56 protein-coding genes (1 of these 56 cut by a window edge) are annotated in these 57,671 nt (G+C 34.3%); 36 read left to right on the top strand and 20 right to left on the bottom strand.

What is annotated here, in order from left to right:
• The 4 genes in view from mutY to gldD are tightly spaced (at most 24 nt apart) and all read left to right on the top strand, a layout consistent with a single transcriptional unit that may run on beyond the window.
• On the top strand, positions 1–972 hold the 3' portion of the coding sequence (gene mutY / locus M666_RS03315) for an A/G-specific adenine glycosylase (protein WP_029445066.1). Its footprint begins 66 nt before the window's first position; the window shows 972 of its 1,038 coding nt (coding positions 67–1,038); its start codon lies beyond the left edge, outside the window; its stop codon occupies positions 970–972.
• Positions 973–996: 24 nt separating this feature from the next.
• Entirely contained in the window at positions 997–1,470 is a 474-nt protein-coding gene (locus M666_RS03310; RefSeq protein ID WP_024479166.1) for a single-stranded DNA-binding protein, read from the top strand.
• 22 nt (positions 1,471–1,492) lie between these two features.
• Positions 1,493–2,821: a gliding motility-associated protein GldE gene (gene gldE / locus M666_RS03305; RefSeq protein ID WP_024479165.1), complete on the top strand. Its 1,329-nt coding sequence runs from the start codon at positions 1,493–1,495 to the stop codon at positions 2,819–2,821.
• Positions 2,811–3,371, top strand: coding sequence for a gliding motility lipoprotein GldD (gldD, locus tag M666_RS03300; protein ID WP_024479164.1), 561 nt, complete (start codon positions 2,811–2,813; stop codon positions 3,369–3,371). The genes gldE and gldD overlap by 11 nt, the downstream gene beginning before the upstream one ends.
• A 12-nt stretch (positions 3,372–3,383) precedes the next feature.
• Here gldD and M666_RS03295 read toward each other — a convergent pair whose 3' ends face one another.
• From M666_RS03295 to M666_RS03285, 3 genes are all read right to left on the bottom strand, one after another.
• A complete protein-coding gene (locus tag M666_RS03295; RefSeq protein ID WP_029445065.1) occupies positions 3,384–3,800 on the bottom strand; it encodes a hypothetical protein in 417 nt (138 codons plus the stop codon).
• Positions 3,801–3,951: 151 nt separating this feature from the next.
• Positions 3,952–6,030, bottom strand: coding sequence for a M16 family metallopeptidase (locus M666_RS03290; RefSeq protein WP_029445064.1), 2,079 nt, complete (start codon positions 6,028–6,030; stop codon positions 3,952–3,954).
• A 28-nt stretch (positions 6,031–6,058) separates the two neighbouring features.
• Entirely contained in the window at positions 6,059–7,381 is a 1,323-nt protein-coding gene (locus tag M666_RS03285) for a M16 family metallopeptidase (protein ID WP_025613882.1), read from the bottom strand.
• A gap of 209 nt (positions 7,382–7,590) precedes the next feature.
• On the opposite strand from M666_RS03285, the gene M666_RS03280 reads away from it, so the two are divergent.
• The 6 genes from M666_RS03280 to M666_RS03255 all read left to right on the top strand — a co-directional run bounded on the left by M666_RS03280 (position 7,591) and on the right by M666_RS03255 (position 14,907).
• Positions 7,591–8,034 (top strand): DUF4199 family protein, encoded by a 444-nt coding sequence (locus M666_RS03280; RefSeq protein WP_029445063.1) that lies wholly within the window; start codon positions 7,591–7,593, stop codon positions 8,032–8,034.
• 111 nt (positions 8,035–8,145) lie between these two features.
• Positions 8,146–8,793 (top strand): 50S ribosomal protein L21, encoded by a 648-nt coding sequence (rplU, locus tag M666_RS03275; RefSeq protein WP_024479159.1) that lies wholly within the window; start codon positions 8,146–8,148, stop codon positions 8,791–8,793.
• A gap of 26 nt (positions 8,794–8,819) precedes the next feature.
• Positions 8,820–9,080, top strand: coding sequence for a 50S ribosomal protein L27 (gene rpmA, locus M666_RS03270; RefSeq protein WP_024479158.1), 261 nt, complete (start codon positions 8,820–8,822; stop codon positions 9,078–9,080).
• A gap of 155 nt (positions 9,081–9,235) precedes the next feature.
• On the top strand, positions 9,236–10,816 hold the full coding sequence (locus tag M666_RS03265) for a tetratricopeptide repeat protein (protein ID WP_029445062.1): 1,581 nt from the start codon (positions 9,236–9,238) through the stop codon (positions 10,814–10,816).
• 166 nt (positions 10,817–10,982) lie between these two features.
• Entirely contained in the window at positions 10,983–13,847 is a 2,865-nt protein-coding gene (locus tag M666_RS03260; protein ID WP_029445061.1) for a TonB-dependent receptor, read from the top strand.
• A gap of 34 nt (positions 13,848–13,881) precedes the next feature.
• Positions 13,882–14,907 carry a phytase gene (locus M666_RS03255; protein WP_029445060.1) on the top strand — a complete coding sequence of 342 codons (1,026 nt, stop codon included), beginning with the start codon at positions 13,882–13,884 and terminating at the stop codon, positions 14,905–14,907.
• A 54-nt stretch (positions 14,908–14,961) separates the two neighbouring features.
• On the opposite strand, the gene M666_RS03250 is transcribed toward M666_RS03255, so the two are convergent.
• Positions 14,962–16,068, bottom strand: a complete 1,107-nt coding sequence (locus tag M666_RS03250) for an SDR family oxidoreductase (protein ID WP_029445059.1) — start codon at positions 16,066–16,068, stop codon at positions 14,962–14,964.
• A gap of 82 nt (positions 16,069–16,150) precedes the next feature.
• Positions 16,151–17,467, bottom strand: a complete 1,317-nt coding sequence (gene ahcY / locus M666_RS03245) for an adenosylhomocysteinase (protein WP_024479153.1) — start codon at positions 17,465–17,467, stop codon at positions 16,151–16,153.
• A gap of 76 nt (positions 17,468–17,543) precedes the next feature.
• Between ahcY and M666_RS03240 the strand changes: the two genes are divergently transcribed.
• The 10 genes from M666_RS03240 to M666_RS03195 all read left to right on the top strand — a co-directional run bounded on the left by M666_RS03240 (position 17,544) and on the right by M666_RS03195 (position 25,008).
• Positions 17,544–18,176, top strand: a complete 633-nt coding sequence (locus M666_RS03240) for a 4'-phosphopantetheinyl transferase family protein (protein WP_029445058.1) — start codon at positions 17,544–17,546, stop codon at positions 18,174–18,176.
• 6 nt (positions 18,177–18,182) lie between these two features.
• Positions 18,183–18,443 carry a YkoF family thiamine-binding protein gene (locus tag M666_RS03235; RefSeq protein ID WP_029445057.1) on the top strand — a complete coding sequence of 87 codons (261 nt, stop codon included), beginning with the start codon at positions 18,183–18,185 and terminating at the stop codon, positions 18,441–18,443.
• Complete coding sequence (gene pnuC, locus M666_RS03230; protein ID WP_024479150.1) at positions 18,427–19,056, top strand: nicotinamide riboside transporter PnuC; 630 nt, start codon at positions 18,427–18,429, stop codon at positions 19,054–19,056. Before M666_RS03235 ends, pnuC begins: the two co-directional genes overlap by 17 nt.
• Positions 19,020–19,583 carry an ATP/GTP-binding protein gene (locus tag M666_RS03225; RefSeq protein WP_024479149.1) on the top strand — a complete coding sequence of 188 codons (564 nt, stop codon included), beginning with the start codon at positions 19,020–19,022 and terminating at the stop codon, positions 19,581–19,583. Before pnuC ends, M666_RS03225 begins: the two co-directional genes overlap by 37 nt.
• Complete coding sequence (locus M666_RS03220) at positions 19,580–21,124, top strand: DUF4301 family protein (protein WP_029445056.1); 1,545 nt, start codon at positions 19,580–19,582, stop codon at positions 21,122–21,124. The genes M666_RS03225 and M666_RS03220 overlap by 4 nt, the downstream gene beginning before the upstream one ends.
• A gap of 207 nt (positions 21,125–21,331) precedes the next feature.
• Positions 21,332–21,637: a hypothetical protein gene (locus tag M666_RS03215; protein WP_029445055.1), complete on the top strand. Its 306-nt coding sequence runs from the start codon at positions 21,332–21,334 to the stop codon at positions 21,635–21,637.
• 366 nt (positions 21,638–22,003) lie between these two features.
• Entirely contained in the window at positions 22,004–22,309 is a 306-nt protein-coding gene (locus M666_RS03210) for a PepSY-like domain-containing protein (RefSeq protein WP_024479146.1), read from the top strand.
• A 289-nt stretch (positions 22,310–22,598) separates the two neighbouring features.
• Positions 22,599–22,904, top strand: coding sequence for a hypothetical protein (locus M666_RS03205; RefSeq protein ID WP_029445054.1), 306 nt, complete (start codon positions 22,599–22,601; stop codon positions 22,902–22,904).
• A 292-nt stretch (positions 22,905–23,196) separates the two neighbouring features.
• Positions 23,197–23,502 carry a PepSY-like domain-containing protein gene (locus M666_RS03200; RefSeq protein ID WP_029445053.1) on the top strand — a complete coding sequence of 102 codons (306 nt, stop codon included), beginning with the start codon at positions 23,197–23,199 and terminating at the stop codon, positions 23,500–23,502.
• A 153-nt stretch (positions 23,503–23,655) separates the two neighbouring features.
• Complete coding sequence (locus M666_RS03195) at positions 23,656–25,008, top strand: sigma-54-dependent transcriptional regulator (protein ID WP_029445052.1); 1,353 nt, start codon at positions 23,656–23,658, stop codon at positions 25,006–25,008.
• Here M666_RS03195 and M666_RS03190 read toward each other — a convergent pair.
• The 3 genes from M666_RS03190 to M666_RS19890 form a co-directional block, all read right to left on the bottom strand.
• The gene (locus tag M666_RS03190) at positions 24,983–27,451 is read right to left on the bottom strand and encodes an ATP-binding response regulator (protein ID WP_029445051.1); all 2,469 of its coding nucleotides are present in this window, start codon (positions 27,449–27,451) and stop codon (positions 24,983–24,985) included. The two genes, M666_RS03195 and M666_RS03190, sit on opposite strands and share 26 nt — an antisense overlap.
• A gap of 115 nt (positions 27,452–27,566) precedes the next feature.
• Entirely contained in the window at positions 27,567–30,194 is a 2,628-nt protein-coding gene (locus M666_RS03185) for a hypothetical protein (protein WP_039325070.1), read from the bottom strand.
• 19 nt (positions 30,195–30,213) lie between these two features.
• A complete protein-coding gene (locus M666_RS19890) occupies positions 30,214–30,951 on the bottom strand; it encodes a GLPGLI family protein (RefSeq protein ID WP_029445048.1) in 738 nt (245 codons plus the stop codon).
• Positions 30,952–31,582: 631 nt separating this feature from the next.
• Between M666_RS19890 and M666_RS03175 the strand changes: the two genes are divergently transcribed.
• Together M666_RS03175 and M666_RS03170 are read left to right on the top strand one after the other, a co-directional pair.
• Complete coding sequence (locus tag M666_RS03175) at positions 31,583–33,799, top strand: TonB-dependent receptor (protein WP_029445047.1); 2,217 nt, start codon at positions 31,583–31,585, stop codon at positions 33,797–33,799.
• 89 nt (positions 33,800–33,888) lie between these two features.
• Entirely contained in the window at positions 33,889–34,863 is a 975-nt protein-coding gene (locus M666_RS03170; protein ID WP_029445046.1) for a Gfo/Idh/MocA family protein, read from the top strand.
• A 3-nt stretch (positions 34,864–34,866) separates the two neighbouring features.
• On the opposite strand, the gene M666_RS03165 is transcribed toward M666_RS03170, so the two are convergent.
• Complete coding sequence (locus M666_RS03165; protein ID WP_024479139.1) at positions 34,867–35,316, bottom strand: hypothetical protein; 450 nt, start codon at positions 35,314–35,316, stop codon at positions 34,867–34,869.
• A gap of 111 nt (positions 35,317–35,427) precedes the next feature.
• Here M666_RS03165 and greA point away from each other — a divergent pair, with 111 nt between their 5' ends.
• The 3 genes from greA (at position 35,428) to M666_RS03150 (ending at position 36,818) form a co-directional block, all read left to right on the top strand.
• Positions 35,428–35,904: a transcription elongation factor GreA gene (gene greA, locus M666_RS03160; protein WP_024479138.1), complete on the top strand. Its 477-nt coding sequence runs from the start codon at positions 35,428–35,430 to the stop codon at positions 35,902–35,904.
• 73 nt (positions 35,905–35,977) lie between these two features.
• Positions 35,978–36,412 (top strand): BLUF domain-containing protein, encoded by a 435-nt coding sequence (locus M666_RS19885; RefSeq protein ID WP_024479137.1) that lies wholly within the window; start codon positions 35,978–35,980, stop codon positions 36,410–36,412.
• Positions 36,413–36,425: 13 nt separating this feature from the next.
• Positions 36,426–36,818: an HIT family protein gene (locus M666_RS03150; RefSeq protein ID WP_024479136.1), complete on the top strand. Its 393-nt coding sequence runs from the start codon at positions 36,426–36,428 to the stop codon at positions 36,816–36,818.
• A 31-nt stretch (positions 36,819–36,849) separates the two neighbouring features.
• Here the strand turns inward: M666_RS03150 and M666_RS03145 are convergent, their stop codons facing one another.
• Together M666_RS03145 and M666_RS03140 are read right to left on the bottom strand one after the other, a co-directional pair.
• A complete protein-coding gene (locus M666_RS03145) occupies positions 36,850–37,206 on the bottom strand; it encodes a hypothetical protein (protein ID WP_024479135.1) in 357 nt (118 codons plus the stop codon).
• 3 nt (positions 37,207–37,209) lie between these two features.
• Positions 37,210–38,358 carry a sensor histidine kinase gene (locus M666_RS03140; protein WP_024479134.1) on the bottom strand — a complete coding sequence of 383 codons (1,149 nt, stop codon included), beginning with the start codon at positions 38,356–38,358 and terminating at the stop codon, positions 37,210–37,212.
• A 124-nt stretch (positions 38,359–38,482) separates the two neighbouring features.
• Between M666_RS03140 and M666_RS03135 the strand changes: the two genes are divergently transcribed.
• From M666_RS03135 to M666_RS03120, 4 genes are all read left to right on the top strand, one after another.
• A complete protein-coding gene (locus M666_RS03135; protein ID WP_029445045.1) occupies positions 38,483–39,355 on the top strand; it encodes a flavin reductase family protein in 873 nt (290 codons plus the stop codon).
• Between the two features lie 6 nt (positions 39,356–39,361).
• On the top strand, positions 39,362–39,745 hold the full coding sequence (locus tag M666_RS03130; protein WP_024479132.1) for a DUF3127 domain-containing protein: 384 nt from the start codon (positions 39,362–39,364) through the stop codon (positions 39,743–39,745).
• Positions 39,746–39,867: 122 nt separating this feature from the next.
• Positions 39,868–40,500, top strand: coding sequence for a leucyl/phenylalanyl-tRNA--protein transferase (gene aat, locus M666_RS03125; protein ID WP_025613864.1), 633 nt, complete (start codon positions 39,868–39,870; stop codon positions 40,498–40,500).
• A gap of 27 nt (positions 40,501–40,527) precedes the next feature.
• Positions 40,528–41,166, top strand: coding sequence for a hypothetical protein (locus tag M666_RS03120; protein ID WP_151198022.1), 639 nt, complete (start codon positions 40,528–40,530; stop codon positions 41,164–41,166).
• A gap of 16 nt (positions 41,167–41,182) precedes the next feature.
• Here M666_RS03120 and M666_RS03115 read toward each other — a convergent pair whose 3' ends face one another.
• The 4 genes from M666_RS03115 to M666_RS03100 form a co-directional block, all read right to left on the bottom strand.
• Positions 41,183–41,944: a DUF2490 domain-containing protein gene (locus M666_RS03115; protein ID WP_158400202.1), complete on the bottom strand. Its 762-nt coding sequence runs from the start codon at positions 41,942–41,944 to the stop codon at positions 41,183–41,185.
• Positions 41,853–42,428: a hypothetical protein gene (locus tag M666_RS03110; RefSeq protein ID WP_029445042.1), complete on the bottom strand. Its 576-nt coding sequence runs from the start codon at positions 42,426–42,428 to the stop codon at positions 41,853–41,855. Before M666_RS03110 ends, M666_RS03115 begins: the two co-directional genes overlap by 92 nt.
• Positions 42,418–42,981: a DNA-3-methyladenine glycosylase I gene (locus M666_RS03105; protein ID WP_029445041.1), complete on the bottom strand. Its 564-nt coding sequence runs from the start codon at positions 42,979–42,981 to the stop codon at positions 42,418–42,420. The genes M666_RS03110 and M666_RS03105 overlap by 11 nt, the downstream gene beginning before the upstream one ends.
• Positions 42,982–43,061: 80 nt before the next feature.
• Complete coding sequence (locus tag M666_RS03100; protein WP_151198021.1) at positions 43,062–43,424, bottom strand: hypothetical protein; 363 nt, start codon at positions 43,422–43,424, stop codon at positions 43,062–43,064.
• A 151-nt stretch (positions 43,425–43,575) separates the two neighbouring features.
• Between M666_RS03100 and M666_RS03095 the strand changes: the two genes are divergently transcribed.
• From M666_RS03095 to M666_RS03070, 6 genes are all read left to right on the top strand, one after another.
• Entirely contained in the window at positions 43,576–44,262 is a 687-nt protein-coding gene (locus M666_RS03095) for a TetR/AcrR family transcriptional regulator (RefSeq protein WP_024479125.1), read from the top strand.
• Positions 44,255–45,922, top strand: coding sequence for a peptidase domain-containing ABC transporter (locus M666_RS03090; protein ID WP_029445039.1), 1,668 nt, complete (start codon positions 44,255–44,257; stop codon positions 45,920–45,922). Before M666_RS03095 ends, M666_RS03090 begins: the two co-directional genes overlap by 8 nt.
• An 8-nt stretch (positions 45,923–45,930) precedes the next feature.
• Positions 45,931–47,280 (top strand): HlyD family secretion protein, encoded by a 1,350-nt coding sequence (locus M666_RS03085; protein WP_024479123.1) that lies wholly within the window; start codon positions 45,931–45,933, stop codon positions 47,278–47,280.
• Positions 47,280–48,680, top strand: coding sequence for a TolC family protein (locus M666_RS03080; protein ID WP_029445038.1), 1,401 nt, complete (start codon positions 47,280–47,282; stop codon positions 48,678–48,680). Before M666_RS03085 ends, M666_RS03080 begins: the two co-directional genes overlap by 1 nt.
• A gap of 9 nt (positions 48,681–48,689) precedes the next feature.
• On the top strand, positions 48,690–49,619 hold the full coding sequence (locus M666_RS03075; protein WP_029445037.1) for a YitT family protein: 930 nt from the start codon (positions 48,690–48,692) through the stop codon (positions 49,617–49,619).
• Positions 49,620–49,705: 86 nt separating this feature from the next.
• Positions 49,706–50,341, top strand: a complete 636-nt coding sequence (locus M666_RS03070; RefSeq protein ID WP_029445036.1) for a thioredoxin family protein — start codon at positions 49,706–49,708, stop codon at positions 50,339–50,341.
• Here M666_RS03070 and M666_RS03065 read toward each other — a convergent pair.
• From M666_RS03065 to M666_RS03045, 5 genes are all read right to left on the bottom strand, one after another.
• Positions 50,318–51,055 carry an energy transducer TonB family protein gene (locus tag M666_RS03065; RefSeq protein WP_029445035.1) on the bottom strand — a complete coding sequence of 246 codons (738 nt, stop codon included), beginning with the start codon at positions 51,053–51,055 and terminating at the stop codon, positions 50,318–50,320. The two genes, M666_RS03070 and M666_RS03065, sit on opposite strands and share 24 nt — an antisense overlap.
• 70 nt (positions 51,056–51,125) lie before the next feature.
• Complete coding sequence (gene truB, locus M666_RS03060) at positions 51,126–51,836, bottom strand: tRNA pseudouridine(55) synthase TruB (RefSeq protein ID WP_029445034.1); 711 nt, start codon at positions 51,834–51,836, stop codon at positions 51,126–51,128.
• 20 nt (positions 51,837–51,856) lie between these two features.
• Positions 51,857–52,651, bottom strand: a complete 795-nt coding sequence (locus M666_RS03055) for an undecaprenyl-diphosphate phosphatase (RefSeq protein ID WP_024479117.1) — start codon at positions 52,649–52,651, stop codon at positions 51,857–51,859.
• On the bottom strand, positions 52,652–52,915 hold the full coding sequence (locus M666_RS03050; RefSeq protein WP_025613853.1) for a DUF3098 domain-containing protein: 264 nt from the start codon (positions 52,913–52,915) through the stop codon (positions 52,652–52,654).
• A gap of 9 nt (positions 52,916–52,924) precedes the next feature.
• The gene (locus M666_RS03045; RefSeq protein ID WP_024479115.1) at positions 52,925–53,803 is read right to left on the bottom strand and encodes a cell division protein FtsX; all 879 of its coding nucleotides are present in this window, start codon (positions 53,801–53,803) and stop codon (positions 52,925–52,927) included.
• 339 nt (positions 53,804–54,142) lie between these two features.
• Here M666_RS03045 and leuS point away from each other — a divergent pair, with 339 nt between their 5' ends.
• Entirely contained in the window at positions 54,143–57,364 is a 3,222-nt protein-coding gene (gene leuS / locus M666_RS03040; RefSeq protein WP_029445033.1) for a leucine--tRNA ligase, read from the top strand.
• Positions 57,365–57,671 lie beyond the last annotated feature (307 nt).

The raw sequence follows: 57,671 nt of genomic DNA, 5'->3' as shown, positions 1-57,671 counted from the left end.
ACCGTCAACCCTTACAATATATGGCTTTCTGAAATTATGCTTCAGCAAACTCGTGTTGCTCAAGGTACACCTTATTATTTAAAGTTTGTTGAAAATTTTCCAACGGTAAAACATTTAGCAGCGGCTAGCGAAGAGGAAATTTTAAAACTTTGGCAAGGATTAGGCTATTATTCAAGAGCAAGGAACCTTCATGCCACCGCAAAAATCGTAGCAAATGAGTTTGATGGTCAATTTCCAGACACCTATAAAGAGCTATTGAAGCTTAAAGGTGTTGGAGATTATACTGCAAGTGCCATTGCTTCTATTAGTTTTAATCTTCCAGAACCCGTTGTAGATGGAAATGTCTATCGGGTTTTGTCGCGGTATTTTGGAGTTTCTTTACCTATTAATAGTACAGAAGGTATAAAGTACTTCAAGACCCTAGCTCGGGAAGTGATGAGTGTTAAGAATATTCGGGATTATAATCAGGGTATTATGGAGTTTGGGGCTATCCAGTGTGTGCCTAGTAGTCCTGATTGCGCTATTTGTCCTTTAAGTGCAAGTTGTGTTGCGCTTAAGGATGGTAAGGTAAAAGAATTACCGGTTAAAATAAAAAAGACAAAGGTCCGAGATAGGTTTTTTAATTATTTGGTTTTATTAGGAGATAATGATCACTCCTTATTAAAGCAGCGGACAGGAAAAGGTATTTGGCAAAATTTATACGAATTTCCTTTAATAGAATCTGAGGCAGCTATAACTAATGTTGATGTTCAAACCGAACTGGAGCAGTATGGTATTCTTGATCAGAAGTTTGAATTCTATAAGTTTAATGAGGAAGTGATTGTTCATAAATTATCCCATCAGCACTTAAAAACTCATTTTTGGATTGTTACCTTAGAGGGGGATGTTCCTAATGGGGTGTCCTTTCAAGAAATTGATAAATTTCCTGTACCTGTTTTGGTGGCAGATTTCATTAAAACGTTTAAATTTTAGTACTTTTGACCAAATATATTTGTTATGAGTGGTACATTAAATAAGGTAATGCTAATTGGGCATTTGGGTGATGAGGTAAAGATTCACTATTTTGAAGGAGGAAACTGTATTGCACGTTTTCCTTTGGCAACAAATGAATCCTATACTAATAGACAGACAGGAGAAAAAGTAACAAATACAGATTGGCATAATATTGTTATTCGTAATAAAGCTGCTGAAGTATGTGAAAAATATTTGAGCAAAGGAGATAAGATATATGTAGAAGGTAGATTAAAAAATAGGCAATGGCAAGGAGAAGATGGTCAGCCTAGATATACTACAGAAGTACATGTTCAAGACTTTACCTTTTTAACAACAAAAGCAAATTCTGGAGCGGTACAAAATAATCAACCTACTTCAAACGTTCAGAATACGGCGGCAAGTAAACCCGTAGATGCTCCATCGGCATCTAATCAGGTAACTAATGCACCAGAACAAGAAGATGATTTACCATTTTAAATTAAAACTTAATTTTTAAACTTTGGATCCAGACCCCTTTAGGCAGTTTTTAGCTTTTGTTGCTTTTGATAGCGCCTTGGCACTTAAATTAGTAGTGCTTTTTATATTATTATTGTGTTCTGCATTAATATCAGGGGCAGAAGTGGCATACTTTGGCTTGTCTGCATCAGAGATCAACGCCATTGATGAAGAAAAAACGGCAAAAGGAGGTGTTGTTGTAAAATTGTTAGAGAAGCCTAAAAAGCTTTTGGCTACAATTTTAATTGCAAATAATGCCATCAATATAGCTATTGTTTTACTGTTTAGTGCTATTGGAGATCTCATGTTTGAAGAGGTTACCTATAAGTTGTTTGGTTTTTTGTCCGTACGTTTTCTTTTAGAAGTGGTAGTGGTAACTTTTCTTATCTTGATGTTTGGTGAGATTTTGCCTAAAGTGTATGCTAATAGAAACCAGAAGAGTTTTGCATATACTATGTCTTACCCATTAAAAGTGCTTGATGTTATTTTTACACCATTGAGTGCGCCCATGAGATCTATAACTTTATTCTTGCATAAGAAATTAGGAAAACAGAAATCTAGTTTAAGTGTAGATCAACTGTCGCAAGCTTTAGAGCTTACTTCAGAAGGGGATACCACTAAAGAAGAACAGAAGATTTTAGAAGGGATAGTTTCTTTTGGGAATACGGATACCAAGCAGGTAATGCGGCCTCGTATAGATATTTTTGCATTGAATGTAGATATGAAATTTCTAGAGGTTATTGAGGAAATTAAGAAAAGAGGGTATTCCAGAGTTCCTGTATTTGCAGAGAATGTAGATAATGTAAAAGGGGTATTGTATGTAAAAGACTTGCTTCCTTATATAGATAGGAAAACTTTTAATTGGATGACCTTAGTGAGGGAGCCTTATTTTGTTCCTGAAAATAAAAAGTTAGATGATTTATTATTAGAGTTTCAGGAGAAGAAAAACCATTTAGCGGTCGTAGTAGATGAGTATGGTGGTACTTCGGGAATTGTAACCTTAGAAGATATTATAGAAGAAATAGTAGGAGATATTAGTGATGAATTTGATGACGAAGATCTTATTTTTTCAAAACTAGATGATAATAAGTATTTATTTGATGGTAAAACGGCCCTGAAAGATTTTTACCGAGTTATTAAGATTGATGACGAAACAAATTTTGAAGAACGTAAAGGTGAATCTGAAACTATAGCAGGTTTTATTCTTGAAATCGCAGGAAGCTTTCCTAAAAGAGGAGAGGTTGTTGAGTTTGATGGGTTTACTTTTGTTATAGAAAGTTTAGATAAGAAAAGACTAAAACAAATAAAAGTTATTTTGCCAAATGAAGAATAGGTTAGTTGTTTTTTTAGTTGTTACAATATTAGCTGTAGCAGGGTGTACGGAAGAAAGTGTCATGCCAAAACCAAAAGCTATGTTACGTTTAGATTATCCTATGGCGAATGAGGTGCTGTTAGAAACAGATCGTTTTTCATTTAATTATAATGATCGAGCTAAGCCTATAATCAAAAATCAAAATGCTATTGTTATAGATTATCCTTCTATGCGTGGTTCTATATTTGTGACGCATAAAAAAGTAGAGGATAATTTGAATAAGTTGATTGCGGATGCAGAAAAATTGTCTTTAGATCATATGAAAAAGGCAGATAATATTCAGCCTAGAACGTTTATTAATGAGGAGAATAAGGTATATGGCACTTATTTTCAAATCATAGGGGATGCCGCTTCGCAATCGCAGTTTTATTTAACAGACAGTGTTCAGCATTTTATAACAGGTTCTGTTTATTTCTATTCTAAGCCTAATTACGATTCTATTTTGCCTGCGGCTGATTATCTTCAGGAAGATATGCGTGCTATTATGGAAACTTTGCGTTGGAAAAACTAACGAAGAAACTCCTTATTTTAAAAGAGCTTCTGCGTTTTCAATACTTGTATTCATTTTATCTCTTAAAGCTTTTACTTTAACCTCTTCCTCGTCTAAAAAGCGTTGCTTTTCTTTGGTTAATTTTTTTCCTTTCATGATCTCATCAGATTCAAAGCGATCGCCAAAACCTTTCATCCACTCCATCATAGATTTATTAGCGTCTCTTAGGTCTGCTTGAGCGTTTAAGAGTGTTTCCGTAGAATCTGTTTCCTGAATTTTTTCATCTATTTTACTGATCAGTCTTCCAATGGTACTCATTTTAGGCATCACTTCATCGTGAACCGCCATGACTTGCTGCATTTGTGTAGGAGCTTCTTTTGTGTCAGAATCCTTACAGGAATAAGTTAATGATATTGCTATAACTGAGAGGATAAGGCCTAGTTTTTTCATAATCTATTATTGTACTACAAAGATACTATATCTTTCTTTTTTAAAGTTTGTAAAGCGTATTTAGAATGTCTTTTTGTTAAACTATTAAAAAAACCCTTCAAAACTAAATAATTAGCATTGAAGGGTTTTAGATGTTATTTTAAGGTTTTAATTACTCAAAATCGGCATCTGTGATTCCTTTATTAACGGTAGCGGAAATTAATTTGCTTTCCATTTTCTGCGGACCTAAAGAAGCAGATTTTGTACCAGGAAATTTGATACCTTCTATTTCTTGATAGTCAGATAATTCAGATTCTTGTGCTTGTGTCTGTCCATTCATGCTAGTGGTAGAAACTTCTTTCACCTTAAGGCCTGTTTCAACTGCGTAAAAATAAGAAGCAGAAACTACTTCTCCGGGAACATCAATTTTATACGCTTTTACACCATTAACGTCTTCAATACCTACTAGTTTTGCCTTACCGGTAGCCATAAATGTTTGTTCAGGAAAAATACCTAAAGCGTTTTTCATGTCGGCAACCATATTCTCTGGCAAAGGCATTTTGTTGCCACCTTGTTTCATGTATAATTCATCACCTTTGGCTATAACACCTTGCATAGGAGCGTCATTCATATACATCGTCATAGCGTATTTGTCTGCCGTTCTTTTTTCCTCTGTTTTTATCTTAGATCCCATTGCGGAGCCCTCGTAAACCAAGATTAAAGAAGTGATAGCGTTTACTTTATCTTTACCGCCAATAGCTTCAAAATAGTTATCAATTACGGTTTGTGCAGATACGCCTTCTGGTAGTGCAGCATTGTAATCGGGCTTTTCGGTAGAATTTATTTTTTTATCGTAATACTTTACAGGAATTGTTTTTCCGTTGAAAGTTACTTTTTCTAAATTCTCAAGAACTTCACTTCCTTTACCAGCAACGACTATTCTGGCGTTAGCAGTCGTGAAATACTTGTTGGCAGCTTTTTGTACATCGGCAACCGTTACAGCATTGATGCGTTCTAGATAGGTCTTATAGTAATCTTTAGGTAATCCTTCTGTCTCAATGTTTAAAGCATACCCAGCAATAGTTTCTGGGCGCTCTAATGCCATTATAAAACGACCGATATACTTAGCTTTTGTGTTTGCTAAATCTTTTTCAGTAACAGGCTGTGTTTTGATTTTATCTATTTCTTTTAAGATTTCAACAATAGAACTATCGGTTACAGCATTTCTAACTTGAGCAGTAGCTCTAAATCTTGCAGGTGCATATTTGTCATTACCTAGACTAGAGTAGGAGCCATAAGTATATCCTTTATCTTCTCTTAAATTTAAAAATAAGCGTCCTTCTCCTCCGCCACCAAGAATTTGGTTGGTAATTAAAGCTGGGAAATAATCGGGATCACTCATTTTTAAGTCTACTAAACTTTCTACGGCTATTTCAGATTGTACGGCATTAGGTACATCTACAAAGTTTATTTGTGTGTATTGAACGTCTGAAGGTTTAGAGAATTGAAATGATGGAGGTGTTGCTTTTGTCCAAGCGGTAAAATTCTTCTTAACTAATTTCTCTACCTCTTTTACGTTCACATCACCAATAATAATTAGATAAGCATTCGCAGGGACAAAATAGTTGGAATAAAACTTTTGAACATCAGTAAGATTAATGTTGTTAATGCTTTCTGCGGTACTGAACTCTCCATAAGGATGATTTTTTCCGTAAGCTAAAGCAGTTTGTGCTTTGTTGGCTATAGAGGCTACGTCATTCTCTTCCGATTTGATTCCGGTAAGGATTTTTTCCTTTTCCTTGTCAAATTCTTCCTGTGTGAAGTTAGGGTGTATGGCAGCATCAGCCATTAATTCAATAATTCTAGGGAAATATTTAGATAAGGAAGTGGCAAAAGCGCTTTGTGATCCAAAATTGATGCTAGCGCCTAGAAAATCTACCTCTTGGTTGAAATCATCTTTGGAGATCGATTTGGATCCATTTCCTAATAAGCTAGAAACAAATGTACTTACACCTGCTTTATCTCCTTCTGCAACTGGTGGGTTGTCTATTCTTAATTGAATAGAAACTCTTGGTAGTTTATGATTCTCAACCACTAAAACTTTAAGTCCGTTTTTAAGTTCAAAACGTTGTGGTTCTTTTAAATTGATTTCTGGAGCAGGTCCTGCTTTAGGCATGACACTCCTATCTATTTGTGCATTGGATGCCATGGCAAATAATGCAAAAACTAATGTAATATATATATTTTTCATGTGTGCTTTATTTATCTCAGGGTGCTAATTAATTCGCTGGTTTTTCTTCTGGTAAATATTCTAAAACAACTCTTTGGTTAGGATTCAGATATTTTTTAGCAACGGCTTTAATCTCTTCGCGAGTAATAGATCTGTAAATATCTATTTCAGTGTTGATTAGGTTGGTGTCATCATAAAGCATGTAGTTTCTTACTAATGAATTAGCAATACCTTCAACACTAGCATTAGAATTCACGAAATTATTTTCAAATATATTCTGAAGTTTTTGAAATTCATTTTCTGAAATTAATTCCGTTTGTAATTTTACAATTTCTTCGTCAATTTCTTTTTGAATTGCTTCTAGGGTGTTTTCACCTACAGGTAGTCCGCCTACGATATAAGTTCCATAATCCTCTTGAGAACCGTTGAATGCAAATACTTGTAGTGCCATTTTCTTTTCATCAACAATTTTCTTGTACAGTCTTGAGCTTTTGCCATCACTTAAAATAGTGGAAACCATATCTAATACATAAGCTTCTCTATTGGTTTGTTCAGGAGTACGATATCCTAACATAATTAAAGGAATTTGAATGTTAGGATCTCTAAATTCTGCTTTGATTGTTTGTGTAATAGGTTCTTCCTTAAAGGTCTCTCTCTTTATAGCGTCACCTTTTGGGATACTGCCAAAATAATCTTGAATCATTTTTTTTGTAGCGCTCATCTCAAAATCACCAGCAACAACTAATGAAGCGTTGTTAGGAACGTAGTACATTTTGTTAAACTTTTTAAAATCCTCTAAAGTAGCACTCGCTAAATGCTCTAAAGAACCAATAGTTTGCCAGCGGTAAGGATGGTTTTTAAACAAGTTTTTGGACATTACTTCTCTCCAACGGCCATAAGGAGCATTATCATAACTTCTTCTCTTTTCTTCCTGAACAACTTCTTTCTGTGTGTCTACGCCAATTTTATTAATGATAGGATGTAGCATACGTTCAGATTCTAACCATAATCCTAATTCAAGGTTGTTAGAAGGGAAAACTTCATAATAATAGGTTCTGTCTTGTGTGGTGTTGGCATTATTTTGGCCTCCATTGGATGCCACAATTTCAAACCATTTACCGCGCTCAATGTTTTCTGTTCCTTCGAAAAGCAAGTGCTCAAAGAAATGAGCGAAACCTGTTTTTTCTGGATCTTCATCTTTTGCGCCAACATGATACATTACGGCAGTTGTTACTAATGGTGCGCTATTATCTTGATGTAAGATAACATGTAGACCATTTTCTAAGTCATACTCTTCAAAAGCCACTTCCTGGGCTTGCATCCCAAGAGCAACTAAGGAAAGTGATGCAGCTAGAACTAATTTTCTTCTCATTTTAATAGTGTTATATAGTATTGTTTGTCGATAAATTTAAGGATTATCGACATTAATTTGACTATTTGTTGGTGGAAATTATCATTTGTTACAAAAAAATGGACTTTTTTCTACAATTATTTTTTAAATAATTGATTATTAATGAATTGTGTGATGAGTCCTGCCTTTTTTTTCTTAAATTAAACGAAGTAATTTAAAATGATATGATTATGAAAAAATTTACGCTACCCATTAGGTTTGGTATTGCTACTAGTGGTTGTTTAATTGCCTATTTTCTCGTGCTGTCCTTGTTTAATTTACATGTTAATGGGTTTTATAGTTTGTTTAATAGTATAATTACCGGTTTTGGGATTTATGAGGCTATTAAGTTCACTAAAGTTTTAAAAGGGAAAACATTTGATTACCGCCAAGGATTTGCTGCAGGAATTACAACCGGTTTTCTTGCCACACTAATTTTTACAATATTTTTTGCCTTTTACGCAACAGAAATTAATATTGACTTTCTACCTGAACTTTCTAAAGTATGGTTCAGGGAATATCATACGGGAGAGGGGTTGTTGTTTTTTACTGTGGCAATAATGGGCTTTGCTACGACGGTAGTACTTACCTTAGCATTTATGCAGTTGTTTAAGTCATCTAATAATTTAAAATGATTTTAAGCTTAATTTCCTTAAAAAACACTTGCTAGTTAAGTATTTAGCAGTATATTTGCACCCGCCTAATGAAATGGGTGATAAAATATTGATTAATAACAAACACAAGCTATGTACGCAATTGTAGAGATAGCAGGGCAGCAATTTAAAGTTGCGAAAGACCAAAAAGTGTATGTTCACCGTTTACAGAACGAAGAAGGTAGCAAAGTTACTTTTGACAATGTTCTTTTATTAGAAGACGGTAGCAACATTACTATTGGCGCCCCAGCTATAGACGGAGCCGCTGTTGAGGCAAAAGTCATTAAGCACCTTAAAGGTGACAAAGTAATCGTTTTTAAGAAAAAAAGACGTAAAGGTTACAAAGTTAAAAACGGTCACAGACAGTATTTAACGGAATTAGTAATTGAAAGCATAGTTTCTTCAGGTGCTAAAAAAGCAGAGAAGAAAGCAGAGCCTAAAAAAGAAGCTGTAAAAGCCGCTCCTAAAAAAGCAGCCGCTAAAGCTACTGACAAAGCTGACGACTTGAAAAAAGTTGAAGGTATTGGGCCAAAAATTGCTGAAACATTGGTTGCTGCAGGAATTTCAACTTTTGCTGAATTAGCAAAAACTGATGCTGCAAAAATCTCTGAAATCATCGCTGACGTTCGTGGAAATCACGTAACTGACACATGGCCAGCGCAAGCTAAATTAGCTGCTGAAGGTAAGTGGGATGAGTTGAAAAAATGGCAAGATGAATTAGATGGTGGGAAACCAGCATAAGTTTAACAAAATAAAACCGTAACAAAATGGCACATAAGAAAGGTGTAGGTAGTTCTAAAAACGGTAGAGAATCAGAATCGAAACGTTTAGGTGTTAAGATTTTTGGTGGTCAGGCTGCTATTGCTGGTAACGTATTAGTTAGACAGCGTGGAACTAGACACAATCCAGGTGAAAATGTATACGCAGGAAAAGATCACACTTTACACGCTCGTGTAGATGGTATCGTAAAATTCCAAAAGAAAGCGGGAGGGAAATCTTTCGTATCTATTGAGCCTTTCGAAGCTTAAGAGATAATTTCTTTATACAAAATAATACCCTTTATTGCTTTCATTAGCGATAAAGGGTTTTTGCGTTACACCAAATACTTTACTTAATCATAATACCTGCTTAAACTTAAGGTTAAGCCAATCTTGTACTTTTCAAGATTAAATACAGGTATTGCGTGTTCTCAAAACTATTCCTTCTTTATCTTTTTAATACAGCACAACTCATTTCTCAGGAGGCGGTGAAATTTGATGTAGCTAAGGATAGTATTGATCTTGTCTTCATACGGTTAAACGAGCGCCTTAAAAGTGAATTAAAATCTTCAGATGCACGCACTATAGCTACAGCACACTTGAAACTAGGCATTTTTTGCCAAGAGAATGAAGTGTATTCTGAAGCTATAAATCAGTTTAACAAAGCAATTTTATTACTAGGGAAAGATAATCATGAAAGCTTATTTCTTGAATTGGTAAATAGACTGGGTATTGTTCATTTACAACTTAAAAACTATAAGGCAGCAGAACATTATTTCCGAATTGGACTTGAGGAAGCTTTGTTGCAAAAAAATAAAACTCAATTAGCTTATGCTAAAAGTAACCTTGGAACATCTTTTGAAAAGCAACAACGATATGATGAGGCTTTGAAATTTCAAAAAGAAAGTATAGAATTATACTCAGCGCTTAAAGATGCCGAAGGGGTATCTATTGTGTATGAAAATATAGGGAGCGTCTACGAAGATTTAGAACAGTACCAAAAGGCACTTGGTTATTTTCAGAAATCTCTGCAATATCATACATCAACTACCGATGCGCGTTTCGCAAATATTTTAAATAATTTAGGGGATGTATACCGGAAATCAAAATCGTGCAAGGAGGGACTCCAGTATACTCAAAAAGCGCTAGAAATTTCAAAAATACTCGGCCATGCTCATGAAGAGGCTAGCAGTCATAAAGATTTGGCGGAGAATTTGGAATGTATGGGAAACTACGCATTGGCTGTGACTCACCTAAATGAATTTATTCGTATCGACAAAGAAAATAAACGGGTGCAAAATGCTAATCAAGGACGTGCACTTCAGATTATTTATGATACAAAGGAGAAGGAGTCGCAAATTCAATGGTTACTACAAAATAGTAAGATTGATCGTGCTCAGAAGGCAATACTTATGGTTTCTGTAGTGTGTTTTTTTATTTTCATACTTCTTGGGTATACCTATGTAAAGAAAAAACGGATACAAACAGAAAAGGAAACCAAGTACAAGCAACAACTGTTACAGGTAGAATTAAGTAAAAAGCATTTGGAAGAAGAGAATTTACAGCGGGAAGTAGCTGTTAAAAACGCATCATTATCAAGATACAGTTTATATATTTCTCAGAAGAATAAGATGCTAGCAGATTTTGCGCTGACCCTGAAGAATTCGTTAGAACGAAATAATATAGATTTAAAAAGGAAGCTTAAAGCCTTGATTAAGGAAATCGATTTTAATTTATCACAGGAGCAGGAGTGGGGAGAGTTTATGGTGCTGTTTCAAGAAACACATCCGGCATATCAAAATCAAATTAATAGCAAGGCCTTGGAGGTTTTGTCTCCGGCAGAATTTAGATTAAGTATTCTTTTAAGGCTTGGTTTGTCATCTAAAGAAATAGCTTCAATTTTAAGATTAACACCAGATAGTGTTAGAGTTTCTAGATACCGTCTAAGAAAAAAATTACCCATTACCTCTAAAGAAGATTTAACTGCTTTTTTGCGTTCCATATAGCCGTTTTTGGGCTAGTGTTTCTACTAGGTTATTGCAATGTAAATTAATCTTTATTGTTGCCTTGTTGTTTCCTTTGTTTTAAGCCGTTGTTGCCATTTTGTTTTCATTAAAAAAACATGCTATGTGTTTGATATACATAATTTTGAACTGTAAATAACCAATGAAAATGAAAACAAAAAATTCTTTAAAATTTATGCTATTCCTGCTTTTTGTTGCTTGTAGTAGTATAGTGGTCAATGCTCAAAATGGCAATGTGGAAGGTACAATCTCTGATGAAAACGGATTAATTGTGCCCGGAGCTACCGTACTTATTCCGTCCTTAAAAAAGGGAGTGGTGTCCGACTTTGATGGGCACTTTTCTTTTGTTCAAATTCCGGCGGGTGCACATCTGCTTACTATTTCATATTTAGGGTATGGAGATGTGGATCAAGTGGTAACTGTTTTAGAAAATAAGACCACATCTGTACAGTTTTCCATTGCGCCCAAAAGTTTGGAGTTAGAAGGGGTAGAAGTGGTAAGTTACGGTTTGGGTAGTCAAGCCAAGGCGTTAAATACTCAGAAAAATAATATGAATATTACCAATGTCGTCTCAACAGATCAGATAGGAAAGTTTCCGGATTCAAACATTGGTGATGCTGTAAAACGTATTCCGGGTATCACAATGCAGGTAGATCAGGGAGAGGCGCGTAACATTATTATTCGTGGGTTATCTCCACAATTAAATTCGGTGACCTTAAATGGTAGCCGTGTGCCTTCTGCTGAAGGAGATAATAGAAATGTGCAGATGGATTTAATTCCAGCAGATATGATTCAGACAATTGAGGTAAGTAAGGCAGTTACTCCAGATATGGATGCTGATGCATTGGGAGGTTCTGTAAATTTGATTACTAAAACATCACCACAAGGATTTAGGCTTTCAGCAACAGCGGGTTCAGGGGTAAATTTTATTACAGATAAGCCTATCTATAATGGTTCCTTTCTTCTAGGAGATAGGAGTGCTAATGGTAAATTTGGTTGGATGGTTTCTGCATCTTACAATAATAATGATTTTGGGTCTGATAATGTTGAGTCAGAGTGGACTGATGAATTTGAGTATAATACAGGGGTAGATGATGCTGAAGGGGAGCCTATTTTGGAAGAAGTAGCGGTAGATCCTTATACGAATGTTTTTGAACAGCGAGAGTATTTGGTGCAACGGGTAAGGCGTAGCTTTTCTGCAAATATGGATTATAAAATAGATGGGAATAATACACTCTTTTTAAAGAGCATATATAACTGGAGAGATGATAGAGAGAATCGATTTAGGCTTCAAAGTGAAATTTTAGATGCGGAAGATATAGCGCTAGGAGATTTTACAATAACAGACGGAGTTCCAACCATGTTTCCTGCTGAAGTGGCTCGTGAGACGAAAGGGGGTATTGATAATAAAAGAAACAAAAACAGACGTTTAGAAGATCAGCGTATGCAAAACTATAGCCTTGGAGGTAAGCATCTGTGGGGTGATGTAAAAGTGGATTGGATGACTTCTTTTGCTAAGGCTTCTGAGGAACGATTAAATGAACGTTATTTTGTATTTGCTTCTGAATATATCGTTTCAAATGATAATACTGATACGCGCTTTCCTATAATGACGGCTGCCAATGCTTCTGATGCTTCTTTGGAGAATTTTGAATATGACGAAGTAACCGAAGAGAATCAGTTTACCAAAGAGGAAGATTTTAATGTGTTTGTAAATTTTGAATTGCCAACAGATTTCTTTGGGCAGGGTGATGGTACACTGAAGTTTGGTGCTAGAGCCCGAATGAAAACAAAGTTACGTGAAAATGATTTTTTTGAGTATGATTTGGAAGATGACTATCCAACACTAAGTTCAACAGTTACTAGAAATATCTCTGATGCTGATTTTTTAGCGGGGAGTAAATATCAGATAGGCTCTTTTGTAGATGAGGAGTGGTTAGGTTCTTTAAATCTTGTGAATGGTGAGGCTATTCCAGATGAGTTTTTGAGAGAAAACTATACTGTAGACGAGAATGTTTTTGCAGGTTATGTCATGGCAAATCAAAAACTATCTGAAAAATTAGGAATGCTTTTTGGGGTACGTTTGGAGCATACGGAAGTAACCGCTATAGGAAACCGAATTGCAGATGAAGAAAATTTAGAAGGTGAGATAACGGCAGAAAGCTCCTATACTAACGTAATGCCTGGAGTGCATTTTAAATATACGGTTTCTGATGCTACCGTGTTGCGTTTGGCATGGACAAATACGTTGGCAAGACCAAATTATGCAGATCTGGTCCCTTCTGTAGATGTAGTTTCTGGAGATGAAGAAATTGTATTGGGGAATCCAAACTTGGAAGCAACTACCGCAATGAATTTTGATTTGATGGCAGAACATTATTTTGAAAGTGTAGGCTTGCTTTCTGGAGGTCTGTTTTACAAAAATATTGATAACTTCATCTATACTTTTGTAGGAGATACTGCAGATGATACGTATGGGGCAGGTACTGCAGGATATGATATTTTTCAGCCATTAAATGGCGAGGGTGCTAGTATTTTTGGAGCCGAATTTGCATTCCAGCGCCAATTAGATTTCTTGCCTGGCTTTGCTAGAAACTTTAGTATGTACCTTAATTATACCTTCATCACGTCTGCTGCAAATGGGATCATGAATGAGGACGGTGATGAAAGAGACGACGTAGACTTGCCTAATACGACTCCTAATACTTTTAATGCCTCTTTGGCGTATAATGATAAAAGGTTCTCCGCCAGATTATCAGGAAATTTTACAGACGCTTATATTGATGAGCTGGGTGGAAATGATTTTGAGGATCGTTATTATGATACTCAGTTCTTCTTAGATTTTAATACTAGTTATAAGGTGAGTGCTGGCCTTAGCATATATGCCGATATTAACAATATTACGAATCAACCCCTGCGTTATTTCCAAGGTGTAAAAGAGCGCACGCAGCAGATGGAATACTACGGACAGCGTTTTACTATTGGTTTAAAGTATGACTTGTTTAAAAAGTAACCCTTTTAAGTGTATTTCAATTAAAGAAAGTAAGATGAAAAAAATAGTAGTATATAGCGTGTGGTCTTTTTTAGTAATGAGTGCATGTAAGTCAGATAAATTACCTGCAGTGGCTCCGGATATTAAGACCGAAAAAACTTTAAACGATACGGATGATCCTGCTATCTGGGTAAACCCCATTGATGCCTCAAAAAGTATTGTTTTTGGTACAGATAAGGAAACGAATGGTGCTGTGTATGCATTTGATTTGCAAGGTAAAATTATAGCGAGTAAGACCATTAGAAATATAAAACGGCCTAATAATGTAGATCTTGCCTATGGTTTTAAGTTAAACGATTCTTTAAAGACCGATGTTCTTTTGTTTACGGAACGAGAAAAAAATCAAATTAGAATGTTCTCCGTGCCTGCTATGAGTCCCTTAGATAATGGCGGATTCAAAGTTTTTGAAGATGAAGGAAACTCAGCGTTTACATATCCAATGGGAATTAGCTTATATTCTTCACCTAAAGATGGCACTTTGTATGCTATCGTAGGGCGTAAGTCAGGGCCAGAACTGGGATACTTGTATCAGTATAAAATTTCAGCCGATACATTGGGTGTGGTAAAGTCTTCCTTGGTTCGGAAATTTGGAAAATTTAGTGGTAAGAAAGAGATTGAGGCTATTGCGGTAGATTCTGAATTAGGTTTTGTTTATTATTCTGATGAACAACATGGCATCCGTAAATATTATGCAGAACCTACCATGGGTGATGAGGAGCTTAGCTGTTTTGGGGGAGCCCTTTTTCAGGAAGATATAGAAGGTATTGCACTTGCGCGTTACAAAGATGGTACGGGCTATATAATAGTATCAGATCAGCAGAAAGGACAGTTCAATATTTTTTCTAGAACTACAAATGAATTTATAAAGGCCGTTAATTTATCAACCTTAGAGACGGATGGTTGTGATGTGGTAACAGTGCCTCTAAACGCAACATTTAAAAACGGTCTTTTTGTGGCAATGAATGATGAGAAAGATTTCTTTTTCTATGATTTGGCCAAATTGGGATTGGAACGACAATAAATGAATAAAGAGGATATTAAAAGGGCTAACTTTTATAGTTAGCCCTTTTTTATTTTACCATTTCTGATTTCTAAATTTTTTACCTCTAGCAAAAGTTACCGTTTCTGATAGATAATCTTCAAGATTATATTCTGGAATGGGTAAGATGCTTTCTAAAAGTGTCGTGTCCCACTCATGAGGTTTTGAGGTCATATAGGGGTGTAAATGAACGCCAATAGTCTCATAATAAAAAGCTTCCAGTTTAGATGTGAAACCTGTAGAAGCGTTAATGAGGTCTTCTGTGAATGAGAAGTTGGTGTATTCAACAGCCTCTAATATTTTGGCGATACCTTTCATCATATTGGTCTCTTTAGAGTGTACAATATTTAATTGTTCAATATCTGTTGCAATTACTTTAGCGATGACTTGTGCGGCATAATCGGTAGGGATAATATTTAATCCCGTAGTTGCCGTGGTGGTAATGCGTACGGCATCATCTGAACTGTTGTTGTTGAAAAACTTTGCAAAGAGGTAGAATACCATATACTTAGAAATAAAGTAATTTGGACTTTCTGTGATGTTGCCTCCAAGCACACTGGGTCTTAGTATTTGTATAGGAATGTTTTTTTCTTTTCCAGCTTCAATTAAGAATTTCTCAGAAGCATGTTTAGAGGCTTCATAGTGATTGCGATAATTTTCGCCCTTTAATATGCTGTAGTCGTTTTTAATAAGTCCGCCGATATTCCCTGCGGCAAATGCAGTACTTATGTAGACAAATTTAGTAATGTGTTTATAAAACGCATAAAAGATGTCTTTGGTGAACTGTAAGTTTTCTTTGAAAATTTCTTGTTTTGCATTGGGGTCTGTAGATAGGTTTACAAAACCTGCAGAATGAATAAAATAATCAATATGATTTTTGGAGCCTAAAAAAGAAGCTGGATTTAATAATTCATTGGCATCAATGACGCTAATTTTATTTAAAATCTCTGCTAGGTTATTCTTAATAAACTCTGGAGCATATTCGCTTGTAATCACATTTTTAATGCGATTTTCAGGAGATATAGTGGCTCTTTTTCGAACAGGAAGATAAATGCGTTCGATAGTGTCAAACCGCTGTTCTATGAGGGAAAATAATACTCTAGAACCTAATGTTCCGGTTGCTCCTGTTAAAAGTATGTTCATTTGTTTGGTGGTCTAAGCGTAAAAAATCAAAAATCCTTATTTCATAAAAAAATAAGGATTTTGATTTTAATAGTTCAATGTTCTAGTACCTATAGTATTCAGGTTTAAATGGACCTTCAACTTTAACACCAATATATGATGCTTGTTCTGGCTTTAATTCCGTAAGTTCTACACCTAAACGAGCTAAGTGCAAAGCAGCTACTTTTTCATCTAAATGCTTAGGTAGCATGTAAACTTCGTTCTTATATTTATCATTGTAGTTCCAAAGTTCTATTTGAGCAAGCGTCTGGTTGGTAAATGAGTTACTCATTACAAAACTAGGGTGTCCAGTTGCGCAACCTAAGTTTACTAAACGTCCTTCTGCTAATAAAACAATATCAGAACCATCAATAGTATATTTATCTACTTGAGGTTTAATTTCGTCTTTTGTATGACCGTAGTTTTTGTTCAACCAAGCCATGTCAATCTCATTATCAAAGTGGCCAATGTTACAAACGATAACTTTGTCTTTCATTGCTTTAAAATGCTCTCCACGAATAATGTCTTTATTCCCTGTAGTCGTGATTACGATATCCGCATTACCAACAACAGTTTCTAGTTTTTTAACTTCAAAACCATCCATTGCCGCTTGTAAAGCACAAATAGGGTCAATTTCTGTAACGGTAACAATAGAACCAGCTCCTTTAAACGAAGCAGCAGTACCTTTACCAACATCACCATAACCGGCAACTACCACTCTTTTACCAGCAAGCATAGTATCTGTTGCTCTTCTAATTGCATCTACAGCACTCTCACGACAACCGTATTTGTTGTCAAATTTAGATTTAGTAACAGAGTCATTTACATTTATAGCAGGCATTGGAAGCGTACCATTCTTAACTCTTTCGTAAAGTCTATGAACTCCAGTAGTCGTTTCTTCAGATAAACCTTTAATACCTTCCGCAAGCTCAGGATATCTATCTAAAACCATGTTGGTTAAATCACCACCATCATCTAAAATCATGTTTAATGGCTTACGATCTTCACCAAAGAATAACGTTTGTTCAATACACCAATCAAATTCCTCCTCGTTCATACCTTTCCAAGCATAAACAGGAACTCCTGCAGCAGCAATAGCCGCAGCAGCTTGATCTTGTGTTGAGAAAATGTTACAAGAACTCCAAGTTACTTCAGCGCCAAGGGCAACTAAAGTTTCTATAAGAACTGCTGTTTGAATGGTCATGTGTAAACAACCAGCAATACGTGCACCTTTTAAAGGTTGCTCGTCTTTGTATTCTTCTCTTAATGACATTAATCCTGGCATTTCAGCCTCTGCCAAATTAATCTCTTTTCTACCCCAATCTGCTAGAGTAATGTCTTTTACCTTGTTCGGTATATAAGAAACAGTTTTAGTGCTCATATCCTTTTTTATTTTTACTTTCGTTAAATAGCAATTTTATCACTAAGAATTTAGTGATTGCAAAGGTACTAAAGCAATGCCTCTTTACAAAACAATTACGGTAACACCTAGCATAACAGTTTTTATCTGGCAAGTAACAGAGTCTGAGGACCAACTAGCTAAGGGAATTATACTTACAGATAACTGTGCAAACAGATTAGCAGGTATGAAGTCTGAAGCGCATAGAAGAGGTTTTCTAAGTATTAGACACTTATTGGCAGAGGCTGGTTATACGGATCATGACTTATATTATGATGCAAATGGTAAACCACATTTAAATGATGGGAACCATATTTCTATAACACATTCCCATGATTTTACAGGAATAATTGTAGCACTAACAGATGAGGTAGGGATTGATATTGAGTTGCAGCGTGATAAAATAATGAAAATTGCACATAAATTCACACAACCAGAAGAATACAGGACACTTGCAAATGCTGACGCTATCATCCGAAAGTTAACCATTGTTTGGGGGGCGAAAGAGGCAATATATAAAATCTACTCAGAAAAAGGCTTAAGTTTTTTACAACATATTGATGTTAAAGAATTTGATTTGGAAGACGAAGAATCTATTGCCGAGATTATGTATCAAGGAAAAAACTCTTCGTATTCGGTAGATTTTTTAGAATTTGAAGGCTACACCTGTGTGTACTCTGTTAAACTATAACATAAAATGAATATTTCTGTTGAGCTTACGCTTTCCCCTTTACAAGATACTTTTGAACCTATAATTATTGCTTTTATAAAAAAGCTTAGAGATTCTGGTTTAACAGTTTTAGAAAACCCGCTCAGTACCCAGGTGTATGGGGAGTATGATGTAGTAATGTCCTTACTTCAAAACGAAGTAAAAGAAGCTTTTGAGCTCATGGATAATGGCTTATTGTTTATGAAAATTGTAAAATCAGACAGGAGCGATTATGAGCCCCATTTTTAATTTTTTCTTTGAACAATATGCGCAGTATGAAACACATCATATTGTTTTAGAAATTGTTGCTGTAATTTTCGGACTTCTATCGGTAGTATTCTCTAAACAGAATAATATACTGGTCTATCCAACGGGTATGATTAGTACGGCAATCTTTGTATACCTATTAGTTATTTGGGGGCTTTTGGGAGATATGATGATAAATGTATACTATTTTATCATGAGTGTGTATGGCTGGTACGTATGGACGCGAAAGGTAGATAATGAACATACCACTCCTATTTCGAGAACAACAGCTAAAGAACACAAAATAGCGGCTATTATCTTTTTTTCTACCATTGTTTTTGTATTTGTAGTGTATCAAATTTTTGATAAGTGGACAAGCTGGACTGCTTATGTTGATACTGTAACTACAGCCATCTTTTTTGTTGGAATGTGGTTGATGGCAAAACGGAAAGTGGAAAATTGGTTATATTGGATCATCGGAGATATAATCTCAGTTCCCCTATATTTTTACAAAGGCTTTACATTCACAAGCCTTCAGTACCTTATATTTACATTTATTGCAATTTTTGGATATGCTGCATGGAAGAAAACTTTAAACAAGAACCTTCAGACGTAATAAAAATAGTTTTATTCGGGCCTGAATCTACAGGGAAAACCACTTTGTCCGGACAACTGGCGCGTTATTATAACTCGGTTTGGGTACCAGAATATGCAAGAGAATATTTGCAGGATAAATGGAACGAAGAAAAAAAAACCTGCGAGCCTAAAGATTTACTGCCTATCGCGGCGGGTCAAATGAAATTAGAAAACAAGCTTTCTAAAAAAGCTAATAAAGTTTTGATTTGCGATACTGATTTATTAGAGACCAAAGTATATTCGGAGGCGTATTATATTGGCCATTGTGATCCCGTTTTAGACAAGTATGCACTTCAGAACACCTATGATCTTTATTTTTTAACTTATATTGATGTACCGTGGGAAGAAGATGATTTGAGGGACAAACCCTTAGAGCGGGAGAAAATGTTTCAATATTTTAAAGATACCCTTGATAGGTACAACCGTAAGTATATCATATTAAAGGGCGATAAAGCAACTAGATTAAAAACAGCAATAGAACACATAAATACACTATTAGACCAATGACAGCATTTTCAAACCAAGACAAACAACAATTAGTTTCTAAAGGAATAGCAGCCGAAAAGGTTTTGAAACAAATAGAAACATTTAAAGAAGGTATTCCATTCGTAAAATTAGAGAAAGCAGCAGTTGTAGACGAAGGAATATTAAAATTCTCTGCCGATGAGGAGAAGAAGTTTATCGAATCTTTTGATGCTGAAAAAAATAAAAAATCGCTGTTAAAATTTGTTCCTGCATCTGGAGCGGCATCACGTATGTTTAAGGCGTTTTTTAATTTCTTGGAAAAATACAATCCAGAAGAAGAAGCGCTAGATGCTTATATAAGTAGAGCGGGAGATAAAGATATAAAGAAGTTTTCTGAGGAGTTGATTCACCTGCCTTTTTATGAAATAATACAATTAAGAATAAAAGGAAAGTATACTACCGAAGGAGAAGAATTATTTCTTTTTGTAAAAGAAATGCTGAGTGAGCAAGGTTTAAATTATGGTTTTTATCCTAAAGGACTATTGCCATTTCATAATTATGGTGATTATGCTGCAACTCCATTTGAAGAACATTTGAAAGAGGCAGCGCTATATGCAAGTGCGGAAGGGGAGGCTAATTTACACTTTACCATATCTGAGCAGCATGGTGAAATGTTTAATAAAGAGTTTGATGCAATTAAGGAGCGTGTGTCCGAAGCTACAAACGCTTCATTTAATGTAAGTTATTCTTTCCAAAAAGCAGAAACAGATACTGTTGCTGTTACTATGGATAATAAACTTTTTAGAGAAGCAAGTGGTGCCATACTATTTAGACCAGGAGGGCATGGCGCGCTGATAGAAAATTTAAATGAACAAGATGCAGATATCATCTTTATAAAGAATATTGATAATGTGGTGCCTTCAAGAAATATTGAAGAGGTAGCCAATAGCAAAAAAGTATTAGCGGGACTTCTAATAGAACTTCAGAATAAAGCATTTAAATATGCTCAGGTGTTGGAAGATAAATCGAGCTTAAATTTTGATACAATGATGGAGATTAAATCGTTCTTAGAGAACCATTTAAACGCTAGATTTTCAGCTATTTTTGAAAGCTACACCATTGATGAGCAGATTGAAATTCTTATCGATAAAATAAACAGACCTATTCGTATTTGTGGAATGGTGAAAAATGAAGGAGAGCCAGGCGGAGGGCCTTTCTGGATTAAAGGTGTTAAAGGGAATGCATCACTTCAGATTATAGAATCTGCACAGATAGATGCTTCAAATGGAAGTCAAATGAATATTTTGAAAAATTCTACACATTTTAATCCAGTAGACTTAGTATGTGGGGTAAAGAATTTTAAAGGAGAGAAATTCAACTTAATAAATTTTGTAGATGTAAAGCAAGGCTTTATTACAGAAAAAACTAAAGACGGTAAGGAGCTAAAAGCTTTAGAGCTTCCGGGTCTATGGAACGGAGCAATGGCTTTCTGGAATACTATTTTTGTAGAAGTACCACTAGTAACCTTCAATCCTGTAAAAACAGTGAACGATTTATTTAAAAAATCGCATCAAGTAAGCTAAGGAGTGTAGCTTAAAGTGTGTAACTTTTATACATATTTATATGGAAAAGATACACATATATACATAGTGTACTATTATTTAAATTATAAAAACCCTTGTAAATCAATGATTTGCAGGGGTTTTTCTGTTTTATAATGATTATGGCACTATTGTTTCTCTATACAAATCGAGTTTAAAAAACAAATGTAGAATTTAATTACACGATATATGAAACAGTTAGTATTTGCAACAGCATTAGCTATAGGAAGTTTAGGAACTATAACAGCAACAGAAACTACTCCGATATTCCATGATGGTATTATGGAGGGGATATTTGCTCAAGATTTTTCGGAGATTAAAATAGAGGCATTGCCAGAGGAAATTACTGCAGCCCTAGCTAAAAATTTTCCGGGAGCAACAATTTCTCAAGCTTTTGTAAATGAAGAAGCAGAATATAAATTAATAGTAACCAGCGAGACTGGGGAAGAAATGGAATTATATGCCGATGCCGAGGGGAACTGGTTAGATATGTAAGATTTTGTTAGTAGATAAAGTTAGTTAGTTTGGTTTAAAAGGAGTTGCGGGGGCAGCTCCTTTTTTTGTGCTTAAAATTAACTGATCACATAGGTTTTGGTGCTGCTATTTATTTTCTAATAACACATATTTTGGTGGAGCGGCAAGTAGTTAATGTATGATATTATAGGTAGTGATTTTTGTATACAAATTATACAACAGCTCTAAAGATTACCCAATACTATACAGATTGGTTCTTAATGAAAATAATATAAATCACTTTAAATCAGTTGTTTAGTGTTTTAAAATCCTCTTTTTGTGTTTCGGCATTATATTTTCAATAGAAGTAATAAGTTTAATAATTAATAACACTAAAATATAGATATCATGAAAAAATTAATTTTAGCATCAGCATTTGCATTTGTAGGTTTAACAGCATTTGCTCAAACAGGAGAAGAAGTAGCAATAGCAGAAACAGCAGTAGTTTCGGCAACACAAGATAGTTTTTCAGAAATTGAAACATCAGCATTACCAGAAGCGGTTTCTTCTGCAGTAGCGACAAACTATCCGTCTGCAACAATTGATAAGGCTTACGTGAACGATCAAAAACAATACAAATTAGAAGTTTCATTAGAAGACGGTACTTCAGGTACACTATACGCTGATGAAAATGGTAATTGGATTGAAATGTAATAATACCCCATAATTATTTTTTATCAATTTAGTTTGTTGAAAGGGACTGTATCATATACAGTCCCTTTTTTTGTTTGGAGGGTCCGATAGTATAGTAGTATTTGGATACATATTACACATTAGTCGTAAAGTTTACCCGAAAGTATACAAGCCAAATAGTCTTGTTAAATATATAATTAGATGTAAGTCAGTCAGTTATTGTTTAGAAATCTGGTTTTTGTGTTTCGGCATCATATTTTCAATAGGAGTAATAAGTTTAATAATAGATAACACTTAAAATATAAATATTATGAAAAAATTAATTTTAGCATCAGCATTTGCATTTGTAGGTTTAACAGCATTTGCTCAAACAGGAGAAGAAGTAGCAATGTCAGAAACAATAGTAGTTTCAGCAACACAAGACAGTTTTTCGGAAATCGAAACATCAGAATTGCCAGAAGCAGTTTCTTCTGCAGTAACGACAAATTATCCATCTGCTACGATTGATAAGGCGTATGTAAACGATCAAAAACAATATAAAATAGAAGTTTCATTAGAAGGTGGTACTACAGGTACACTTTATGCTGATGAAAACGGAAATTGGATTGAAATGTAATAAGACCATTAATTGATTTGTATCACGTTAGTTTGGTTGAGAGGGACGGTATTTTATACAGTCCCTCTCTTTTATTTCAGACAGAGTGTAACGTACAGATTGCTTGTATATAAATTATACAGTAGGCCTAAATTTTACCCAACAATATACAGGTTGATTTTTGATGGAAACATCATAAAACACTATAAATCAGTATTTTAATTTTTTAAAATGTTGTTTTTGTGTTTCGGCATTATATTTTCAATAGTAGTAATAAGTTTAATAATTAATAACACTTTAAAATATAGATATTATGAAAAAATTAATTTTAGCATCAGCATTTGCATTTGTAGGTTTAACAGCAATTGCTCAAACAGGAGAAGAAGTAGCAATGGCAGAAACAACTGTAGTTTCAGCAACACAAGATAGTTTTTCAGAGATAGAAACATCAGCATTGCCAGAAGCGGTTTCTTCTGCAGTGTCTTCAAACTATCCATCTGCAACGATTGATAAGGCATATGTAAACGATCAAAAACAATATAAATTAGAGGTTTCATTAGAAGACGGTACTTCAGGTACACTCTATGCTGATGAAAACGGTAATTGGATTGAAATGTAACAACACCAGTAATTGATTTGTATCAAGTTAGTTTGGTTGAGAGGGACTGTATTTTATACAGTCCCTTTCTTTTTTTAAGATAATTTTAAAACGTTACATCAGTCTGAATAAGGTATATTTGACGTACGTATATTGGACCACAATACTTAGCTTATGCCTAGAATTTTAATAATTGAAGATGATGCCGCTTTTTGTCAAATGTTACAACGCTTTCTAACAAAGAAAGGGTATGAGGTAGAGACAAGCTTTACGGCAGAAGATGCTAAACAAAAATTTAAAGCAGGTTCGTTTAATATGGTCATTACAGACCTGCGTTTGCCTAATTATGATGGTATAGAGTTATTAACAGATATCAAAGCAATCAATGCAAAGATTCCTGTTTTAGTGATGACTAGTTATGCTGAGGTATCTACTGCGGTAAACGCAATGAAAAAAGGTGCTTTCGATTACATCTCTAAACCGTTTACTCCAGAAGAAATGGTGATGCTTGTAGAAAATGCATTAGATCAAAAAACAACGCAGGTAGAAAAAAATGCTGAGCCAAAGGCAAAGGAGTCCCAAGATAAAGTGGAGGTAAGTGCAAGTAACGGTATTAAAGGGATTAGCGATGCCTCTAAAAAGTTACATGAATACATAAAGCTTGTAGCGCCTACCGATATGTCTATTCTTATTACTGGTGAGAGTGGTACAGGAAAAGAGGTTACGGCAAAGTCTATTCATGATACCAGTAAAAGAAAAGATTTTAATTTTATAGCGGTAGATTGTGGTGCCATCCCAAAAGAGATTGCTACAAGCGAATTTTTTGGTCATGTGAAAGGAAGTTTTACGGGTGCTATTGAGGATAAGATAGGTCATTTTGAAGCAGCAAATGGCGGAACGCTATTTTTAGATGAAATAGGAAATCTTTCTTATGAAAATCAAATACAACTTTTAAGAGCGCTTCAAGAACGTAAAATTAAAAGAGTAGGTAGTACCAAAGAAATTTCTGTAGATGTACGTGTGATTACCGCGACAAACGAAGATTTAGTAGAAGCGGTTGAAAAGGGAACATTTAGAGAAGATTTGTACCATAGGATTAATGAATTTTCTATAGAAACCCCTTCGCTGCAAGAGCGCTTTGAAGATTTGCCATTGTTTGCAGATTTTTTCTTAGATAAGGCAAATAGATCTCTTGATAAGCGCGTTTTAGGTTTTTCTGATGAGACTACTTTAGTTTTTAAACAATATCATTGGCCTGGGAATTTAAGAGAATTGCAGAATATTATTAAAAGATCTGTTTTACTTACTACAGGAGATATCATCCAAACAGACGTATTACCAAAAGAGCTTTTTGAAGTCAACAAAAAAGTAGCGCCAGATAATTTCTCTAAAGATGCTTATGAAAAAGATCAAATTATAAAGGCTTTAAAAGAAACAAATTTCAATAAATCTAAAGCGGCAAAATTATTGAAGGTTACTCGTAAGACTTTGTACAATAAAATTAATCAGTATAATCTGGATTTATAGTCTTATCAGCTCTCAAAGCTAAGGTAAGCGCTATAACATAATTTTTAAGTTGCTGGTATTTCGCTTTGAGCTCTTTATCACTTAGCGCATCACGTTTAAGTTTTTCAAAAGATTCAAGGATGGCGATAGCGTCATTAGCTTCTAATTGTCTAAACATAGCAAGCATTTTATGAGATGTAGCATTTATGCGCGCCATATCTTTGGTGCTTGTTGCTTTACTTAGAATTTCAATATTATCCTCTGTATCTCTTAAGAAAGTATCTATCAGGTCTTTTAGCCCTTCATTAGAATCATCTAAAAATGATGTAATAGTTTTTAAATTATATAAAGTAGACTTGCTTTCGTGAATTTGTATTTCCTGTTCTTTTTCTTTTAAAATTATTTCTGGAAATAATTGTGCTAAACGCCCTAAAAACTGATCTTTAGAAAAAGGTTTCTGTAAAACAGTATCAAAACCAGCGGTGCTGTAGGTAGAAGTTTCTAAATCCTTTCTTCCTGTCATGGCAAGGATAGGTTGGTTGTTGTAATGACTGTAACGACCACTTTTTAGCTTTTCTAAAACTTCGAAACCATTTATTGTTGGCATTTGTATATCTGTAAGTACTGCACTATATGTTAGATTCTCTTTAAGACCGATAGCATTGAAATCAGCGTAAGAAATAGTATTGATATTAGAGCTTTCACAAACCTCATGCAGTAATTTCCGCATTGCAATATCATCATCAATAATTAAAAGTGTGATCTTATTTTCTTCAAAGTTAATTTCTTTTATTTCTGGCGAAGCAATTTGCGTTTCAGATAACTTTAAGGGAATGGTAAACGTAAATGTGCTCCCTTGATTTTTATCACTCTGTAATCCTATTTTACCCTGAAGTAATTCTGTTAATTTTTTTGAAATAGTTAATCCTAAGCCGTAGCCCCCATATTTTTTTTCTGTACTGTCGTCAGCTTGTGTAAATTCTTTAAATATATGCTCCTGTTTCTCTTTTTCAATACCAATACCACTGTCTATAACCTGTATTCTTGTTTTGTATAGGGTGTTGTTTTCAATAGTTACTGTGGCCACAACTTTTATAAAACCTTCTTGGGTAAACTTGTAGGCATTGCTGATGAGGTTGGTTAAAATTTGTCGGATTCTAAAGGGATCGCCTATTAGTGTTTGATGTAGTTTTTTATCAATGACAATCTGAAGCTCTATAGGCTTATTTTTATATAATTCTTCTAGGTTTTGTGCGGTTTCCTGAATCAAATCTGGTAAAAGAAAAGGAATGTTCTCTATCTTTAATTTACCCGCTTCAAGTTTAGAGAAGTCTAACAAATCATTCACTAAATTATCTACGTAAGTGGCTGCAGATTTTACATTTTTTAGATAGCCAACTTGTTTACCTGTTAAGCCTGTGTTTTCCATTAATTCAGAATAGCCCGTAATGGTATTTAATGGAGTTCTTAAATCATGGCTCACGGTAGAAATAAGTTGTTCGCGACTTTTTAAAAGCGATTCAGAAAATTTCTTTTCTTCTTCTAAATGCTGACGATAGGTTTGCACACGCCAATAATCTCTAGTGATTAAAAATGTAAAAATACCAACGGTAAGAAATGCGAGTATTGCCGCGCCGCTTGCTAAACGAGTACTTCGTTTTAAAATTTCTTGTTTTTTTAAATTATCCGCGTGAGTTGCGGCAATAATTTCCTGTTCAAAGGCGCTTACAATACTTCTTAATTGTTGTGATAAATCTAAATCGTTCTGGTTAATTTCTCGCTCCTTATCAGCTAATGCACGCTGTGTTAAGGCATCTTTTTCTTTGGCTTCATTTAGTAAGTTTCGTGAAGCATTTATAATAGAATCTATTTTTTCAGGACTATGGTTTTCTTTTGGGGCATTGTCATTTAAGATGAGTGCAAGCTTTTCAATAACACTTTTGGCTTTCGGAGATAATTCATCAATATTCGGTGCAATACTTTTGGCAGTAATTTTACCCAAAGAAAGTTCCATCGTATTAAATTTTGCTAAAGCAACATCTAAAGAACTATTGGCTTCGCTTTTTAGTTTTAATCGCCTTAATTCTTCGTTATTATAGGTTTTTAATTTTAAAAGATTCTGTACGCTATCTAAAAGTTGCACTTGATAATCACTAGTAACTACTTCTTTTAATGAGTCTATTTCTGCAGAAACTACATCAATTTTTTTAGCATATGCCGTAAAATTCTCTTTGGTTTTGGTCTGTAATGCTAATTTAGATAAACTTTCAGCCTCATAAAGTTGTGTTAGTAAAGAGCCCGTCTTAATGAACTTGACATCATTCTCACCAGAAGTATCTGTAGCTAGGTAACTCTTAATCTCTGATAGGATGAAAATTCCAGAAATAACCGCTAAACCTACGAGTATTAAATAGCTTAATACAATTCTAAAGGTGAACTTGTTTTTAGATTTATTTTTTTTCATCGCTGTAAATGACCTATGGTAATTACGTTCTTTTTTCAAAAAAAGTTGGTGTTTGACGTGTTAAATAATTACTAACAGACGTAAAGTTACTAGGAGTTGCTTATAAAGTGCATAATTATAATCTAAAATCAATTGAAAGCAATAGGTACTCTCTTTGTAAATTGATAGATGTTGTTGAATCAAAAATATCAGAAATATTTCTCTGAGTGTAGTCTTTACCAGTTAATTGTAAATTTCTTGAAATTAATGAGAATTTCAATTTTTCATTTTTTGTAGAATAGTTTAAGGACATATCAAGAAATGAAAAGCTATTATCCTTTCGATTGTCAGGTAAATAATAATCTATAGTAGTTGTAATATTCAATCTTTTTTGAGGTCTAAAAAAAATCTTAAAAGAATTATTAATAGATTTATTAGAAATATCACTAATTGATTTAAATGTAGAATAACGAACTTGTAAACTATTCTCAAAATTAAACATACCTACAAAACCAGTTTTAATTCTATTTTCAAATAATTTTGTAAAAACTTTGTTGTTTCTAAGATTAGAACTATTAATTACATTACTATAATTATTAATACTCTGAACAAAATTAAATTTAAAATTTGATTTAAAAATGCCTATATATTTATCCGCAAAAAGGTTAAAAGATATGTTATCAGAATATACATTCTTAAGCAAATTTTCATTTACTATATTAATATCATCTATTATGATATTTGACAAAAAATTATTTTTTTGATGATAATAATTCATTCCAGCGTTTAATTGGAACAAATTAAAAAAGTCATTATAATTATATGTTAGCTGACCACTGTAATATTTCAAGGTTTCAAGTTCAAAACTATTTTTGGTAGATGTTCTGTAAGAGTTAAATATACTATTCTCAAATGTATTTTCTAAATCAAGACCTTTTTCATCATATTGACTAGAGAAATGGATGATATTTTTATTATTAGCTTTATAAAAAATACTGAGTTTTGGGTTGATGTAAAAAGTAGTATTATTTTTAACAGTTAATCGCTCTATGTCTTGAAGGTTTTGATCTAAATAATTTAAGTTTAGCGAGGTGTTAAATATCCATTTGTCTTTTCGGTATGAAAATTTGTTGTTTAAAAATATAAGTTTTTTATTAAAATCAATTTTGTTGGTTAGCATTTCTTCTGTTTGATCTGCATTTAAATTTGAATTTAATTTATTGTTCTCTTCGGAATAGCCTAAATTAATATCAATATCAAATTTGTTATAATGCAGAAGAAGAGAATTTTCAAAATTTATATAAGTTTTGAGCTGATTTATTGTTTGTTCTAAATTTATACCGCTATCAATATTAAAGTCTGATAGTACATTTAATTTTTCAAAATTTTTATCATTATTCAGTAGTATGCTACTAGTAAAAGCAGTGTTCTTGTCAATTCTATTGGTGTAATTTAAAATTTGATGATTTTTATGTACAGCCCTATGGATGAAGCTTTCCTGCAAACTTCCGTTAATGTCAACTTTGTCTTCTGACTTTAAATGATCATTCTCAAGTGTGCTATTTACTTCGATGAGCTCTTTATCAGAGAGAATGTATTTAAAGTTAAGTTTTGTATTGTATATTTTTGGTTTAATTTTTAGTTCTTCAGATTGATTTATTTCTGTTTGATTTTTATCAAAATATGAAAGGTTCGTTAATATTTCTCTTTCAAGCCTATCTTTTTTTAAATCAAAATTTGCTTTTAAATCAATTTTATCCGTAATTTTTAAGATTGTATTTATGCTGGAAAAGATTGTGCTATTTATTCTTGTTCTATCATCTGGAAGTTGTGTACTTAATTCTGCATCGTTTAAAATATTACCTAAATTTCTTTCATTTTTTTCCAGATTTTTTAAATTGTAGTTATTTGTAGCGAAATAATCATATGGGGAGTCGTCAATTCCAATATTGTTATATTTAATTGTAGAAAATGTTTTTATTTTTTTTGAAATACCTAAAGTAGTACTGCTTAAATCTAATTTGTTTTCTACTCCCAAGCCAATTTTACTGCCATTGGAAAAATTTGTTTCGCCCTTTTTTAAGGAAAGGTTTAATGCAACCGCATTACTTTTTTTAATATCTTTTAATAATGAATTTTCTTGATAATTTTCTATTGCAGATAATCCTTCTATTGCCTCGATATCAATATTCTTACTTCCGATAGTGTAATTTTCTCCAAAAAGATCATCACCGTCTAGTAGTAAACTCTTAATAGGAACACCTTTAAATGATATTTGACCATTATCACTTACTCTTATACCCGGTAACTTCTTTATTAAATCTTCTACAACACTTTCGGAGCCATCTAGAAAGCTGTCTATTTTATAGTTTGTAGTATCCTTGTTAACTATAACCGGTGTCGGTTTAGAGTAGACTACAACTTCTTCCAATTTTGTTGGATTTTCTACTAATGTAATAGTGCTAATTAAATTTTTAGCTTTAATAATATTGGTAATCTTGATAGTTTTATTGAAATATTTTGGATTCTTGTATTCTAAAACTAAAGAGTCAATATCTTTTTTTAATTCTAATTTGTAATGCCCATTTTCATTGCTAATCCCAAATGCTAAAACTATACTACTAGCTTCACTACTTTTTGCAGTAATCACTGTGAATTCTATTGGTGTTCCAGACTCATCAATGATTTTTCCTTCAATTGTTTGACCATGAATACCCTGTTGGAGTAGTAGAATTAGAATTATAGCACTAAATCTTAGCTGCATACCACATTGTTGCTATTTCTTATTCTTTTAAATATTCTACGATACCTTTTTTGGGTAGTAGAGTAGTAGGTCCATTTTCGCTCATACCATTCCTTTTTACTTCGTCATATTTAGATTTATAAAGAGCCAAAAACTCTGCCCAGGAAATAAGTTTATCTTTGATATAAGGGTTTTCTATGACTAATTTCTCTTTTTTAGTAGCTATAGATGTAGCTATTAGTTTAAAGAAATCATCATCAGACTTTATTTCTAAAATTAATCCAGGAAGGCCGCTAAATCGCCATGGTCCATCAGGATAATTTAGCTGTGTTGTAAAATAAGCGGTGTATTCCCTAGTGCCGTAAGTTGCCTTAGCTTCTTGACATAGGTATCCTAGAATTTCTTTAGTATTAGTTGTTAAGTTCCATTGTGTATTACTTAATGAATCTTTAATTTTAAAATCTTTCAATCCTATTCTATCCCTATAGAAGATTTTTTTTTCTTTAAAATTTTTAAATACAAATTCGTTTCTTTTTGATTTAATAATTAGCTCAGTTTTATCGTCGAGATTATTTGTGCCCTGTGAATTTTTCATAATTCCAGTATGGTCAATCTCATAAATAGAGGAAGTTCCATCATTTGTAAGTTTAGATTTGACGGAGTATTCTTGTTGTATTTCTTGCATCATTAATATGTAATCATATTCTACTTGAATGCTTTGGGCTGTCGTTGTAAATGCGAGAAATATTCCTAGGTATGTAAGTTTTTGATAATTCATGATGTTAAGAAACAATTTTAATTCTATATTAAATTGAGTTAGTAGGGTAATATTTACTGTAGTAATATCTAAAAATTTCCAGCTTTAAATGAGATTGATAATAAAATATAAATGCAACAAGAAGTCTACTTACTTGATCTGTTTTTATGTTAAAATTATCAATTACGTTAAACATATTTAGAGGGCTATTAACTTAATAGTTGTTTTTATAATGATAGATGAAGCCATGCCAAAAGATGACAAATCAGAAGTAGTTTTTCAAAATTTACAAGATACGATATTTATCGAAAATAGAATAAATATTCAATAATGAGTTTTTTATAGATAATTTTTACTACTACTTTTCAAGGATACGATGTAATTGTTTTAAAATGTTTTTGGATAAATTTTAATTTAGGGTTGTATCTTTGCTGCATCTCAAAGGGGTGCAAAATTCTAAAATTGGTTTTTAGAACGTAGCTGAGATTATACCCAATGAACCTGGGCGGGTAATGCTGCCAAGGGACGCGTACACCACTATTCGTAATTTTGCGAAAAGAAATTGCGCTACATTGTATGTTTATTTTTAAACCGATTAACGAACAAACAAAAAGAGTAATTGCCCCTTTTATTCGTCACTTAATATATACGAATGAAAATTGTTTTCACAGTACTTTCCGTTTTAAGCATTAGTTTTTATACCAATGCACAGCAACAACAGGCTACAGATTCCTTAGAAGGAAAAAAGGTGGTTTTAGATGAGGTTTTTGTATCTGCAATCCGAGTAACTAAAGCAACTCCTGTAACTTTTTCAAACTTAACCAAAGAGCAAATAAAGCCAAGAAATTTAGGGCAAGATATTCCAATTTTAATGAACTTTTTACCTTCTGTAGTGACCACATCAGATGCTGGTGCTGGTGTAGGGTATACGGGTATTCGTGTTCGTGGTAGTGATGCTACTCGCGTAAATGTCACGATAAACGGAATTCCTTATAACGATTCAGAATCTCATGGGACATTTTGGGTAAACATGCCAGATTTTGCTTCTTCTACAGAGAGTTTGCAATTACAACGTGGTGTTGGTTCTTCTACGAATGGGGCTGGAGCTTTTGGGGCAAGCCTTAATGTACTTACAGATGCTATTTCTCAAGATGCTTATGCCCAAATTTCTTCTTCTATAGGGAGTTTTAAGACTTTAAGAAATACCTTGAAATTTAGCACAGGTTTACTAAATGATCAGATAGAAATATCTGGGAGACTATCTCAGATTAATTCAGATGGGTATATTGATAGAGCTACATCAGATCTAGAATCTTACTTTTTGCAAGCGGCTTATAAAGATGAAAATACTTTAATAAAAGCACTGCTTTTTGGGGGGCATGAAGTTACGTATCAGTCCTGGTACGGTACACCACTTGCTAGAATAAATAATGATGCGCAAGGAGTAGAAGATTTTATTGTTGCTAACGGACTTACAGAGAGCGAAGCAGAAAACTTAAGAAATTCTGATCGTAGGTATAATTATTACACCTATGAAAATGAGGAAGATAATTACAAGCAGAATCATGCGCAGTTGTTATGGAATGAAAATTTAAATGAGAATTGGAGTACTAACTTAGCGCTTCATTATACGAAGGGGAGTGGTTATTTTGAGCAATTTAAAGAAGATGATGATTTTGACACCTATGGTTTTACACCAATTACGGTAGACGGAGAAGAAGTAAATAGTACGGATGTAATTCGCAGACGCTGGCTAGATAATGATTTTTATGGGACTGTTTTTTCGGCCAACTATAGAAAAGAGAAAGTAGATTTAATTCTTGGTGGCGGCTGGAACAAATATGAAGGAGATCATTTTGGAGAAGTTATTTGGGCAAGGTATGCAAGTACTAGCAACATCAGGGATCGGTATTATGACGATAATTCTACTAAGTCCGACTTTAATATTTTTTCTAAAATAAACTACAAGTTAGATGATCAATGGAGTCTTTTTGGAGATTTGCAGTACAGAACGGTAGGCTATCAAGCCAATGGTGATGAAACGGGAATAGTAGATGATACCTTTAATTTCTTCAACCCTAAAGCGGGGATTACTTTTGATTTGAACTCAAATAATAATTTTTATTTCTCCTATGCAGTGGCCAATAGAGAGCCAAATAGAAATGATTATGAGAGCGGTAACCCAAAGCCAGAAAGGCTGAATGATTTTGAGTTGGGGTGGCGTTATATTTCTAATACATTACAATTAAATACCAATGTATATTACATGGGGTATAAAGATCAGTTAGTGTTAACTGGTGCCTTGAATGATGTTGGTGCTCCATTGAGAGAAAATGTAGGTGATAGTTATAGATTAGGAGTAGAAGTAGAAGCAAATGTTTCCTTAGGTGCTAAATTTGCCTTCAGACCAAATATTACCTTAAGTGCAAATAAGAATAAAGATTTTGTATTTCAAAGAGATGGTGAATTGCAAAACCTTGGAGATACAGAAATAGCTTTTTCGCCCAGTGTAATAATCGGTGGTGCAATGGTATACTTGCCTACAGATAATTTGCAATTATCATTATTAGGGAAGCACGTAGGGGAGCAATATATGGGCAACATAGATGCTAGTAAGTCTAAATTGGCGGCCTATTCTCAGTTTGACTTTAATGTGCAATACGAAATTGTTACCAATTCATTTATTAAGAGTATTGTGCTGTCTGGTCTGGTGAATAATATTTTTAATGAGCTATATGAGTCTAATGGCTATTTTTTTACTTTTGATGATACATGGTCTACTCCAGGGGTAGCAACCACCATAGAAGGGGCTGGTTACTATCCACAAGCAGGAACAAATTTCTTAGTAGGTGCAACTTTAAATTTTTAGAGGCACTTGCGTGTATTTATAAGTAACGGGGGATTTCTTTTTTAGAAATCCCTTTTTTTATTTCTTATTTTAGTCTAAAATTTTATTAAATGATAGGCATTCAAAAATTGCGATGGGGAATAATTGGTTGTGGAGCAGTAACCGAAGTAAAAAGTGGTCCACCTTATCAGTTAACCTCGGGTTTTAGTTTAGATGCTGTAATGCGAAGAGACTTACAGAAAGCAGAAGATTACGCCAAAAGACATGGAGTGCCCCATTTTTATAAGGACGTAGACAACATCATCAATAATCCAGAGATTGATGCTATTTATATCGCAACACCACCAGATACACATAAATTATATGGTTTAATGGTGGCCAAAGCAGGCAAACCTTGTTGTATAGAAAAACCTTTAGCGCCAAGTTATGAAGATGGGGTAGCAATAGTGAAGGCCTTTAAGGCTAAAAATGTACCGCTATTTGTAGCGTACTACAGGCGCTCATTGCCGCGTTTTTTGCAGGTTGAAAAGTGGTTGAAAGAAGGTAAAATTGGAGAAATTAGGCATATCAACTGGAGTTTCTCTAAGCCTGCGAATGATATAGATTTAAGTAGAACGTACAATTGGCGCACTGATGCTAAAATTGCTCCTGGAGGTTATTTTGATGATTTGGCTAGTCATGGTTTGGACTTGTTTGCGTATTTATTAGGAAATTTTAAAGAGGTCTTGGGAATCAGTCATAATCAACAAAAGCTGTATTCTGCTAAGGATGCCATTACAGCAACTTGGATGCATGAGAATGGTGTTACGGGTACTGGAAGTTGGAATTTTGGTGCTTTTAAACGAGTGGATAGTGTAGCGCTGACAGGATCAAAAGGGACGATACATTTTTCTGTATTTAAAGAAGAGGCTGTTATTTTAGAAAATGTAGATGGTACAGAGGAGCTGTTTATCGAAAATCCAAAACACGTACAGCAATACCATGTAGCGAACTTAAAAGCAGATTTAATTGATGGTATCCCGCATCCGTCAACAGGAGATACGGCTTTGCATACGAGTTGGGTTATGAGCCAAATATTAAAATAGACCTTAATTAGTAACGGAGATTACGCCATTTCCTGCAGAAACACGATACTCTAACATATTGTAGAATCTTTGATCATCATCAAGTTTCGTTAATAATTGACCGGTAAATAAACTGTAATTGTACTCGTCACATTCACAAGTAACAGAGTTTCTGCTGGTATCTAAGGTCATTGTGGAGCAATTGCTTGGGGTGTGGTTAGGGCAGCTAGCCTCAAAAGCTCTGTAGCCAGCAAAAGCAGATAAGGTTTTGATTACAAAAATACCTCTTGTTCCTGCCTGAGAATTACCAATATAAATAGCACTTCCTTCATTGGTTAAATCACTATATAATGGTAAATTAGTGTTAATATCAAATCTAAATCCTATCTCTTGTAAATAGGGATTTCTGTCGGAGGTATCCGTGTCACAAGCAAATAGTAATATCAATAAAAAAAAAGCTAAAATTCTTTGCATAACATACTTGTATTTTAAGAATACAGAAACAAAGTTGAACAAAAAAAATGTATATTTGTCTTAAATCCTCTATAAAAAAGAGGATTTTCTTATTTTATAAAACGCTTAGTTATGAGTAACAAATCATATTATACACCAGAAGGATTAAAAAAGTTGAGAGACGAACTTAATCAGCTAAAAGATATAGAACGTCCGAAGGCATCAAGGGATATAGCAGAAGCTCGAGATAAAGGTGATTTATCTGAGAATGCAGAATATGATGCAGCAAAAGAAGCACAAGGTTTGTTGGAGCTTAGAATTTCTAAGCTTGAAGAAACGTATGCCAATGCGCGTTTAATAGATGAATCTCAATTAGACACTTCTAAAGTTTTGGTACTATCAACAGTGAAGTTGAAAAATCAAAATAATGGTATGGAGATGAAATACACATTGGTTGCTGAAAGTGAGGCTGATTTAAAGACAGGAAAAATATCTGTAAACTCTCCAATTGGGAAAGGTTTATTAGGTAAAAAAGTGGGGGAATCTGCGGAAATAACAATTCCTAACGGTGTTTTAAAATTGGAAATTTTAGAAATCACTAGGTCATAATTGACAAAATTTTAATAAATTGAATTAAAATCGGTTTTCAAACGCATTGTAAATTGATAAATGTACAAGTCTAATGTTTGAGTTAACATATAAATCGGTGGCAATTTCAGAGCTTACTAAAGCAGATATTTTAGCGATTAGGGATATTGCTATTAAAACCAATGAACTTCATAACATCACCGGATGTTTGGTTTTTTATAACAACCATTTTATTCAAATTTTAGAAGGAAAAGAAACACACGTTAAAGAGGTGTTTTCTAAAATTTCGAAAGATGATAGGCATCTAAATGTACATGTACTATATGAAGGACGAAAAGATCAACGATTTTTTCCAGATTGGAATATGGCATTTGCAGATATAAATGCTAGCTCTGGTGAAGATGCAGAAGTTAAGAGCTATGCCAATAATTTACTTTTACTTTCAGAGTTTATAGAAAAGCCCACCACTACACTAAAAATGTTCTGGAGTGGCATTAATAAGCTAATAATAAATCCTTCAATTATTTAAATCATACACTACCGTGGCTAGTATCTTTACAAAAATTATCAATGGGGAAATTCCTTGTTATAAAATAGCAGAAAACGAAGATTTTTTTGCCTTCCTAGATATCAATCCAAATGCAAAGGGGCATACCTTGTGTATCCCTAAGAAAGAGGTAAATAAGATCATGGATCTGGATGATGCCACCTATATGGGCTTAATGGCTTTTTCTAAAAAAGTTGGGCAGGCTCTTGAAAGTGCTATTGATTGTAAGCGTGTAGGTATGACCGTTATTGGTTTAGAAGTGCCACATGTTCACGTGCATTTAATTCCGCTTAATGAAATGAAAGATGCTACTTTTCAGCATAAAGTGAAATTCTCAGAAGAAGAGTTTATAGCAATTGCCGAAAAAATAAAAGCTGAATTAGCTTAATCACTTCCATTATTAGATACTGGTTTAGTTTTTACTGAAGGAAACTACCTTGTAGTAAAAAGTATACTCCAATACCAACAATGGCAATTAATACTAAGGCTATAATATAAAATAGTCCCGTGAATTTTATGGCGCTCTTTTGTGGAATTGCCATTTTTTGGTAATATTCAAAAACGCGTTCTATATCAGGGGTCCAAGTTACAGGGTATATTTTGGTGCCACATTTTTTACATTCCAATTCAGAAGTTACTTCATTGGTGGTTTTGTGAATAAATTTTCCATAAGAATGCTTTTGAAAAAAAGACAATTTTAAGCCTTGATTAAAACATTCAGGACAATTGTTTGTTAATGCTGCTTCTTTTATAACTTCTAATTTTATCTCTGCCATAGCTTACGAATTTAATTTAAAAGTAATTTTCATTACGGTACCCTCTTTGCTAGAGGTAAGTACTTTTATTTTTCCTTTGTGGTATTCTTCTACAATGCGTTTTACTAATGATAAGCCTAAGCCCCAGCCTCTTTTTTTAGAAGTAAATCCAGGGTTGAATATGGTGTTAAAATCTCTTTTCAAAATTCCGTGTCCCGTATCAGACACTAAAATTACGGCATGATTACCTTCCTTTAAAATTTCAACACTAATACTGCCTTTGCCACGCATCGCATCGATCCCGTTTTTAACCAAATTTTCAATCGTCCATTGAAATAATGATTTATTTAAAAGTACTGGGAGGTAATCTGCTTTGCTGTTAAATGAAAAATGAATCAATTTAGAGCTTCTTAGTTTTAGGTAATCAAAAGCATTTTTTGTTTCCGTAACAATATCCTGCTCTGCTAAAATTGGAAGGGAACCTATTTTAGAGAATCGTTCCGTAATTGTTTCTAGCCTAGAAATATCCTTTTCTATTTCTTCCGTAATATTCGGATTTATATTTTCTGCTTTCAAGAGTTCGTTCCACCCGAGTAACGAGGTTAAGGGTGTGCCTATCTGATGTGCTGTTTCTTTCGCCATACCTGCCCAAAGTTTATTTTGCTCAGATGATTTATTGGTTTTGAAAAAGAAATAAATTACGGCTCCAAAAAGAAATATAATTAGAAGAAGGGCTATAGGGTAATATTTTAATTTGTTTAATACATCAGAATTGCCATAGTATAAGGTGGCTAATTCTTCACCTTTATAATCAATTTTTATAGGCGTGTTTTCACCTTCAAATTTTTTTATTTTTTTCTGAATGAAGGAGGTGTCTGCTGCAATTTCTTTTGGCATATTACTCACTTTTATAGCACCATCTCTATTCACCAAAATCATTGGTGTGGTCGTGTTATTTTGAAATATTTTTAAGGGTAAATTTCCGGGATCTGCATCTGCGGGTAATGCTTGTAGTTCTACTAAGGCGCTGGCCCAGATTTCTACCTTGTTGCGTTCTTCTTCTTTAAATTTTTTAAAGAAACTATTTGTATTCCAAAGAATTAGACTTACAATAACAAAAGAGGTTATTTGTAAGATTATTGTTATAGTTTTCTTTTCAGGACTGAAGTTCATTCAAACAATTGCTTATAGTGCTCACAATATAACGTAAAATGTGAAAAATTATTCTATCTATTTGATAAGTTGTTATTTTCATTTTTGAACCTATTTTATGTATTTTTGCATGACTATGCGAGAAATGATTTCTATACTTCCGGATGAGGTTACCACTGCAAAATTACATGGCTATTTGTTAGGGGCTGTAGGCCCTAGACCCATTGCCTTTGCGAGTACATTGGATGAGAATGGAAGACCTAATTTATCGCCATTTAGTTTTTTTAATGTGTTTAGTGCTAATCCGCCGATATTAATTTTTTCTCCTGCACGTAGAGTTCGTGATAATACCACGAAACATACTTTAGAGAATTGCTTGAAGACCAAAGAAGTGGTTGTCAATGTGGTGAATTTTGATATGGTACAACAAATGTCTCTTTCTAGTACAGAATATCCAGAAGGAGAAAATGAATTTAAAAAAGCAGGGCTAACCATGTTAGCTTCCGAAGTAGTTGCGCCATTTAGAGTAGCCGAATCTCCTGTTCAATTTGAATGCAAGGTTATTAAAGTAGAGGCCTTAGGTGAAAATGGAGGGGCAGGGAATTTAATTTTTTCTGAAGTTGTTAAAGTTCATGTGGATAAGGCAATTTTAGACGAAAATGGAAGTATTGATCAGCGAAAAATAGATCTTGTAGCTAGAATGGGAGGTAATTGGTACAGCAGAGCAAATGAGGGTTTGTTTGAGGTGCCTAAGCCATTGTCTTCATTGGGAATAGGGATTGATGCCATACCTGCGGAAATTCGTTCTAGTACCGTATTAACGGGGAATGATTTAGGGATGTTAGGAAATGTAGAGATGTTACCTACAGAAAAAGAAGTTCAAGAGTTTTTAGCTTCAAATGTAGAGCTGCGAGTGATCATCAGTGCTGATGATAAAAAATTAATTCATAGTAAAGCACAGGAATATTTACATAAAAATGACGTACTTTCCGCTTGGAAAGTATTATTATCAAATTAAGAGAAAATGGAAGTAGAAGGAAAAGTGAAAATGGTTGGGGAAACTCAAACCTTTGGAAATAACGGATTTAGAAAAAGAGAAATTGTCGTTACTACAGAAGAACAATATCCGCAACATATTATGGTAGAGTTTGTTCAAGATAAGTGTGACTTATTGAACAGTGTAAGTGTTGGACAGCCTATTAAAATTGGAATTAATTTACGTGGTAGAGAGTGGGTTAATCCACAAGGAGAAACAAAATACTTTAACTCTATTCAGGGTTGGAGAATTGAAAGTGCTCAGCCACAAGCTTCTAATAGCAGTGCGGGTATACCTCCAGCACCACCAATGGATTCTTTTCAGCCAGCAGATGATTTAAATGAAGAAGATCACGACGATTTACCTTTTTAAATTAATACATAATTGAAGAGAAGACCTGTTTAGTTTTTTACTAAACAGGTCTTTTGTTTTTTATAGACTTTGACGTATTTTGAGGTCAAAAAAAATTGAATAAAGAACTAAACTACAAGCCTATGGTTTTTCTTTCTGAGGAATTAATTTTTCCTGATGTTTCAGAGGCTAACCACGAAGGTATGCTTGCTGTTGGAGGAGATCTTTCTCCCGAACGGCTATTATTGGCTTATAATAGCGGAATTTTTCCTTGGTTTAATGAGGATTCTCTGATTTTATGGTGGAGTCCAGATCCTCGAATGGTATTGTTTCCTCATAAAATAAAAATTTCTAAAAGCATGCGTAAGGTGATTAAAGATCGCCAATTTACCTTAACTAAAAATGTAGATTTTAAAACAGTATTAGCGTATTGTTCTATGGTTGAAAGAAAAGACCAAGACGGCACTTGGATCACAGAAAAGATGAAAGAAGCCTACCTGAAGCTGCATGAGGAAGGTGTAGCGCATTCCTATGAAGTTTGGGAAAATGATACTCTTGTGGGTGGTTTATATGGGATAGATTTAGGCCATGTTTTTTGTGGTGAAAGTATGTTCAGTTTGGTAAGTAATGCGTCTAAATTTGCTTTTATTAGTTTGGCAGAAGAGCTTATTTCTAAAGAGTATAAACTTATAGACTGCCAAGTTTATACGGCTCATCTAGAAAGTTTGGGTGCGGAAGAAATTTCTAGATCAGATTTTATCAAATTTTTGAAGTAAGTCAAAAATGTAACATTCTAGAGGCATTTGCTACTAACATATAAAGGTAATTTTATGTTTGGTGGAGGTAGTGGTGCAGGAATGGCTCAGGTGTATCATACTAATATTAAATTATTGCGTAAAACCAATAGGTTTAATTCTGCCCGAATATTTACTACTACAAAAAAAGAATATACTAAAGTAGCAGGAAGTAGTGTTTCGTTGAAAAAAATGAGCGCAGCGCAGCTTCGTGAAACAAGACAGCAAGTACTTCAGAATAGAAAGCAAGACAGACAAAAAAATGTCCTGTTATCTACGGCGGTTTTCGTGCCATTATTACTCTTGTTTGCTTATGTAACCTCAATGTTTTTTGCAAATGAAAATGCAATTCAAGCAAACAATTTAAAATTAGAAACTGCAACTAATCTCAAGCACTATAATTTTTACATGAGTGATGCTGCAATTTGGTTGCAACAACAAAAGGTTGCTAATGCCATTTTTCAATATAGAAAGGCCAAGGAGTTATTTCCAGAGAAGTTTGCTGTAAATTATAAATTAACACAGGTGTTACTGAGTTCTTGTGCATTGGATTCTTTATATTGTGAAGACGCAAGAGAAAGTGCAATTCGCTTGAAGGATAAGTTCCCTGATAGAGAAGAAGTGTTAAGGTTGGTAGCTTTTTTATAAGACTAGATGTTGAAGATTATAAAGTAAATACTAGGGTGGAATTAAGAAAGAATACCTGGGCTAGTTGTTTATTGTAATCTTCTAAACGGTATTCTAAGCCTACTTGTAATTTTGTGTTAGAATTTAATTTATAACCAATTTGGGAAGAAAAACGTTGATCGTAGCTTGGTTTTTTTGTTCTAGCTAAACTCAATAAACTTTCTGTAGAAAAAATAAGATAGGGTTCGCCAATATCAAGTTTTTCACCTTTTAACGGCACATCCGCAGCGAGTCTACCTCTAAATCTATGTGTCGTTAAGGAAGGAGATATACGTTGTTCTATACGGGTCCTAAGGCCATACCTGATGTTGTTTGGTTTAAATTTGTAATTGTACTGTTCTGTAATTCTTAATTCATTTTCTTTTTCCTTTTCAAAAGGGGCTCTGAAACGGTATTGTACACCTAGTGCAATACTTTTATTGGTAGCTATTTTTAAATCGGAGAAATGAGCAAAATCAACCTGTCTTGTTTGTAGCTGAAGAGCGTCTTCCTTATAGAAATACGTACGATTACTCACCGAAAAATTGGTAGTATAAAGAGGAGAAACCTTATGGTTTACTGAAATTTGAGGTTGTAGGTATCCTGTAAAATCAGACTGGGCAATACTAGGTGATAGAATAAATAAAGCGCAAAAAATGAGCCCAAATTTAATATAAGACGTGGTCATAATTTGGTGGTAATGATTTTCTAATCTTAAGGAAGGTTCCTTCAGCATTAAAAAGAATTTCAAATTGCTCATATCCTCTCTCTTTCTTCGCATCTACAACCAATTCATAGTTTACAGAGGGTAACATTAAATTCTGAAAAGCGTTCTTAAATGTTGCATCTATAGAATCTTTTGCGGTATACTGTTGCTGTATTTTTTTAATTTTAAAAGAGATAAAATTGGTGCTTAGATAATTCTGGATTGCTTCATAGGTTTCATTGGGTACATCAATTGCCTTTATGCTAATTTCAATATCTTCTAAAACCCCTTCTTCATTAAATTCTATACTATACCACAATTTATCTTTTCTAAATTTGGCTTCGTAGCTTATCTTTAAGCTATCTATTTCTTTATAGTATTTTAGTTTTTTGGCAGCGACAACTTTATCTTTTAGTAAGTCATGCGCAGCACTTGGAAACTCTTTTTTCTTAATGCGAAATTCGCGCTCGTGTTTTACTTGGGCTAAAAGAGTATTACAGCCACAGAATAAGATTAGGATTAAAATTTTATACTTCATTATATCTAAAACAGGTTGTTTCGTGATCATTTACCATTCCCGTAGCTTGCATTTGAGCGTATATTACGGTACTGCCTACAAATTTAAAGCCCCTTTTTTTTAAGTCTTTGCTAATAGTATCAGATAATGGGGTGTTCGCAGGTGCTAATTTATAGTTTTCTACGGAATTCTTAATGGGTTTGTGGTGCACAAATTTCCAGATGTAAGCGCTAAAACTACCAAACTCTTCTTGTATTTTTTGATAAGCAATAGCATTAGAAATAGTGGCGTTTATTTTAAGTTTGTTTCGTATAATACCTTTGTCTTGAAGTAACTCTTCAATCTTAGTAGTATCATAGTTGGCAATTTTCTTATAATCAAAAGAGTCAAAAGCCTTTCTGAAATTTTCTCTTTTTCGTAGAATGGTAATCCAGCTCAGTCCGGCTTGGAAGGTTTCTAGAATTAAAAATTCAAAAAGCTTATCATCATCTTTTACAGGTACTCCCCATTCTAGATCATGATAAGCTTCATATAAATCATCGCCTTGGCACCATCCACATCGTTGTTTCTCCATTTAAACGCTTTTTGTATTTGTATACTAACAGAGCTTAAAGATAGTGGAGAAATTTCTTAGGGAATAAGGCAAAATGCGATTTATTCTAAATACACTTTTAATTCTCCGCTTTCTATTGCTCGTTCAATATTAGCATCGACAGAAGAAAAGAATCTAAAAAAAGGTTTGCCATCTTGTCTCATTAATGATGCTACTTGATTGTGATCATTAGTTGCCTTGTAATCTTTAATAATAAGTTTTGTGCCTACTAAGTTATTAAAATCTGCTATAGCACCTTTCTTCATAATAATATTCTTCTTGGGAAAATCTATGTGCTTGTAGTTTTCGCCATTAGGATTGGCGAGTATTACTACGGTACCTTCTTCTAGGTGTGTTGCTGTTTCTTGACTATGTCCACCTATTGTACACATCGCCATAAAAATAAAAGTTAAGAGTGATTTCATATGTTTTAGGTTTTAAGTTTATACTAAATAATTGACTCAAAAATAAAAATTAGATTTTTAAATATTAGTTATACTTTCGTTAAAAAATGTTAAACTATTGTAATGTGATAGTAATACTATTATATTCGTAAGTGTAATCAAATTAAACAAGATGGACCAGCTTTTACAATCGGTTAAAATTGCCATAAACAACAAGATTTATCTTAAGGATCCTGAGTCGTCAGAATTAGGAAAAAAAATTATTGAACACAGTATTTTATTAATCCATGATATTGGTTTTGAAAAATTTACCTTTAAGAAATTAGGAGAATTAATCAAATCAAACGAGAGTTCTATATATAGGTATTTTGAAAACAAACACAAACTACTTCTGTATTTGGCTTCATGGTATTGGGGCTGGTTAGAGTATCAGTTGGTGTTTTCTACGAATAGCATTGCAGATCCCTCTCAAAGACTTCGAAAAGCTATAGAGGTGTTAGCTAAAACCATAGAGCAAGATTCTCATTTCTCACATATTAATGAGGTGGTTTTAAGTAAAATTGTTATCAACGAATACTCCAAATCATATTTAACTAAAGAGGTAGACGAGGAAAATAAAGATGGTTATTTTATTATTTATAAACGTCTAATCTTACGTCTGTCTGGAATGATACAAAATGTGAATCCAGATTATGGATATTCCTCTAGTTTGGCAAGTACTATTTTAGAAGGCTCCTTACATCAGTTTTTTCTAAAAGATCATTTCCCGACGCTTACGGATTGTCATGATCCAAAATCACCGACCAACTATTTTTTAGAATTAGTATTTAAAACCTTAGCACCAACAACAAATGGCTAAAAATGCACTTACCGCTTGGCAGCGTTTAATAGGATTATTAAAACTTGATAAGCGAGACATTCTACAAACATTCTATTACGCAATTTTTGCAGGTATCGTAAACTTAACACTTCCATTAGGGATTCAGGCTATTATCAATTTAATTCAAGGAGCACAAATAAGTACCTCTTGGATTGTTCTTGTAGTTCTGGTAACTGGTGGTGTCGCTTTTGGGGGCTTACTACAATTAATGCAAATTAGGATTATAGAGAATGTACAGCAAAAAATATTTACGAGAGCTTCGTTTGAGTTTGCGTATCGTTTTCCAAAAATTAAGATGAGTGAACTAAGGGATTATTATCCTCCAGAATTGGCCAATAGATTTTTTGATACCATAAACGTTCAGAAATCTTTAGCGAAAGTCTTGTTAGATTTTCCTGCGGCATTGTTGCAGATAATTTTCGGACTTCTATTGCTTTCTTTTTATCACCCATTCTTTATACTGTATGGCTTATTGCTTTTAATTCTTATCTATGTTGTGTTTAAATTTACCGCTAGAAAAGGGTTGGAAACTAGTTTGTCAGAATCTAAATACAAGTATAAAGTAGCGCACTGGCTTCAAGAGGTAGCAAGATCTTTGGTGAGTTTTAAGCTTTCAGGAGAAACCAATCATGCCTTGCGAAAGAATGATACCTTGGTGGGGGAATATCTAGATGCACGTGAAAGTCACTTTAGAATTTTGGTCATTCAGTTTATTCAAATGATAGGCTTTAAAGTTTTGGTAACTGCTGGTTTGCTGCTTATAGGAGGACTCTTAGTGCTGAACCAAGAAATGAATATTGGGCAATTTGTAGCGGCAGAAATTATTATTTTATTAGTCATTACCTCCGTAGAAAAATTAATAAAAGGTTTAGAAACGGTGTATGATTTATTGACCTCTCTTGAAAAGTTAGGGCAAGTAGTAGATAAAGAATTAGAATCTCAAGATGGTGAAACTCCGTTAACGGCTTCGTCAGAATTAACTATAGAGGTTTCGGAAGTGAGCTATATTCCTCAAGGCGCAACACACAAGGTAATAGACGATGTGTCTTTAACATTTATTCCTAGAAGCACCACGCTTTTAATGGGAGCAAATGGCTCTGGAAAAACAACATTGTTGCGATTAATCTCGGGATTAATTCACCCAACCGAAGGTGCGGTTTATGCGAATAATATTTCGTTAGATAATATTCTGCCCAATCATTATAGGAACTTTATGGGGCAATCTTTAACAGAGGAAAGTCCGTTTGAGGGTACTATTTTAGATAACATCACTTTTGGTGATGAAGCCATTTCTCAAAAAGATTTGTATTGGGCCATTGAGCATACGGGACTTACCAAATTTGTAAAAGAACAGCCTAAAGGTATTCATACTATTTTATTCCCAGAAGGGCAGCAAATACCCCATAATGTGGCAAAGAAAATAGTGTTGGCAAGAGCCATTGTAAGAAAACCAAAATTATTAATTTTAAAAGAGCCTCTAGATCAATTGGATGAAATAGAAGCGCTTAAAATAATGGATTTTCTAACCGATAAAAGTAATCCTTGGTCTGTTGTTGTCGTGAGTCACGATGTTAAATGGTTTAGTCGTGTAGATAGAATGATTACGCTTCAAGATGGGAAAATTGTTAGTACTAATTAAAAAGAATTATGCTTAATATATCTAATAACGTATTAAATAAAAAGGTAGATCTTGGAATCTATAAGGCTACACGACGCGTTTTTCATAAGAGACATTACAAGTATTTCAATAGATTTTTAATTGGGTCTGCTTTATTTGGAGTTATTGTGTTGTTTCTACCATGGACGCAGAATGTTCGTGGTAAAGGATCACTAACATCTTTAAGGCCAGATCAGCGCCCGCAAACCATACAATCACCTATACCAGGACGTATTGAAAAGTGGTTTGTGCAAGAAGGAGATTTTGTACACAAAGGAGATACTATTCTATTTATTTCAGAAATAAAAAATGAATATTTTGATCCTAAATTAGTAGAACGTACTGGAGATCAAATTAAGGCAAAAGAAATGTCTGTTGTCTCTTATGAGGGGAAAGTAAAAGCTTTAAATAACCAAATTGGTGCGTTAGCAACAGAACGGGGTTTAAAATTGCAACAGGCTAAGAATAAACTCTTGCAATCAAAATTAAAAGTACAAAGTGATAGTATTGATTTAATGGCGGCTACCACCAATCTCGAAATTGCCGAGCGTCAATATAATCGAACTGTGCAATTGCAAGAAGAGGGCCTTAAGGCGGTTACCGATGTAGAGACAAAAAGATTGAAACTCCAAGAAACACAGGCTAAATTAATCTCTCAAGAGAATAAGTTATTAGCTAGTAGAAATGAGATTTTAAATGCTTCTGTAGAAGTAAGTAGGGTGCAAGCAGAATATACAGATAAGATTTCTAAAGCACAGAGTGATATGTATACGGCGCAATCAGGTCAGTATGATTCTCAAGCTCAAGTTACCAAGCTAGAAAATCAATTTACTAATTATGAAATGCGGAATGATATGTATTACATAAAAGCACCACAGAGTGGTTATATCAACAAAGCAATCAAAGCGGGTATTGGAGAAACATTTAAAGAGGGCGATAAATTAGTGGGTATTATGCCTTCGGTCTATGATAAAGCTGTAGAGATGTTTATTGAGCCTTTAGATTTGCCGTTAATACATAGAGGAGAAAAGGTGCGTATAGAGTTTGATGGATGGCCTGCTATTGTATTTAGCGGCTGGCCAAATGCCTCTTATGGTACGTACGGCGGTACCGTAGTGGCAGTAGAAACGTTTATAAGCCCTAATGGAAAGTACCGTGTGCTCTTAGCTCAGGATCCTGAAGACCAAGCCTGGCCAGATGAGATTCGTGTAGGATCAGGAGCAAGTACTATTGCCTTGTTAGAAGATGTGCCTATTTGGTATGAACTCTGGCGTCAATTAAATGGCTTCCCGCCTAATTATTATCAGCCAACATCAGAAACAACTAAGGATAAAAAGTAATGAGAAAGGTTTTTTTGTACAGTCTTTTATTTTTTAGCTTTTGTGTAAGTGCACAAGAGTTGGGTGTAGAGGTGCTAAACTTTAAGGAGTATTTAGGGTATGTAAAAAAGTACCACCCTGTTGCTAAGCAAGCAGCTTTATCTTTAGAAGTAGGGCAGGCAAAACTGCTAAAAGCCAGAGGGGGTTTTGATCCCAAAATTGAAGTAGATTATGGTACAAAGCAATTCAAAGGCACAGAGTATTATGACAAATTAAATGCCGTGTTTAAAATTCCTACTTGGTATGGGGTTAATTTTAAAGGAGCTTTTGAACAAAATGAAGGTGTGTACTTAAATCCAGAAGCCACAGTTCCCGAAGATGGTCTGTATAGTGCTGGTGTGAGCATGTCTATTGGGCAAGGACTGTGGATCAATGATAGGATGGCTACATTGAAAAAAGCTAAGTATTTTAGAGAACAATCAAAAGCAGACCGAGATATTTTGGTAAACCAAGTTTTGTTTGATGCTGCAAAGGCCTATTTTGATTGGTTGCAGGCGTATAATGAGAACATAATATTTGATAGTTTCTTGTCTAATGCAGGCATTCGCCTAGACGGGGTTAAAAAAAGTGCGTCTTCAGGGCAAATTGCAGCAATTGATACTGTAGAGGCTACCATAACCTTACAAGATAGAGCGCTAAATTTAGAGCAAGCAAAAGTAAGGTTGATGCAGAAATCATTAGAACTATCAAGCTTTTTATGGCTGGATAATGTACCTATTGAACTTCAGGAAAATGTTATTCCTGATGAAAATGTAGCTGAAGATATCAATAAGACTTTAGGAATTAATGGTGTGCCCCTAGATAGTTTTACCATAGAAAATCACCCTAAATTAAAATCTCTCACGTACAAAATGGATGGGTTACGGGTAGATAAAAATTTAAAGGCGAATAAATTATTACCAAAAATAGAAATTGAATATAATTTTTTAACGGAAACACCAGAGTACTTGAATTCATTACAAACGGATTATTATAAAGGGGGAATACGTTTTCAGTTGCCCTTATTTCTAAGAAAGGAACGTGGGGATTTAAAATTGGCAAAATTTAAATTGCAAGATGCCAAGTATGAATTGGATAATGCCGAAATTGTTATTAGAAACAAAGTAATTGCCATGTATCGAGAGTTGGCATCTTTTGAGAATCAGAATGTCCTTATTGCAGATATGGTAGAAAATTATGAGATCTTACTGGCTGCGGAAGAGCGTAAATTTAGCTTCGGCGAAAGCTCATTATTTTTAATCAATTCAAGAGAAAATAAACTTATAGAATCTAAATTGAAACAAAATTCTGTTCAAAATAAATTCTTTGTAACTAAAGCCAAATTATTTAATAGCTTAGCAATAAATCCTGAAGATTTATAACGTTACAACATGCCAAATAGTAAGACAAAAGGATACCGTTTATTGGGCCATGCTGGGGCCTATCTAAAAAGATCTAGAAAACTTCGTGTAGGTTTTAAAGGATTCTTAAAGGATATGCTCTTTATTCTAGTGGGTATTTTTTCTGCAGCTTTTGGTTTGGAAAGTTTTTTGCTTCCAAATAAATTTATAGATGGTGGGGCAACAGGTATTTCTTTGCTTGCTACAGAAATTTTTGCTTTACCACTGCCTATTTTAATATTGGTAGTAAACGTTCCTTTTTTAATCATGGGCTATAAGGTGATTGGTAAAACCTTTGCAGTAAAGGCTACAATTGCCATTTTAGGTTTGGCCTTAGTACTATCTACCGTACATTTTCCGGAAATTACCCAAGACAAACTTTTGGTTGCGGTTTTTGGTGGTTTCTTCTTAGGAGCAGGTATTGGTTTATCTATTCGTGGTGGCGGAGTATTAGATGGTACCGAGGTATTGGCTATCTTTTTAAGTAGAAAACTAGGAACAACTATTGGTGATATCATTATCTTAATCAACATTGTTATTTTTTTAGCAGCGGCCTATTTCTTATCTATTGAAACAGCCTTGTACTCTATGTTAACCTATTTGTCTGCTTCCAAGACACTAGATTTTGTGGTAGATGGTATTGAAGAATATACTGGCGTTACCATTATCTCAGGTAGGAGTGAAGAAATAAGAGTCATGATTTCTGAAAAATTAGGGAGAGGTTTAACAGTATATAGAGCCAAAGGTGGTTTTAGTAAAGAAGGCACTCAAAATGATTACGATGTTATTTATACCGTTATTACAAGACTAGAAATACGTAGGCTAAATATAGAAATATCTAAAATAGATGCTAAGGCTTTTGTGGTGATGAATAGTATAAATGATACTAGAGGCGGAATGATTAAAAAGAGACATTTGTAAGTTTTCTTTTATTTTTTCTACAAACATGACGTAATTCAGTTTTTTAGTAAAACTCAGTATTTAATTTTACCCCAAATAAACCTGTCATGAATATTTTAGAAACCAAAAAAACATCCCAAGAAATTTCTCAGTTATTGAGTGCTAGTTTGCCAAAAGCGGTAAGCTATCAGGAGTACCGTGCTACTGTTTCGGCATTAGTCGCTAACGGGTTGTCTACAGGAACTGTTCAGAACGATGCACTTGCAAATTATACACTGCTTAATGATAAGCGAATGAAACGTTTGGATAAAACGCTTAAATTTTCTGAAGATATTATTGAGGGTATAGCTAAGATAAATAAGAAAGTAACCTGGTTGGTGCTTACAGAAAGTTGGTGTGGTGATGCGGCACAAACCATGCCTGTCATGAATAAATTAGCAAGTCTTAATTCTAATATTGATTTTAAAGTTATTCTACGTGATGAGAACTTAGCACTGATGAATCAGTTTTTGACTAATGGTACTTTGTCTATTCCTAAATTATTAATGATTGATGATGCCACAAATACAGTGTTTTCAGAGTGGGGTCCAAGACCTTCAAAGGCAACACAATTGGTTGCGGAATATAAAAATACACATGGGACATTAACTCCAGAATTTAAGCAAGATTTGCAAATTTGGTATACAAAAGATAAAGGAGTAAATACTGCGGAAGATTTGTTAGCGGGCCTTCTCTTGGAATAAATAGGTGATGGTGCCTTTCTGGCTAGCTTTTGTAGATTTGTTGAAAGATGCTTTGTAGGCATATTCTAAAGCATTGTCTATTAAACAGCCATTGCTAGTGCTAGAGCTGCTTTTATTAAAGTTAGCATCCGTTACGGTACCTTGACTATCTACAACAATATTAACTACTATTTTACCGCCTTCTATGCACGTGTAAATAGGTACAGGTAAACTGTAGTGGTTTCTGTTTATTAAAGAATAGGAAATAGAAGTTCTGCGTTTTGCTAAATTATTGGTGGGCACATCTTTTTGAGCTTCGCGTTCCCCTAATAATTCTTTTGCTTCTTGACGCTTTTTCTTAAGTTCTTTAAGACTGGCGGCATATTGGCCAGAATCGGAGGTTAGAAGCTCATTAGGTTCGTCGTTATCAGAGCTGTTTTCAGCTTCTTCCATTAACTCATCTAATGTTTTTAAAGGCTCAGGGTTTCCAAAACTAGCTTTTGCAGTTTCATTAAAAGCCATATGACTTTTGATAGCTTCTGCTTCTGCCTGGTCTTGTAGTTCTTGTTCCTCTTCTTCTAAAAGTTCTTCGGGTTCTTCTTCGAGTAAAGCTAATTCCACCACGTATTCTTCTTTTTCCTTAGCGCCCAAGTGTATGTTGTATAAACCCAACACCATGATCGCCATGGAAAGAAATGTGATTAGTAATGAAAGTTGACTTTTATTTAAACTCATATTCCTAATAACCACTTTTTTAGAATATTATTTTATCAAATCGACGAACAACAATGAAAATGTCCCTTTTCTAAAGATTTTCTTCAACATCAGGATTCAATAGCTTGTTAAATTCCTCTGTGGTTATTGCATTATCTACGTTGTAATCGCCTATTTTGGTTCTTCTAAGTGATGATAAATGTGCGCCAGAGTTTAGGGCAATTCCAAAATCATGCGCTAGAGATCGGATATAGGTTCCTTTGCTACACGCTACTCTAAAGGAAACTACAGTAGCTTCAATACCCGTAATTTCAAACTCATGAATAGTGATAAGGCGTTTTTTTATTTCAACTTCTAGACCTTCTCTTGCATATTCGTACAAACGTTTACCATCTTTTTTCAATGCGGAAAAAATTGGAGGTGCTTGTTCTATTTCTCCTAAAAACTGTTGGGTAGCTTCTTTTATCATCGCTTCCGTAATATGTTCCGTAGGAAAGGTTTCATTTATTTCAGATTCTAGATCGTAAGAAGGTGTTGTGCCTCCTAAAGTAATAGTCCCTGTGTATTCTTTAGCCTGACCTTGTAGTTCGTTAATTGTTTTGGTAGATTTTCCGGTGCAAATAAGCAGTAAGCCTGTTGCTAAAGGATCTAAAGTACCTGCGTGACCAACTTTTATTTTTTTAAGCTCAAACTTTCTTCGGATGCTCCACTTTATAGAGTTTACCGCTTGAAAAGAAGACCAATTTAATGGTTTGTCAATCAAAAGTGTTTGTCCGTCTAAGAAATGTTCTTTAGTTTTCAATAGCTGTTTTTAAATGCGTATTATCCAAAATATCCGTAAGCGATGGCGATAAGACCTACAATGAAACAGTAGATAGAAAAATAAGAAAGCTTACTTTTCTTTACGAGTTGAATCATCCAAGTACAGGCTCCTAATCCGGCAACAAATGCGGCTATAAAGCCAGCACCCATAGCAACATTATTATCTCCGTCAAAAGTAAGTTCTCCTCCTAATAGGTCTTTAAAAATCTTACCAAAAATTAAAGGTACTACCATCAAGAAAGAAAAACGTGCTGCTTTAGTTTTATCTACACCTAGTAGTACAGAGGTAGAAATAGTAGCACCACTTCTAGAGATACCGGGAAGCATTGCTATTGCTTGAGATATACCTACAAGAAAAGCATTTTTAAAACTAACTTTCTTATCCGTGTCTTTGGCTTTATCTGCAAAATAGAGAAGTACGGCAGTCACTAATAACATGTACCCTACAAAACGAACATTACCTCCAAAAAAGCTTTCCAATTGTTCTTCAAAAAACAAACCAACGAAAACCGCAGGCAACATTGAAATAATAATTTTTACAGAAAATTGTGTTTCGTCGTTCCATTTAAATTGAAAAAGTCCACGAAGTAGTTCCCAAATATCTTTTCTGAAAACAACGATGGTACTAAGTGCCGTAGCAAAATGGAGAACCACAGTAAATAAAAGACTCTCTTCTGGAACAGAATGATCGCCTAAAATAGCTTTTCCTAATTCTAAATGTCCACTTGATGAAACAGGTAGAAACTCTGTTAATCCTTGAATTATACCAAGGATTATTGCGTCTATTACTTCCAATTAGTCTTTCTTATGAGGGTTTAACAAAATAGCATAGATTTCTATTCCTAGGCCAATAAGCACTAAAGTAGGTGCCAAACGGATTCTTCTAAAACTATAAATTTCAGGGTTAAAAACATTTGGATCATCACTACCGCCACCGCTCATTAATATAAAACCTATTACAATAAAGGCAAGGCCAATAAACATGAACATATAATTCTTATGCTGAAAAATAAATTCCTTTTTAGAATCTTGATTTGTATTGTTGCTTTTGTACGCCATGCTGCAAATTTAATAATATAATTCGTCTGTTCTTAAATTTAAAAAACGTTGTGTTGCAAAGTAGGTGCTAATAAGTGAAATTAACAAGCCTAATATAAAAACACTAGAAAAAAGAATAGCCAGTATCGTAGGGTCTTCCATTAATCCTAATTCTGGAAAATTTTCATTCACATAATATAAAACACCCGCCAAGGCAAGCATTGCTAATGCGGCTCCTAGTACACCTAACTTAATGTTGGTCCAAATAAATGGCTTTCGGATAAACACCTTTGTGGCGCCCACCATTTGCATTGTCTTAATAATGAAACGCTTGGAGTAGATAGATAAACGAATAGAGCTATTGATTAATAAAACAGCGATAAACGTAAAAATACTACTGGCTACCAGAATCCAGAAACTAATTCGTTTTACATTTTCATTTAAGAGGCCAATTAAAGGTTTGTCATAGCTAACTTCTTCTACATAACCTTTGGTAGTAATTTCTGCAGCTATCTCTTCCAGCAATTCTGGGGTTACAAAATCAGCATTTAACTGAACGTCTATAGAATTTTTTAATGGGTTGTAACCTAAGAAATCTTGAAAGTTCTCGCCAATATCTTCACTGTGTTGTGCTGCAGCTTCTTCTTTTGAAACATAAGTAGCGGCTTTGGTGTATTCTGCCATGACTAAGCTTTTCTGTAGCTGGTCTATTTCTACCTGCTTTGCATTATCTTTTAAAAAGACAGAGATAGTAATCTGTTCTTTAAAATGATCAGCTAGTTTTTTAGTATTTAAAACCAATAAGCCTAATATTCCTAATAGAAAAAGTACAAGACCTATACTTAAAACTACTGAAAAATAGCTCGATATTAATTTGCGTTGTTGATAGCGCTCGAAAGATTTACTCATAATTTGTGAAAACGATATGTAAAAATAGGAAAGTATATTTAATATAAAATCACTGTTAACACTTTGCTTTGTTTTTAAGTTAGATTTTTATGTAAATAACGCCTTTTTAAGGTCAGAAGATTTCTAAAGGTGATTTTAGCAACCTAAGATACTTAGGAATAATTAGCTTAGACTTTTTTTGTTGAAGGTTTTCATTCATTTATAAGGTAAATTTTGTCACGTTTATAATAGTTTGTTTTTGTTGGATGTGGCTCATGTCATATTATCTTTTTCCCTTTCCTATAATAAACTTATTTTTGCAGCGCATTAAAACCGTCAGGTTTATACAAACTTTATATAATGAACTACGATTTCACAGAAATTGAAGCCAAATGGCAAAAATATTGGGCAGAAAACCAAACGTTTAAAGCAGAAAATAATTCCGATAAGGAAAAGTTTTATGTCTTAGACATGTTTCCTTATCCTTCCGGAGCAGGACTCCATGTAGGGCATCCGTTAGGGTATATTGCTAGTGATATTTATGCGCGTTATAAAAGACATAAAGGGTTTAATGTATTGCACCCTATGGGGTATGATTCTTTTGGCTTACCGGCAGAACAATATGCCATTCAAACAGGGCAACATCCTGCAATTACTACAGAAACAAATATTGCTAGATATAGAGACCAATTGGATAAAATTGGTTTTTCTTTTGATTGGAGCCGTGAAGTGCGTACCTCTACTCCAGAGTATTACAAGTGGACCCAGTGGATATTTATTCAGTTGTTCAACTCGTGGTACAATAATGATACGAACAAGGCAGAAGACATTGCTACATTAACCGCGCTTTTTGAAAAAGAAGGAAATGCGACGGTAAATGCAGTTTGTGATGAAGATATTATAGTTTTTACTGCAGAAGAGTGGAATGCTTTTGACACAAAAAAGCAACAAGAACTACTGTTGCAATACCGACTTACCTATTTGGCAGATACGGAAGTAAACTGGTGTCCTGGCTTAGGTACTGTATTGGCTAATGATGAGATTGTCAATGGCGTATCAGAACGCGGAGGTCACCCTGTTATTCGTAAAAAAATGACGCAGTGGAGCATGCGTATTTCCGCATATGCACAACGTTTATTAGATGATTTAACTACAGTAGATTGGCCACAACCACTTAAAGATTCACAGACCAATTGGATAGGTCGTTCTCAAGGCGCTTCAGTAACGTTTCAAATCCTCCCCCCAACCCCCTCCAAAGGAGAGGGAGCTACTCCTGGATATATGACAGGTGGGAATAATGCGCACTTATTATTAGAAAGAGCAAAAGAAATGCGCAATAATCCTACAGAAGCGGAAGCTATACTATGGGAAAGGTTGAAAGGAAAAAATATAGGAGATAAATTTAGAAGGCAACATCTAATTGCAGATTTTATAGTTGATTTTGTATGTCTTTCTAAAAAATTGATTGTTGAGGTAGATGGTGCAATTCATGAAGAACAAAAAGAGGCAGATCAATCTCGTACAGATGTATTAAATGCAAGAGGATTTAAGGTAGTTCGTTTTACAAATGAACAAGTTATAGGGGATTTAGATGCTGTATTAAATAATATAATTACTGAGCTCTCGAATAGTAAAGAAGTTCCCCCTTCGGGGGTTAGGGGGATTGATGTTTTTACCACGCGCCCTGATACTATTTTTGGAGTTTCTTTTATGACTTTAGCGCCAGAGCATGAGTTGGTTGCTAAAATAACCACGCCAGAGCAAAAAGCGGAGGTTGAAGCATATATAGAAGCCACTGCAAAACGCAGTGAGCGTGAGCGTATGGCAGATGTGAAAACTATTTCAGGGGTTTTTACTGGAGCGTATGCAGAGCACCCATTTACAAAAGAGCCAGTGCCAATTTGGATTGGGGATTATGTGTTAGCGGGTTATGGTACAGGAGCTGTGATGGCGGTACCTTGTGGTGATCAGCGTGATTATGATTTTGCTAAAAAATTCAATATTGCTATTCCTAATGTATTTGAAGGGGTAGATATTTCTGAAGAAGCACATGCAGACAAAGACAAAACCGTAATTGCTAATTCTGATTTTCTAAACGGATTGCCGTATAAGAAAGCCATGAAATTAGCGATTTATGAATTGGAAAAAATAGGACAAGGAAAAGGGAAAATTAACTACCGTTTGCGTGATGCTGTTTTTAGCAGACAACGGTATTGGGGAGAACCTTTTCCAGTATATTATGTAGATGGTATGCCGCAAATGATAGATGCGAAACATTTACCAATTGCATTACCAGAAGTAGAAAAATATTTACCCACCGAAACTGGAGAACCACCATTAGGGAATGCTACCGTTTGGGCCTGGGACACGGTTTCTAATCAGGTTGTAGATAATAGCAAGATAAATAACACCACGGTGTGGCCCTTAGAATTAAATACGATGCCAGGTTGGGCGGGGAGTAGTTTCTACTTTAACCGCTATATGGATCCGAACAATACGGAGGCTATATTTTCGGAGGAGGCCATTAACTATTGGCAAGATGTAGATTTATACATTGGTGGTAGTGAGCATGCAACAGGACATTTATTATATGCACGTTTCTGGCAAAAATTCTTATTTGATAAGGGGGTGGTGCCTAAAAACGAGTTTGCCAAAAAACTGATCAATCAAGGAATGATTACGGGGACAAGTGCATTTGTTTTTAGGGATGAGGAGTCTGGAAAATTATTTTCTAAGGGTTTAATTGGTGATAAAGAGATGACACCTATCCACGCAGACGTATCATTTGTAAATGCCTCTGATGAATTGGATATTGAAGCATTTAAAAACTGGAGAGAAGAATATAAAGAGGCGGAATTTGTTTTAGAAAACGGTAAATACATCGTTGGTCGCGAAGTTGAAAAGATGTCCAAATCTAAATACAATGTGGTAAGTCCAGATAGTATTTGTGTAGAGTATGGGGCAGACAGTTTACGTCTGTATGAGATGTTTTTAGGCCCATTAGAGCAATCTAAGCCTTGGAATACGGCGGGTATTACAGGTACTCATGGTTTTCTTAAAAAATTATGGCGTTTGTATGTAGACGATAATGGTATTAAAGTTACCGATACGGAAGCATCAAAAGACAACCTTAAGACCTTACATAAAACCATTAAGAAAGTAGAAGAAGATATTGAAAATTTCTCTTTCAATACGTCCGTATCTACCTTTATGATTGCAGTGAATGAACTGTCTGCTCAGAAATGTACCAGTAGAGAAGTGTTAGAGGCCTTGGTTATTTTGGTATCGCCTTACGCACCACATATCGCAGAAGAATTATGGAGTAAATTAGGGCATACAACATCTATTGCAACAGCGCCTTTTCCAAAATTTGAGGCATCGCACTTGGTAGAGAGTAGTAAAGAATACCCAGTTTCTTTTAATGGAAAAATGCGTTTCAAATTAGAACTTCCGATGGATTTTACAAAAGATCAGATCGAAGAAGTAGTGATGGCGCATGAAAAAACCATACAACAATTGGCAGGGCGTACGCCTAAAAAAGTCATTATTGTTCCAGGTAAAATTATCAATATAGTAGGTTAAAAAGTAGGCATATCAATCTATCGTAGCAGTAACGGTAGATTGATATGACACTATTCGCCCCTAAAAGGGCAAAATAAGGCTGATAATTGTGCAACGCTTTATTCGAAAATCTGAATTTTAGGCATCAATTTTATTATTTCTGCAAAACAATATAGGGCTAATTGTTAAAAGTCTGATTATTAGTTAAACCATCACAATTTTAGTGGTTTTTGTTTTTTTATTATAACTATTTGTGGCAAATTTGACGCGACTAATTATAATTAAAATTGACATTGGCGAATTAATTTGTTTGTTGAATAAACTTAAG

Origin of the sequence: Cellulophaga baltica 18, assembly GCF_000468615.2 — a bacterium.
Classification (GTDB): domain Bacteria; phylum Bacteroidota; class Bacteroidia; order Flavobacteriales; family Flavobacteriaceae; genus Cellulophaga; species Cellulophaga baltica.
The sequence above is the reverse complement of the archived record's forward strand: the minus strand, read 5'-3'. Positions and strand labels throughout refer to the sequence as shown.

Coding starts and splice junctions, on each gene's coding strand:
- M666_RS03225 (WP_024479149.1), top strand. CDS start 19,020: ATGGAAGAAAACTTTAAACAAGAACCTTCAGACGTAATAAAAATAGTT.
- M666_RS03165 (WP_024479139.1), bottom strand. CDS start 35,316: ATGCAAAGAATTTTAGCTTTTTTTTTATTGATATTACTATTTGCTTGT.
- M666_RS03215 (WP_029445055.1), top strand. CDS start 21,332: ATGAAACAGTTAGTATTTGCAACAGCATTAGCTATAGGAAGTTTAGGA.
- M666_RS03290 (WP_029445064.1), bottom strand. CDS start 6,030: ATGAAAAATATATATATTACATTAGTTTTTGCATTATTTGCCATGGCA.
- M666_RS03145 (WP_024479135.1), bottom strand. CDS start 37,206: ATGGCAGAGATAAAATTAGAAGTTATAAAAGAAGCAGCATTAACAAAC.
- greA (WP_024479138.1), top strand. CDS start 35,428: ATGAGTAACAAATCATATTATACACCAGAAGGATTAAAAAAGTTGAGA.
- M666_RS03175 (WP_029445047.1), top strand. CDS start 31,583: ATGAAAATTGTTTTCACAGTACTTTCCGTTTTAAGCATTAGTTTTTAT.
- M666_RS03100 (WP_151198021.1), bottom strand. CDS start 43,424: ATGAAATCACTCTTAACTTTTATTTTTATGGCGATGTGTACAATAGGT.
- M666_RS03200 (WP_029445053.1), top strand. CDS start 23,197: ATGAAAAAATTAATTTTAGCATCAGCATTTGCATTTGTAGGTTTAACA.
- M666_RS03240 (WP_029445058.1), top strand. CDS start 17,544: ATGCCTCTTTACAAAACAATTACGGTAACACCTAGCATAACAGTTTTT.
- M666_RS03110 (WP_029445042.1), bottom strand. CDS start 42,428: ATGAAGTATAAAATTTTAATCCTAATCTTATTCTGTGGCTGTAATACT.
- rplU (WP_024479159.1), top strand. CDS start 8,146: ATGTACGCAATTGTAGAGATAGCAGGGCAGCAATTTAAAGTTGCGAAA.
- M666_RS03235 (WP_029445057.1), top strand. CDS start 18,183: ATGAATATTTCTGTTGAGCTTACGCTTTCCCCTTTACAAGATACTTTT.
- M666_RS03190 (WP_029445051.1), bottom strand. CDS start 27,451: ATGAAAAAAAATAAATCTAAAAACAAGTTCACCTTTAGAATTGTATTA.
- M666_RS03115 (WP_158400202.1), bottom strand. CDS start 41,944: ATGAGCAATTTGAAATTCTTTTTAATGCTGAAGGAACCTTCCTTAAGA.
- M666_RS03135 (WP_029445045.1), top strand. CDS start 38,483: ATGATTTCTATACTTCCGGATGAGGTTACCACTGCAAAATTACATGGC.
- M666_RS03140 (WP_024479134.1), bottom strand. CDS start 38,358: ATGAACTTCAGTCCTGAAAAGAAAACTATAACAATAATCTTACAAATA.
- leuS (WP_029445033.1), top strand. CDS start 54,143: ATGAACTACGATTTCACAGAAATTGAAGCCAAATGGCAAAAATATTGG.
- M666_RS03255 (WP_029445060.1), top strand. CDS start 13,882: ATGAAAAAAATAGTAGTATATAGCGTGTGGTCTTTTTTAGTAATGAGT.
- M666_RS03105 (WP_029445041.1), bottom strand. CDS start 42,981: ATGGAGAAACAACGATGTGGATGGTGCCAAGGCGATGATTTATATGAA.
- M666_RS03310 (WP_024479166.1), top strand. CDS start 997: ATGAGTGGTACATTAAATAAGGTAATGCTAATTGGGCATTTGGGTGAT.
- M666_RS03095 (WP_024479125.1), top strand. CDS start 43,576: ATGGACCAGCTTTTACAATCGGTTAAAATTGCCATAAACAACAAGATT.
- M666_RS03065 (WP_029445035.1), bottom strand. CDS start 51,055: ATGAGTTTAAATAAAAGTCAACTTTCATTACTAATCACATTTCTTTCC.
- M666_RS03250 (WP_029445059.1), bottom strand. CDS start 16,068: ATGAACATACTTTTAACAGGAGCAACCGGAACATTAGGTTCTAGAGTA.
- M666_RS03075 (WP_029445037.1), top strand. CDS start 48,690: ATGCCAAATAGTAAGACAAAAGGATACCGTTTATTGGGCCATGCTGGG.
- M666_RS03295 (WP_029445065.1), bottom strand. CDS start 3,800: ATGAAAAAACTAGGCCTTATCCTCTCAGTTATAGCAATATCATTAACT.
- M666_RS03220 (WP_029445056.1), top strand. CDS start 19,580: ATGACAGCATTTTCAAACCAAGACAAACAACAATTAGTTTCTAAAGGA.
- M666_RS03285 (WP_025613882.1), bottom strand. CDS start 7,381: ATGAGAAGAAAATTAGTTCTAGCTGCATCACTTTCCTTAGTTGCTCTT.
- M666_RS03170 (WP_029445046.1), top strand. CDS start 33,889: ATGATAGGCATTCAAAAATTGCGATGGGGAATAATTGGTTGTGGAGCA.
- M666_RS03195 (WP_029445052.1), top strand. CDS start 23,656: ATGCCTAGAATTTTAATAATTGAAGATGATGCCGCTTTTTGTCAAATG.
- M666_RS03080 (WP_029445038.1), top strand. CDS start 47,280: ATGAGAAAGGTTTTTTTGTACAGTCTTTTATTTTTTAGCTTTTGTGTA.
- gldD (WP_024479164.1), top strand. CDS start 2,811: ATGAAGAATAGGTTAGTTGTTTTTTTAGTTGTTACAATATTAGCTGTA.
- M666_RS03090 (WP_029445039.1), top strand. CDS start 44,255: ATGGCTAAAAATGCACTTACCGCTTGGCAGCGTTTAATAGGATTATTA.
- M666_RS03185 (WP_039325070.1), bottom strand. CDS start 30,194: ATGCAGCTAAGATTTAGTGCTATAATTCTAATTCTACTACTCCAACAG.
- M666_RS19890 (WP_029445048.1), bottom strand. CDS start 30,951: ATGAATTATCAAAAACTTACATACCTAGGAATATTTCTCGCATTTACA.
- M666_RS19885 (WP_024479137.1), top strand. CDS start 35,978: ATGTTTGAGTTAACATATAAATCGGTGGCAATTTCAGAGCTTACTAAA.
- M666_RS03070 (WP_029445036.1), top strand. CDS start 49,706: ATGAATATTTTAGAAACCAAAAAAACATCCCAAGAAATTTCTCAGTTA.
- M666_RS03260 (WP_029445061.1), top strand. CDS start 10,983: ATGAAAACAAAAAATTCTTTAAAATTTATGCTATTCCTGCTTTTTGTT.
- rpmA (WP_024479158.1), top strand. CDS start 8,820: ATGGCACATAAGAAAGGTGTAGGTAGTTCTAAAAACGGTAGAGAATCA.
- M666_RS03050 (WP_025613853.1), bottom strand. CDS start 52,915: ATGGCGTACAAAAGCAACAATACAAATCAAGATTCTAAAAAGGAATTT.
- aat (WP_025613864.1), top strand. CDS start 39,868: ATGGTTTTTCTTTCTGAGGAATTAATTTTTCCTGATGTTTCAGAGGCT.
- ahcY (WP_024479153.1), bottom strand. CDS start 17,467: ATGAGCACTAAAACTGTTTCTTATATACCGAACAAGGTAAAAGACATT.
- M666_RS03130 (WP_024479132.1), top strand. CDS start 39,362: ATGGAAGTAGAAGGAAAAGTGAAAATGGTTGGGGAAACTCAAACCTTT.
- M666_RS03045 (WP_024479115.1), bottom strand. CDS start 53,803: ATGAGTAAATCTTTCGAGCGCTATCAACAACGCAAATTAATATCGAGC.
- M666_RS03085 (WP_024479123.1), top strand. CDS start 45,931: ATGCTTAATATATCTAATAACGTATTAAATAAAAAGGTAGATCTTGGA.
- M666_RS03205 (WP_029445054.1), top strand. CDS start 22,599: ATGAAAAAATTAATTTTAGCATCAGCATTTGCATTTGTAGGTTTAACA.
- pnuC (WP_024479150.1), top strand. CDS start 18,427: ATGAGCCCCATTTTTAATTTTTTCTTTGAACAATATGCGCAGTATGAA.
- M666_RS03280 (WP_029445063.1), top strand. CDS start 7,591: ATGAAAAAATTTACGCTACCCATTAGGTTTGGTATTGCTACTAGTGGT.
- M666_RS03210 (WP_024479146.1), top strand. CDS start 22,004: ATGAAAAAATTAATTTTAGCATCAGCATTTGCATTTGTAGGTTTAACA.